This is a genomic window from Pseudarthrobacter ribosi, from assembly GCF_055412865.1.
The window spans coordinates 1-55,173 of the sequence record NZ_JBVAYZ010000015.1 but is presented as its reverse complement, the minus strand read 5'-3'; the positions used below and the strand labels follow the sequence as shown (position 1 = coordinate 55,173).

General features: G+C 67.2%; 54 protein-coding genes (1 of these 54 only partly in view). 26 read left to right on the top strand and 28 right to left on the bottom strand.

Annotation, left to right across the window (positions count from 1 at the left end; all coding sequences use genetic code 11):
- Window positions 1–1,112: the 5' portion of an FAD-binding monooxygenase gene (locus tag ACZYZ5_RS14685; RefSeq protein ID WP_463902604.1), read on the bottom strand. Its footprint begins 832 nt before the window's first position; only the first 1,112 of its 1,944 coding nucleotides appear in the window; the start codon lies at window positions 1,110–1,112; its stop codon lies beyond the left edge, outside the window.
- A 248-nt stretch (window positions 1,113–1,360) separates the two neighbouring features.
- Between ACZYZ5_RS14685 and ACZYZ5_RS14680 the strand changes: the two genes are divergently transcribed.
- The 6 genes from ACZYZ5_RS14680 (at window position 1,361) to ACZYZ5_RS14655 (ending at window position 7,948) form a co-directional block, all read left to right on the top strand.
- Window positions 1,361–2,902 carry a fumarylacetoacetate hydrolase family protein gene (locus tag ACZYZ5_RS14680; RefSeq protein WP_463902602.1) on the top strand — a complete coding sequence of 514 codons (1,542 nt, stop codon included), beginning with the start codon at window positions 1,361–1,363 and terminating at the stop codon, window positions 2,900–2,902.
- Window positions 2,895–3,563 carry a GntR family transcriptional regulator gene (locus ACZYZ5_RS14675; RefSeq protein WP_463902601.1) on the top strand — a complete coding sequence of 223 codons (669 nt, stop codon included), beginning with the start codon at window positions 2,895–2,897 and terminating at the stop codon, window positions 3,561–3,563. The genes ACZYZ5_RS14680 and ACZYZ5_RS14675 overlap by 8 nt, the downstream gene beginning before the upstream one ends.
- Before the next feature lie 90 nt (window positions 3,564–3,653).
- The gene (gene hpaE / locus ACZYZ5_RS14670) at window positions 3,654–5,186 is read left to right on the top strand and encodes a 5-carboxymethyl-2-hydroxymuconate semialdehyde dehydrogenase (protein ID WP_463902599.1); all 1,533 of its coding nucleotides are present in this window, start codon (window positions 3,654–3,656) and stop codon (window positions 5,184–5,186) included.
- Between the two features lie 79 nt (window positions 5,187–5,265).
- Window positions 5,266–6,351 (top strand): 3,4-dihydroxyphenylacetate 2,3-dioxygenase, encoded by a 1,086-nt coding sequence (gene hpaD / locus ACZYZ5_RS14665; protein WP_463902598.1) that lies wholly within the window; start codon window positions 5,266–5,268, stop codon window positions 6,349–6,351.
- Between the two features lie 2 nt (window positions 6,352–6,353).
- Complete coding sequence (hpaH, locus tag ACZYZ5_RS14660) at window positions 6,354–7,139, top strand: 2-oxo-hept-4-ene-1,7-dioate hydratase (RefSeq protein ID WP_463902596.1); 786 nt, start codon at window positions 6,354–6,356, stop codon at window positions 7,137–7,139.
- On the top strand, window positions 7,124–7,948 hold the full coding sequence (locus ACZYZ5_RS14655; protein ID WP_463902595.1) for an aldolase/citrate lyase family protein: 825 nt from the start codon (window positions 7,124–7,126) through the stop codon (window positions 7,946–7,948). Before hpaH ends, ACZYZ5_RS14655 begins: the two co-directional genes overlap by 16 nt.
- 14 nt (window positions 7,949–7,962) lie before the next feature.
- On the opposite strand, the gene ACZYZ5_RS14650 is transcribed toward ACZYZ5_RS14655, so the two are convergent.
- Together ACZYZ5_RS14650 and ACZYZ5_RS14645 are read right to left on the bottom strand one after the other, a co-directional pair.
- Window positions 7,963–8,532 (bottom strand): GNAT family N-acetyltransferase, encoded by a 570-nt coding sequence (locus tag ACZYZ5_RS14650; protein ID WP_463902594.1) that lies wholly within the window; start codon window positions 8,530–8,532, stop codon window positions 7,963–7,965.
- Window positions 8,533–8,633: 101 nt separating this feature from the next.
- Window positions 8,634–9,146 carry a cupin domain-containing protein gene (locus tag ACZYZ5_RS14645; RefSeq protein ID WP_463902592.1) on the bottom strand — a complete coding sequence of 171 codons (513 nt, stop codon included), beginning with the start codon at window positions 9,144–9,146 and terminating at the stop codon, window positions 8,634–8,636.
- Between the two features lie 121 nt (window positions 9,147–9,267).
- Here ACZYZ5_RS14645 and ACZYZ5_RS14640 point away from each other — a divergent pair, with 121 nt between their 5' ends.
- Both ACZYZ5_RS14640 and ACZYZ5_RS14635 read left to right on the top strand, forming a co-directional pair.
- On the top strand, window positions 9,268–9,864 hold the full coding sequence (locus tag ACZYZ5_RS14640; protein ID WP_463902591.1) for a TetR/AcrR family transcriptional regulator: 597 nt from the start codon (window positions 9,268–9,270) through the stop codon (window positions 9,862–9,864).
- Between the two features lie 280 nt (window positions 9,865–10,144).
- On the top strand, window positions 10,145–10,435 hold the full coding sequence (locus ACZYZ5_RS14635; protein ID WP_463902589.1) for an antibiotic biosynthesis monooxygenase family protein: 291 nt from the start codon (window positions 10,145–10,147) through the stop codon (window positions 10,433–10,435).
- Between the two features lie 203 nt (window positions 10,436–10,638).
- Here the strand turns inward: ACZYZ5_RS14635 and ACZYZ5_RS14630 are convergent, their stop codons facing one another.
- Entirely contained in the window at window positions 10,639–11,808 is a 1,170-nt protein-coding gene (locus ACZYZ5_RS14630) for an acetate kinase (protein WP_463902588.1), read from the bottom strand.
- Window positions 11,809–12,002: 194 nt separating this feature from the next.
- On the opposite strand from ACZYZ5_RS14630, the gene ACZYZ5_RS14625 reads away from it, so the two are divergent.
- Window positions 12,003–12,311, top strand: coding sequence for a hypothetical protein (locus tag ACZYZ5_RS14625; RefSeq protein WP_463902587.1), 309 nt, complete (start codon window positions 12,003–12,005; stop codon window positions 12,309–12,311).
- Here ACZYZ5_RS14625 and pta read toward each other — a convergent pair.
- Window positions 12,308–14,419, bottom strand: a complete 2,112-nt coding sequence (gene pta, locus ACZYZ5_RS14620; protein ID WP_463902585.1) for a phosphate acetyltransferase — start codon at window positions 14,417–14,419, stop codon at window positions 12,308–12,310. The genes ACZYZ5_RS14625 and pta overlap by 4 nt on opposite strands.
- 307 nt (window positions 14,420–14,726) lie before the next feature.
- On the opposite strand from pta, the gene ACZYZ5_RS14615 reads away from it, so the two are divergent.
- The 3 genes from ACZYZ5_RS14615 to ACZYZ5_RS14605 all read left to right on the top strand — a co-directional run bounded on the left by ACZYZ5_RS14615 (window position 14,727) and on the right by ACZYZ5_RS14605 (window position 17,291).
- On the top strand, window positions 14,727–15,254 hold the full coding sequence (locus ACZYZ5_RS14615) for a hotdog fold thioesterase (protein ID WP_463902583.1): 528 nt from the start codon (window positions 14,727–14,729) through the stop codon (window positions 15,252–15,254).
- A 16-nt stretch (window positions 15,255–15,270) separates the two neighbouring features.
- Window positions 15,271–16,599, top strand: coding sequence for a phenylacetate--CoA ligase PaaK (gene paaK, locus ACZYZ5_RS14610; RefSeq protein WP_463902581.1), 1,329 nt, complete (start codon window positions 15,271–15,273; stop codon window positions 16,597–16,599).
- Between the two features lie 86 nt (window positions 16,600–16,685).
- Window positions 16,686–17,291: a TetR/AcrR family transcriptional regulator gene (locus tag ACZYZ5_RS14605; protein ID WP_463902579.1), complete on the top strand. Its 606-nt coding sequence runs from the start codon at window positions 16,686–16,688 to the stop codon at window positions 17,289–17,291.
- A gap of 94 nt (window positions 17,292–17,385) precedes the next feature.
- On the opposite strand, the gene ACZYZ5_RS14600 is transcribed toward ACZYZ5_RS14605, so the two are convergent.
- Window positions 17,386–17,589, bottom strand: a complete 204-nt coding sequence (locus tag ACZYZ5_RS14600; protein ID WP_463902578.1) for a hypothetical protein — start codon at window positions 17,587–17,589, stop codon at window positions 17,386–17,388.
- Between ACZYZ5_RS14600 and ACZYZ5_RS14595 the strand changes: the two genes are divergently transcribed.
- On the top strand, window positions 17,582–18,439 hold the full coding sequence (locus ACZYZ5_RS14595) for a DUF427 domain-containing protein (protein ID WP_463902576.1): 858 nt from the start codon (window positions 17,582–17,584) through the stop codon (window positions 18,437–18,439). The two genes, ACZYZ5_RS14600 and ACZYZ5_RS14595, sit on opposite strands and share 8 nt — an antisense overlap.
- A 223-nt stretch (window positions 18,440–18,662) precedes the next feature.
- On the opposite strand, the gene ACZYZ5_RS14590 is transcribed toward ACZYZ5_RS14595, so the two are convergent.
- Both ACZYZ5_RS14590 and paaZ read right to left on the bottom strand, forming a co-directional pair.
- Window positions 18,663–19,070 carry a VOC family protein gene (locus tag ACZYZ5_RS14590; RefSeq protein ID WP_463902575.1) on the bottom strand — a complete coding sequence of 136 codons (408 nt, stop codon included), beginning with the start codon at window positions 19,068–19,070 and terminating at the stop codon, window positions 18,663–18,665.
- 141 nt (window positions 19,071–19,211) lie between these two features.
- Complete coding sequence (gene paaZ, locus ACZYZ5_RS14585; RefSeq protein WP_463902574.1) at window positions 19,212–21,323, bottom strand: phenylacetic acid degradation bifunctional protein PaaZ; 2,112 nt, start codon at window positions 21,321–21,323, stop codon at window positions 19,212–19,214.
- Between the two features lie 161 nt (window positions 21,324–21,484).
- Here paaZ and ACZYZ5_RS14580 point away from each other — a divergent pair, with 161 nt between their 5' ends.
- From ACZYZ5_RS14580 to ACZYZ5_RS14570, 3 genes are all read left to right on the top strand, one after another.
- Window positions 21,485–21,901: a PaaI family thioesterase gene (locus tag ACZYZ5_RS14580; RefSeq protein WP_463902572.1), complete on the top strand. Its 417-nt coding sequence runs from the start codon at window positions 21,485–21,487 to the stop codon at window positions 21,899–21,901.
- Window positions 21,902–22,115: 214 nt separating this feature from the next.
- Window positions 22,116–22,835, top strand: a complete 720-nt coding sequence (locus ACZYZ5_RS14575) for a DUF4397 domain-containing protein (RefSeq protein WP_463902571.1) — start codon at window positions 22,116–22,118, stop codon at window positions 22,833–22,835.
- A 213-nt stretch (window positions 22,836–23,048) separates the two neighbouring features.
- Window positions 23,049–24,257, top strand: coding sequence for a globin domain-containing protein (locus ACZYZ5_RS14570; RefSeq protein WP_463902569.1), 1,209 nt, complete (start codon window positions 23,049–23,051; stop codon window positions 24,255–24,257).
- Between the two features lie 84 nt (window positions 24,258–24,341).
- On the opposite strand, the gene ACZYZ5_RS14565 is transcribed toward ACZYZ5_RS14570, so the two are convergent.
- Together ACZYZ5_RS14565 and ACZYZ5_RS14560 are read right to left on the bottom strand one after the other, a co-directional pair.
- Entirely contained in the window at window positions 24,342–26,855 is a 2,514-nt protein-coding gene (locus ACZYZ5_RS14565; RefSeq protein ID WP_463902568.1) for a S1 family peptidase, read from the bottom strand.
- Window positions 26,856–26,867: 12 nt separating this feature from the next.
- Window positions 26,868–27,548: a tyrosine-protein phosphatase gene (locus ACZYZ5_RS14560; RefSeq protein WP_463902567.1), complete on the bottom strand. Its 681-nt coding sequence runs from the start codon at window positions 27,546–27,548 to the stop codon at window positions 26,868–26,870.
- Window positions 27,549–27,815: 267 nt separating this feature from the next.
- Here ACZYZ5_RS14560 and ACZYZ5_RS14555 point away from each other — a divergent pair, with 267 nt between their 5' ends.
- Complete coding sequence (locus ACZYZ5_RS14555; protein WP_463902565.1) at window positions 27,816–28,646, top strand: SGNH/GDSL hydrolase family protein; 831 nt, start codon at window positions 27,816–27,818, stop codon at window positions 28,644–28,646.
- A 76-nt stretch (window positions 28,647–28,722) separates the two neighbouring features.
- Here the strand turns inward: ACZYZ5_RS14555 and ACZYZ5_RS14550 are convergent, their stop codons facing one another.
- Window positions 28,723–29,343 carry a GNAT family N-acetyltransferase gene (locus ACZYZ5_RS14550; RefSeq protein WP_463902563.1) on the bottom strand — a complete coding sequence of 207 codons (621 nt, stop codon included), beginning with the start codon at window positions 29,341–29,343 and terminating at the stop codon, window positions 28,723–28,725.
- A gap of 124 nt (window positions 29,344–29,467) precedes the next feature.
- Here ACZYZ5_RS14550 and ACZYZ5_RS14545 point away from each other — a divergent pair, with 124 nt between their 5' ends.
- Complete coding sequence (locus ACZYZ5_RS14545) at window positions 29,468–29,908, top strand: SRPBCC family protein (RefSeq protein ID WP_463902561.1); 441 nt, start codon at window positions 29,468–29,470, stop codon at window positions 29,906–29,908.
- 27 nt (window positions 29,909–29,935) lie between these two features.
- Here the strand turns inward: ACZYZ5_RS14545 and ACZYZ5_RS14540 are convergent, their stop codons facing one another.
- From ACZYZ5_RS14540 to ACZYZ5_RS14520, 5 genes are all read right to left on the bottom strand, one after another.
- Entirely contained in the window at window positions 29,936–30,808 is an 873-nt protein-coding gene (locus ACZYZ5_RS14540; protein ID WP_463902560.1) for a 3-hydroxyacyl-CoA dehydrogenase family protein, read from the bottom strand.
- Between the two features lie 2 nt (window positions 30,809–30,810).
- A complete protein-coding gene (locus ACZYZ5_RS14535) occupies window positions 30,811–31,641 on the bottom strand; it encodes an enoyl-CoA hydratase/isomerase family protein (RefSeq protein ID WP_463902558.1) in 831 nt (276 codons plus the stop codon).
- Window positions 31,641–32,873 carry a thiolase family protein gene (locus tag ACZYZ5_RS14530; RefSeq protein WP_463902556.1) on the bottom strand — a complete coding sequence of 411 codons (1,233 nt, stop codon included), beginning with the start codon at window positions 32,871–32,873 and terminating at the stop codon, window positions 31,641–31,643. Before ACZYZ5_RS14530 ends, ACZYZ5_RS14535 begins: the two co-directional genes overlap by 1 nt.
- A gap of 164 nt (window positions 32,874–33,037) precedes the next feature.
- The gene (locus ACZYZ5_RS14525; RefSeq protein WP_463902555.1) at window positions 33,038–33,712 is read right to left on the bottom strand and encodes a pentapeptide repeat-containing protein; all 675 of its coding nucleotides are present in this window, start codon (window positions 33,710–33,712) and stop codon (window positions 33,038–33,040) included.
- Window positions 33,712–34,170, bottom strand: coding sequence for an SRPBCC family protein (locus ACZYZ5_RS14520; RefSeq protein WP_463902553.1), 459 nt, complete (start codon window positions 34,168–34,170; stop codon window positions 33,712–33,714). The genes ACZYZ5_RS14525 and ACZYZ5_RS14520 overlap by 1 nt, the downstream gene beginning before the upstream one ends.
- A gap of 146 nt (window positions 34,171–34,316) precedes the next feature.
- Between ACZYZ5_RS14520 and ACZYZ5_RS14515 the strand changes: the two genes are divergently transcribed.
- Complete coding sequence (locus tag ACZYZ5_RS14515; protein ID WP_224047463.1) at window positions 34,317–34,493, top strand: CsbD family protein; 177 nt, start codon at window positions 34,317–34,319, stop codon at window positions 34,491–34,493.
- A 521-nt stretch (window positions 34,494–35,014) separates the two neighbouring features.
- On the opposite strand, the gene ACZYZ5_RS14510 is transcribed toward ACZYZ5_RS14515, so the two are convergent.
- The 5 genes from ACZYZ5_RS14510 to ACZYZ5_RS14490 form a co-directional block, all read right to left on the bottom strand.
- Complete coding sequence (locus tag ACZYZ5_RS14510) at window positions 35,015–36,475, bottom strand: amino acid permease (RefSeq protein WP_463902551.1); 1,461 nt, start codon at window positions 36,473–36,475, stop codon at window positions 35,015–35,017.
- A gap of 341 nt (window positions 36,476–36,816) precedes the next feature.
- On the bottom strand, window positions 36,817–38,478 hold the full coding sequence (locus ACZYZ5_RS14505; protein ID WP_463902550.1) for an ABC-F family ATP-binding cassette domain-containing protein: 1,662 nt from the start codon (window positions 38,476–38,478) through the stop codon (window positions 36,817–36,819).
- An 85-nt stretch (window positions 38,479–38,563) separates the two neighbouring features.
- On the bottom strand, window positions 38,564–39,448 hold the full coding sequence (locus ACZYZ5_RS14500; protein WP_463902549.1) for a metal ABC transporter permease: 885 nt from the start codon (window positions 39,446–39,448) through the stop codon (window positions 38,564–38,566).
- A 3-nt stretch (window positions 39,449–39,451) separates the two neighbouring features.
- A complete protein-coding gene (locus tag ACZYZ5_RS14495; RefSeq protein ID WP_463902547.1) occupies window positions 39,452–40,312 on the bottom strand; it encodes a metal ABC transporter ATP-binding protein in 861 nt (286 codons plus the stop codon).
- The gene (locus ACZYZ5_RS14490; RefSeq protein WP_463902546.1) at window positions 40,309–41,283 is read right to left on the bottom strand and encodes a metal ABC transporter substrate-binding protein; all 975 of its coding nucleotides are present in this window, start codon (window positions 41,281–41,283) and stop codon (window positions 40,309–40,311) included. The genes ACZYZ5_RS14495 and ACZYZ5_RS14490 overlap by 4 nt, the downstream gene beginning before the upstream one ends.
- A 52-nt stretch (window positions 41,284–41,335) precedes the next feature.
- Between ACZYZ5_RS14490 and ACZYZ5_RS14485 the strand changes: the two genes are divergently transcribed.
- From ACZYZ5_RS14485 to ACZYZ5_RS14460, 6 genes are all read left to right on the top strand, one after another.
- The gene (locus tag ACZYZ5_RS14485; protein ID WP_463902545.1) at window positions 41,336–42,097 is read left to right on the top strand and encodes a CPBP family intramembrane glutamic endopeptidase; all 762 of its coding nucleotides are present in this window, start codon (window positions 41,336–41,338) and stop codon (window positions 42,095–42,097) included.
- A 70-nt stretch (window positions 42,098–42,167) separates the two neighbouring features.
- Window positions 42,168–42,608: a VOC family protein gene (locus ACZYZ5_RS14480; protein ID WP_463902544.1), complete on the top strand. Its 441-nt coding sequence runs from the start codon at window positions 42,168–42,170 to the stop codon at window positions 42,606–42,608.
- 21 nt (window positions 42,609–42,629) lie between these two features.
- Window positions 42,630–43,583, top strand: coding sequence for a 1,4-dihydroxy-2-naphthoyl-CoA synthase (locus ACZYZ5_RS14475; protein ID WP_463902543.1), 954 nt, complete (start codon window positions 42,630–42,632; stop codon window positions 43,581–43,583).
- Between the two features lie 9 nt (window positions 43,584–43,592).
- Window positions 43,593–44,747, top strand: a complete 1,155-nt coding sequence (locus tag ACZYZ5_RS14470; protein WP_463902542.1) for an AMP-binding protein — start codon at window positions 43,593–43,595, stop codon at window positions 44,745–44,747.
- Between the two features lie 48 nt (window positions 44,748–44,795).
- Window positions 44,796–45,677, top strand: coding sequence for a 1,4-dihydroxy-2-naphthoate polyprenyltransferase (locus ACZYZ5_RS14465; RefSeq protein WP_463902541.1), 882 nt, complete (start codon window positions 44,796–44,798; stop codon window positions 45,675–45,677).
- A gap of 97 nt (window positions 45,678–45,774) precedes the next feature.
- Entirely contained in the window at window positions 45,775–46,398 is a 624-nt protein-coding gene (locus tag ACZYZ5_RS14460) for a dihydrofolate reductase family protein (RefSeq protein ID WP_463902539.1), read from the top strand.
- Here the strand turns inward: ACZYZ5_RS14460 and ACZYZ5_RS14455 are convergent.
- Complete coding sequence (locus tag ACZYZ5_RS14455; protein ID WP_307461308.1) at window positions 46,395–46,703, bottom strand: DUF4229 domain-containing protein; 309 nt, start codon at window positions 46,701–46,703, stop codon at window positions 46,395–46,397. The genes ACZYZ5_RS14460 and ACZYZ5_RS14455 overlap by 4 nt on opposite strands.
- A 177-nt stretch (window positions 46,704–46,880) precedes the next feature.
- On the opposite strand from ACZYZ5_RS14455, the gene ACZYZ5_RS14450 reads away from it, so the two are divergent.
- Window positions 46,881–47,306 (top strand): PLD nuclease N-terminal domain-containing protein, encoded by a 426-nt coding sequence (locus ACZYZ5_RS14450; protein ID WP_463902538.1) that lies wholly within the window; start codon window positions 46,881–46,883, stop codon window positions 47,304–47,306.
- Between the two features lie 38 nt (window positions 47,307–47,344).
- On the opposite strand, the gene ACZYZ5_RS14445 is transcribed toward ACZYZ5_RS14450, so the two are convergent.
- From ACZYZ5_RS14445 to ACZYZ5_RS14420, 6 genes are all read right to left on the bottom strand, one after another.
- Window positions 47,345–48,682, bottom strand: coding sequence for a right-handed parallel beta-helix repeat-containing protein (locus tag ACZYZ5_RS14445; protein ID WP_463902536.1), 1,338 nt, complete (start codon window positions 48,680–48,682; stop codon window positions 47,345–47,347).
- A gap of 108 nt (window positions 48,683–48,790) precedes the next feature.
- Entirely contained in the window at window positions 48,791–50,374 is a 1,584-nt protein-coding gene (locus ACZYZ5_RS14440) for a glycoside hydrolase family 32 protein (RefSeq protein WP_463902534.1), read from the bottom strand.
- A 39-nt stretch (window positions 50,375–50,413) separates the two neighbouring features.
- The gene (locus ACZYZ5_RS14435; protein WP_463902532.1) at window positions 50,414–51,457 is read right to left on the bottom strand and encodes a LacI family DNA-binding transcriptional regulator; all 1,044 of its coding nucleotides are present in this window, start codon (window positions 51,455–51,457) and stop codon (window positions 50,414–50,416) included.
- 209 nt (window positions 51,458–51,666) lie between these two features.
- Window positions 51,667–52,656 (bottom strand): carbohydrate ABC transporter permease, encoded by a 990-nt coding sequence (locus ACZYZ5_RS14430; RefSeq protein WP_463902531.1) that lies wholly within the window; start codon window positions 52,654–52,656, stop codon window positions 51,667–51,669.
- Window positions 52,656–53,543, bottom strand: coding sequence for a carbohydrate ABC transporter permease (locus ACZYZ5_RS14425; RefSeq protein ID WP_463902530.1), 888 nt, complete (start codon window positions 53,541–53,543; stop codon window positions 52,656–52,658). The genes ACZYZ5_RS14430 and ACZYZ5_RS14425 overlap by 1 nt, the downstream gene beginning before the upstream one ends.
- A gap of 81 nt (window positions 53,544–53,624) precedes the next feature.
- Window positions 53,625–54,905: an extracellular solute-binding protein gene (locus ACZYZ5_RS14420; protein WP_463902529.1), complete on the bottom strand. Its 1,281-nt coding sequence runs from the start codon at window positions 54,903–54,905 to the stop codon at window positions 53,625–53,627.
- Between the last annotated feature and the right edge of the window lie 268 nt (window positions 54,906–55,173).

The window sequence follows — 55,173 nt, the reverse complement described above, 5'->3', positions numbered from 1 at the left end:
CCAAGGTTGAAGCCGTCCTGCATGGAGACGTTCATGCCCTGGCCGGCCTTGGCGCTGTGCGTGTGGCACGCGTCGCCGGTGATGAACACGCGCGGCGTGCGGGTGCCCTGCTGCTCCGGCAGCACGTCGTCGAACCGGTCGGTGAGGCGGTGGCCGACCTCGTACACGCTGTGCCAGGCGACATTGCGGACGTCGAGCTTGTAGGGGTGGAGGATCTCGTTCGCCTGGGCGATGATCTGCTCGATGGTGGTGCTGCGCACGGCGCCCTTGTCCTCCTTGTCGACCTCGCCGAGATCGACGTACATCCGGAAGAGGTGGCCGCCCTCGCGGGGGATCAGCAGGATGCTGCCGCCGGTGCCGGACTGGATCGCGCACTTGGTGCGGATGTCCGGGAAGTCGGTGACGGCGAGGACGTCCATGACGCCCCAGGCGTGGTTGGCCTGGTCGCCCGCGAGGGTGCAGCCGATCGAGTCCCGGACCTTGCTCCGGGCGCCGTCCGCGCCGACGACGTACTTCGCCCGCACGGTGCGCTCCCGGCCCGCGTCGGGGCCGGCGGTGTGGACGAGGGTGACGGTGACGGGGTGCTCCGCGCCGTCGTCGACCGCCAGGCTCCGGAACTCCAGTCCGTAGTCGGGGGCCATACGGGTAGGCGCGTTCGCCATGAACTCGGCGAAGTAATCCAGGACGCGGGCCTGGTTGACGATCAGGTGCGGGAATTCGCTGATGCCGGTGGTGTCGTCCTTGGCGCGGGCGGCGCGGACGATTTTGGACGGGTCGGCGGGGTCCGGCTTCCAGAAGGCCATCTCGGTGATGCGGTACGCCTCGGCGATGATCCGCTCGGCGAAGCCAAAAGCCTGGAAGGTCTCGACGCTCCTGGCCTGGATCCCGTCGGCCTGGCCGATGGGCAGGCGCCCGCCGCGGCGCTCCACGATCCGGGTGGTGACGCCCGGGAACTGGGACAGCTGCGCGGCGGTGACAATGCCCGCGGGCCCGGTGCCCACGATGAGCACGTCGACCTCGTCGGGAAGGTCTGTGGGCCGGTTGATGCCGACGCCGGCGGCAGGGTGGACTCGCGGGTCACCGGATACGTAACCGTGGTGGTGGAACTGCACGGGCTTTCCTCACTTCGTTGTGGGCACTGCGGGGGTGGCATTTCGCCGGATGGCTTTAGTCGCCGCCGCCGCGTGTTCGATAATAGAACTTGACGTTCAATAATAGAATTTCGGTCTCATCCAAAACTGTACGCAGATATGACGTGGGTTACAAGCGCTCTTCAAATCCGCCGGAACGGGGGTTGACGATCCGCGATTCCTGGGCAATAGTCTTCGTATACGATTTCGTACTCGATGAGGAGTCATTCTTGGAACAGGTCACCGACCACACCCTGGCAGCGGCCCGCAAGGTCATCGCGGTGCATATCAACTACCCCAGCCGGGCGGCCCAGCGCGGCCGCACCCCCGAGCAGCCCTCGTACTTCCTGAAGCCCTCGTCGTCCCTGGCCCTCAGCGGCTCGACGGTGGAGCGCCCGGCCGGCTGCGAGCTCCTCGGCTACGAAGGCGAAATCGCGCTGATCATCGGCAAGCCCGCCCGCCGAGTGGGCATCGAGGACGCCTGGAACCACGTCGAGTGGGTCACGGCGTCCAACGACCTCGGCGTCTACGACCTGCGCTGGGCGGACAAGGGCTCCAACCTCCGGTCCAAGGGCGGCGACGGCTTCACCCCCGTGGGCCCGGGACTGATCGCCGCGGACGCCGTGGACCCCGCCGGGCTGCGGATCCGCACCTGGCACAACGGCGAGCTGGTCCAGGACGACACCACCGGGGACCTGCTCTTCCCTTTCGCCCGCCTGGTCGCCGACCTGTCCCAGCTGCTCACCCTCGAGGAGGGCGACATCATCCTCACCGGCACCCCCGCCGGGGCGTCGGTGGCCAAGCCGGGCGACGTCGTCGAGGTTGAGGTTAGTGCCGGCGTCGGCGCCGAGACGACGACGGCGGGTGGCGCCGCTGCCGGCGGCCTCACAACGGGCCGGCTGGTTACCCTGGTGGCGGAAGGCACGATGCCGTTCGGTGACTTCGGTGCGCAGCCCAGGACCGATGACCTGCAGCGCGAGGAGGCCTACGGCTCCCGCGCGGCGGCCGGGCTCGCCGCCGTCGAGCATGTCCCGTCGGCGGAGGCGCCGGCCGCCGACGTCGTACCTGTCCTGACCCCGGAGCTGAAGGCGAAGCTGGAAAGCGTCTGCACCGCCACCCTGTCCTCCCAGCTGCGCAAGCGCGGCCTGAACAACGTCAGCATCGACGGCCTCACCTCCACCCGTCCGGAGAGGCGGATCGTGGGCCTGGCCCGGACCCTGCGCTATGTGCCCAACCGCGAGGACCTCTTCAAGACCCACGGCGGCGGCTTCAACGCCCAGAAGAAGGCCATCGACTCCGTCAACGCGGGCGAGATCCTGGTCATGGAGGCCCGCGGCGAAAAGGGCACCGGCACCATCGGCGACATCCTGGCCCTCCGCGCCCAGGTCCGCGGCGCCGCCGCCATCATCACCGACGGCGGCGTCCGGGACTTCTCCGCCGTCGCCGCGATGGACATGCCCACCTACTACGCCAACCCGCACCCCGCCGTCCTGGGCCGCCGACACATCCCGTGGGACACGGACATCACGATCGCCTGCGGCGGCGCCACGGTGCAGCCCGGGGACATCATCGTGGCCGACGCGGACGGCATCCTGGTGATCCCGCCGGCGCTGGCCGCGGAACTCGCGGACGATTCCATTGCCCAGGAGCGCGAGGAGGCGTTCATCACCGAGATGGTGCAGCAGGGTCACAGCGTGGACGGGCTCTACCCCCTGAACGCCGAGTGGCGGGCCCGCTACGTGAACTGGGAGGCCGGCAAAGCCAATGAATAACACCGCCAGCAAATCCGAGCAGGCCTACGCGGCCGTCAAGGCCCGGATCGTGGACGGGAGCTACTCCCCCGGCTACCGGCTGGTGCTGGCCAAGATCGCCGAGGACCTGGGCGTCAGTGTGGTGCCGGTCCGCGAAGCCATCCGCCGGCTCGAGGCCGAGGGCCTGGTGAAGTTCGAGCGGAACGTCGGAGCCACCGTCGCCGGGATCGACCCGACCGAGTACCTCTACACGATGCAGACCCTCAGCATCGTCGAGGGCGCCGCCACGGCCCTGTCCGCTCCCCTGATCGGGCCGGCCGACGTGGCCCGGGCCCGGGCGGTCAACGCCGAGCTGCGCGAATGCCTGGAGCACTTCGACCCGGTCCGGTTCACCCGGCTGAACCAGGATTTCCACAGCATCCTGTTCGAGCACTGCCCCAACCCGCACATCCTGGACCTGGTCCACCGGGGCTGGAACCGGCTGGCGTCGCTGCGGTCCTCCACGTTCCGCTTTGTCCCCCGCCGCGCCCACGAATCGGTGGACGAACACGAGGCCCTGCTCCGGCTCATCGAGTCCGCCGCCGACGCCGACGTGATCGAAAAAGCCGCCCGCCTGCACCGCTCCGCCACCCTGGACGCCTACCTCGCCCAAAGCAACGCGGGGTCCGTCAGCGCCCATTAAGGGCCCCGCACGGGCCGCACGTGACCCCGCGCTGCAGCAATCAGCGCCGCAACATCAGTTCAGCGCAACATCAGTTCAGTAAGGAAAACAATGACGTTCACTGCCCCTGAAACCACCACCCACTACATCCCGCAGGACCTCACCACCTACATCCAGCACTACATCAACGGAGAGTTCGTCGACTCCGTCAGCGGCAAGACCTTCGACGTCCTGGACCCGGTATCCAACACCAACTACGCCACCGCCGCGGCCGGCCAGAAAGAGGACATCGACCTCGCCGTCGCCGCCGCCCGCGAAGCGTTCACCAACGGCCCGTGGCCGAAGATGAAGCCGCGCGAACGCGCCCGCATCCTGAACAAGATCGCCGACGCCGTCGAGGCCCAGGAGGCCCGGCTCGCCGAACTCGAAACCTTCGACACCGGCCTGCCGATCACCCAGGCCAAGGGCCAGGCGCTGCGCGCGGCGGAGAACTTCCGCTTCTTCGCGGACCTGATCGTGGCGCAGTTCGACGACGCCATGAAGGTCCCCGGCGCGCAGATCAACTACGTGAACCGCAAGCCGATCGGCGTCGCGGGCCTGATCACCCCGTGGAACACCCCGTTCATGCTGGAGTCCTGGAAGCTCGCCCCGGCGCTGGCCACCGGCAACACCGTGGTGCTCAAGCCGGCGGAGTTCACGCCGCTCTCGGCCTCGCTGTGGGCGCAGATCTTCAAGGACGCCGGCCTGCCGGACGGGGTGTTCAACCTGGTCAACGGCCTCGGCGAGGAAGCCGGCGACGCGCTGGTGAAGCACCCGGACGTGCCGCTGATCTCCTTCACCGGCGAGACCACCACCGGGCAGACCATCTTCCGCAACGCCGCAGCGAACCTCAAGGGCCTGTCCATGGAGCTCGGCGGCAAGTCCCCCTGCGTCGTCTTTGCCGACGCCGACCTGGACGCCGCGATCGACTCGGCCCTGTTCGGGGTCTTCTCGCTCAACGGCGAGCGCTGCACCGCCGGATCCCGCATCCTGGTGGAGCGCCCCGTCTACGATGAGTTCTGCGAAAAGTACGCCGCCCGCGCGAAGAACATCGTGGTCGGCGACCCGCACGATCCCAAGACCGAGGTCGGCGCGCTGGTCCACCCGGAGCACTACGCCAAGGTGGCCTCCTACGTGGAGATCGGCAAGACCGAGGGCCGGCTGCTGGCCGGCGGCGGCCGCCCGGACCACCTCCCGGAAGGCAACTACATCGCGCCCACCGTGTTCGCCGACGTCGCCCCGGACGCGCGGATCTTCCAGGAGGAGATCTTCGGCCCCGTCGTCGCGATCACCCCGTTCGACAGCGACGAGGAAGCCCTCGCCCTGGCGAACAACACGAAATACGGCCTGGCCGCCTACATCTGGACCCAGAACCTCACCCGGGCACACAACTTCTCGCAGAACGTCGAGGCCGGCATGGTCTGGCTCAACAGCCACAACGTCCGCGATCTGCGCACCCCGTTCGGCGGGGTGAAATCCTCCGGACTGGGCCACGAGGGCGGCTACCGCTCGATCGATTTCTACACCGACCAGCAGGCCGTGCACATCACCCTCGGCACGGTCCACACCCCCAAATTCGGGGCCACGCCCGAATTCGGCGCCTAGGCGACGCAGCCGCCCCAGCCGGCCCGCCGTCGTCGTCGTCCATCAACCACTGCCCCCTCCTCAACGAAGAGAGAACACCATGAGCAACATCATCCCCAAGCCCTCCGTCCCCGCCCCCGACATTGTCCGCTGCGCCTACATGGAGATCGTGGTCACCGACCTGGCCAAGTCCCGCGAGTTCTACGTGGACCTGCTCGGCCTGCACGTGACCGAGGAAGACGAGAACAACATCTACCTGCGCTCCCTGGAGGAGTTCATCCACCACAACCTGGTGCTGCGCAAGGGACCCATCGCCGCGGTGGCCGCGTTCGCGTACCGGGTGAAGTCCCCCGCCGAGGTCGACGCCGCCGAGGCGTACTACCGCGAGTTGGGCTGCCGGGTGGAGCGCCGCAAGGACGGCTTCACCAAGGGCATCGGCGACTCCGTCCGCGTCGAGGACCCGCTGGGCTTCCCCTACGAGTTCTTCTACGACGTGGAGCACGTCGAACGCCTCACCCAGCGCTACGACCTCTACTCCGCCGGCGAGCTGGTCCGGCTGGACCACTTCAACCAGGTCACCCCGGATGTGCCGCGCGGCCGTGCGTACCTGGAGGATCTCGGGTTCCGGGTCTCGGAGGACATCCAGGATTCCGACGGCGTCACCTACGCCGTCTGGATGCACCGCAAGCAGACCGTGCACGACACCGCCCTGACCGGCGGGAACGGACCGCGCATGCATCACGTCGCGTTCGCCACGCACGAGAAGCACAACATCATCCAGATCTGCGACAAGATGGGCGCCCTGCGCATCTCGGACCGGATCGAGCGCGGCCCCGGACGCCACGGCGTGTCCAACGCCTTCTACCTCTACATCCTCGATCCCGACGGCCACCGCATCGAGATCTACACCCAGGACTACTACACGGGCGATCCGGACAACCCGGTCATCACCTGGGACGTGCACGACAACCAGCGCCGCGACTGGTGGGGCAACCCCGTGGTTCCGTCCTGGTACACCGAGGCCTCCCTAGTCCTGGACCTCGACGGGAACCCGCAGCCCGTCGTCGTCCGCGAGGAAAAGAGCGAGATGGCCGTGACCGTGGGCGCCGACGGCTTCTCCTACACCCGCAAGGACGGGTCCCCCGACGGCGACCGCACCGGGTTCAAGCTCGGGGCGCAGCTGTAGCCATGCTGGATGCCAAGACGATTGAGGCCATCGCCGATGAGCTGCTGGAGGCCGGCCGGACCCGGACTCCGGTCCCGCTGCTGACCGCCCGCTATCCGGGAATGACGGTCGAGGACTCCTACGCCGTCCAGCAGCTGTGGCGGCGCCGCAACGAGGACGCGGGGCGGAAGCTGGTGGGCCGCAAGATCGGCCTCACCTCCAAGGCGATGCAGGCCGCCACCGGCATCACCGAGCCGGACTACGGCGCCATCTTCGATGACATGGTGCTGGAAACCGGCTGCTCGGTGGCGTGGGACCAGTACACCCACCCCCGGGTGGAGGTGGAGCTGGCGTTCGTGCTGAAAAGTGCGCTCAAGGGCCCCGGCTGCACCATCTTCGACGTCCTGAACGCCACGGACTACGTCATTCCGGCCCTGGAGATCCTCGATTCCCGGATCCAAATGGAGGGCCGGACCATCGTGGACACCATCTCGGACAACGCCGCGATGGGGGCCATGGTGATCGGCGGGAACCCGGTCCGCCCGGATGCCGTGGACCTGCGCTGGGTCTCGGCCATCCTCTACAAGAACCAGACCGTGGAGGAAACCGGCGTCGCCGCCGGGGTCCTGGACCACCCCGCCAACGGCGTCCACTGGCTGGCCAACAAGATCGCCGCCCACGGGGACGGCATGAAGGCCGGAGACATCATCCTCGCCGGCTCCTTCACCCGGCCCCTCTGGGTCTACAAGGGCGATACCGTCCACGCCGACTACGGACCCCTGGGAGTTGTCACATGCCGCTTCGAATAGAACCCACGTTCCGGGACGCCCTGCGCAACCAAACCGGCGCTGCCGGCCGCCCGCTGGCCGGGATGTGGGTCTGCTCCGGCAGCCCCCTGGTGGCCGAACTCTGCGCCGGCTCCGGCCTGGACTGGCTGCTGGTGGACGCCGAACACAGCCCCAACGGACTCGAATCCATCCTCGCCCAACTGCAGGCCGTCAACGGCTACCCGATCCAGGTTCTGGTGAGGCCTCCCGTGAACGACACCGTGGTGATCAAGCAGTACCTGGACCTGGGCGTGCAGAACCTGCTGATCCCGATGGTGAACTCGGTGGCCGAGGCGGAGGCTGCCGTTTCCGCCACCCGGTACCCGCCGCACGGGGTGCGCGGTGTCGGGTCGGCCCTGGCGCGTACCGCCCGCTGGAACCGCGTCCCGGACTACCTGGCCCGCGCCTCCGAGACCATCAGCCTCACGGTCCAGATCGAGTCCACGGCAGCCGTTGAGGCGGTGGAGTCGATCCTCGCGGTCGACGGCGTGGACGGCATCTTCCTCGGGCCCTCCGACCTCGCGGCCTCCATGGGGCTGCTGGGCCAGCAGGAACATCCCCAGGTGCGCGCCGCCGTCGAACACTGCCTCGCCGCCGCCAAAAAGGCCGGGAAACCCGCCGGGGTGAACGCCTTCAACCCGGACACCGCGCACCACTACCTGGCTTCCGGGGCCTCGTTTGTGCTGGTGGGCGCCGATGTGTCGCTGCTGGCCCGCGGCTCCGAGGCACTCGCCGCCGCGTTCATCCGGCCCGACGTTGGGGACGGCGGGGACGCGCCTGCCAGCTACTGACGCGCCGGCGGGTCCTACGCGGGGTGCCGGGACTTCCATTCGTGGTCGAGGATGGCGTAGACGACTTCGGTGGCCCACTGTCCTTTGTAGTGCCACTTGTCCACCTGGGCGGATTCCCGCCGCATGCCGAGGCGTTCGCACAGCGCCGCGGAGGCCGTGTTCAGGGCATCGAGCTTGGCGTCGATCCGGTGGAAGCGCAGCACCTCGAAGCCCAACTTGAGCAGGGCCTCGGCGGCCTCGGTCCCGATGCCCTTCCCACGGGCTCCCGGGGCGAGGCTCCAGCCGATCTCGGCCTGGCCGCAGCCCGGCATCCACTTCAGGACCACCTCGCCGAGCAGGCCGGGTGAATCCGCGGCCTCGATGGCCAGGCAGATCCAGTCGCCCTCCTTCTCGAAAACGAAGTTGGCGTACTTGCCCACGGACGCCATGGACCTGGTGTAGCTCTTCGCCTCCCCGGGCAGGAACCGGGCGGTCTCGGGCAGCGAATGGTAGGCGTGGTACGCGTCCAGGTCCCCGGCCACGAAGCGACGCAGCACAAGCCGTTCGGTCCGGATCGGCAGCGGGAGGGGCTTGGGTTCCGTCATAACCCCACGCTACCCATCGATTGCTCCACAGGTGCCCTATTGACCCGCCAAAAGGGCAGTTACGGAGCAACGGATGAGAGGACGCCCATGCCCCTCTCCCGTCAGCGCATTGGCGGTGTCAGGCCATACCGGGTGATGATGTCCGGCAGCCAGGGTGCTTCGCCTAATTGAAGCCCATACTCGGCGGCCAGTTTGCCGATAACCTCGGGATCCGGAGGTCCTGCTTCAAGGTGATCCGCGAGTCCCCAGAAGAAGTGCTCAAAGCCCGCGGGGCTGATGATCTCAATCATCCGCGCGGGAACTTTTCCGGCGTTCCACATCGCGTGGAGTTCTCCCCGCGGTTTCGTGATGTAGCCTCCGGCACCGAGCACTGCCTCACGGTCGCCGGACCGGAACCCTATCTCGCCTTCCAGGACGATCGAGTACTCATCCTCACGCGTATGCGTGTGCGGGGGGACCAAGGCTCCGACGGGGAACGGGTGCTCCACGATCGAGATCTGGTCGTTGGTGTGCTCCCCGAAAAGCTTGAAAACAACTCCGATCGATCCAAGACTGGCCTCCCTCCCCTGCCCCGGTTGCACAACCGTCAGCCGCGGAGGCTGCTCCATGTCCATGACAAACCACCCTTCCAAATTTCGATATACACTAGTGTTTACCTAAATTGTTCAGTCCCGAAGGATCAGTGTCAAGACCGTGAGTGAACAGCAGCGCTCATCCAAAAAACGTCCTTATGAAATGGGCAAGAGAACCGAGCAGATGAGCGGCACGCGCCAGCGCATCGTCGACGCGGCCGTAGCCCTGCACGGAACTGTGGGTCCGGCCCGCACCACGATCGCCGGCATAGCCGAAAAGGCCGGGGTCACCAGACTGACGGTGTACCGGCACTTTGATGACGACGAGGCACTGTTCGCTGCGTGCTCCGCGCATTGGCTCTCACAACAGCAGCTGCCTGACCCCACGGAATGGTCTAGGGAAAATGATCACCTCGAACGCCTGAGGGTTGGACTCTCCGACCTCTATCGGTATTTCCGCGACGGCGAGGCCATGCTGACGCGTATCTACGCGGACCTGGCAGAGCTCCCAGATGCGCACCGCAAAGTCCTCACGTCCCGGAACGACCACTTCCGGAACGTGCTGCTCGAGCCGTTTTCCGAGGCCGCTGGTAACGACAGGTTGCGCGCCACCGTCAGCCATGCAGTTTCCTTCTGGACGTGGCGGTCACTGTGCCACGACAACGGGCTTTCCAACCAGGACGCCGTACAGATCATGTCCACCCTGATCGCAACGACAGCGGGCGTCCACGATGCGGTCTCCAGCACCCCAAGCCCGTGACGCTGGGCGGAGCGATCTATGACGGGGCGCCAATCGCCTTCCGTCATGCCCCCACGCTACCCATCGGTTGCTCCGCAAGTGCCGTTATGAGCCCCCAAAAGGGCCGTTATGGAGCAACCGATGAGCGGGGTGCCCATCGGTTGCTCCACAAGTGCCCTTCGTGACTGTTGGCTCTGTTCGGCCGTTGCGTCCCAGCTGATATGGCGGGTTTGTCGGCCTGCTCGGAATCCCGCGGTGCAGGAGTCGGCGTACCTGTGTCCCTGTATGGGAGACTCGTCCGGTGATTACCGAACATGCGCTCTTGCCTGTCCTTCCCGGCCAGGAACACGACTTCGAGCTGGCGTTCAGGGAGGCGCGGCCCATCATTGCTTCGATGGCCGGCTTCCGGCATTTGTCCCTGTCGCGTTCGATCGAGACTCCGAACACCTATCTGCTACTCGTGCAGTGGGAACGGCTCGAAGACCATACGGTTGGTTTCCGGGAGTCCGAGCACTACGCGGAGTGGCGCGCCCTTCTGCACCACTTTTACGATCCTTTTCCCGTCGTGGAGCACTACGAGAGCGTCCTGTAGGAGGACGACCCGCGAAGCAGCAGGTTTTCGCCGCGAAGTGATCTATCGCGTCGGACGTGCTGGTGAATGGCGCGGCGCATTTCCATCGACTGCTCCTCAAGTGCCGTTATAGACCCCCAAAAGGGCAGTTACGGAGCAACCGATGAGCGGAGTGCCACCATCGGCTGCTCCACAAGTGCCGTTATGAGCCCCCAAAAGGGCCGTTACGGAGCAATGGACGGGTGGGCGACGACGGCGGCGGTGGCCTCGGCGATCGCGCGCTCCTCGTCGGTGGGGACCACGAGGACTGGGATGGCCGAGGACGGTGAGGAGATCACGCGGGGCTCCTTGGAGCGCTCGCGGTTCAGGCCGTCGTCGAGCTGTACGCCCAGGGCGCCCAGCCGCTCCGCCACGAGCGCGCGGAACTGGTGCGAGTTCTCCCCGATCCCGGCGGTGAAGACGAGGGCCTTCGCTCCGCCGACGGCCACGTGGTAGCCGCCGATGTACTTCGCGAGCCGGTAGGAGGCGACGGCGAGCGCCATGGCCGCCCGGGCGTCACCGGCTTCAGCGGCCTCCACGACGGAGCGCATGTCATTGTTGCCGGCCAGGCCCTTGAGCCCGGCCTGGCGGTTGAGCATGGCGTCGAGGTCCTCCGGGGACCATCCGGCCCGGCCGAGGAACACGAGGATGGACGGGTCCAGATCGCCGGAGCGGGTGCCCATCACCAATCCCTCCAGCGGGGTGAAGCCCATCGAGGTGTCCACGGACTCTCCGCCCCGTATCGCCGTGACGGAGGCGCCGTTGCCGAGGTGGGCGATGACGGCGTCGAACTCCTCCAGCGGGAGATCCAGCAGCGCCGCCGCCCGGTGCGCGACGTACTCGTGCGAGGTGCCGTGGAAGCCGTAGCGGCGGATCCCGTGGTTGGCGTAGAGCTCCTCGGGCACGGCGTAGCGCCAGGCGTGCTCGGGCAGGGTGCGGTGGAAGGCGGTATCGAACACGGCGACCTGCGGCATGTCCGGCCACTTCTTCGAGATCGCGCGGATGCCGAGCACGTTCGCCGGGTTGTGCAGCGGCGCCAGCGGGTTGAGCCGCTCGATGGCACGGGTGATCTCGTTGTTGATCAGGACCGGCTCGGAGAAGCGCTCCCCGCCGTGCACCACGCGGTGCCCGACGGCGTCGAGCTCCCGGTCGCCCAGGGCCGCATGGATCTCGGCGTCCACCTGTTCCAGCGCCTCGGCGTGGTCGCGCGGGCCCTCGATCTCGCCGTCGCCCTCGCCGCCGGTGCCCATGCCGATCTTCTCGACGAGCCCTTCGGCGAGCACGCTGCCGGCCTCGACGTCGCGGACCTGGTACTTGAGCGAGGACGAGCCTGAGTTGATAACGAGTACGAGCATGGGGCCTCCTACGCCTTGGCTTCTGGACTGGCCCCGGAGGGCGCGCTGGGACGGGCAACACGGAGGAGCCTGGCGGGGCGCCCCGTGGGTCCCACTATAAATTGCCGGACCGGCGGGCGCGCCCATTCGTTGCGTAAGCCGCCGCAGGCGCCTAGAGTCGGCGGAGCAACTGGACCACTCACGAAGGGACTTCCATGACTAACGACGCGACGCAGCCAGAGAGCACGCCGGAGACCACGGGGCCCGAGGGCACCGAGCCAGAGGGCACCAAGCCCGAGGGCACCGAGCCGGACAGCGGTTCCGGTAAGAAGGATCCGACCGGCGTCGAGGGCGCGAACCCGGCCCTGGACGACACCGGGGACCTCAAGGCCGCCGAGACCGGAGAAGCCCCCGAGGCCCCGGAGAATCTGGAGGACCTGGACCTCACGCCGTCCGGCCTGGCCAATGAGCCCGCCCATCAGCAAGATCCCGACAGCACGGCGGAGCCGGAAAATACTGACTAGGCACGGGCGGCCGCGGGTGCCGGCTCGGCGGCGGGCTCCGCGGACTGCGCCTGGATGGCGGTGATGGCCACCGTGTTGACGATGTCCTCCACGGTGCAGCCGCGCGATAGGTCGTTGACCGGCTTGCGCAGGCCCTGCAGCACGGGCCCGACGGCGACCGCCCCGGAGGACTGCTGGACCGCCTTGTAGGTGTTGTTGCCGGTGTTGAGGTCCGGGAAGATGAAGACGGTCGCCTGCCCGGCCACGGACGAGCCGGGCATCTTCGACTCGGCGATGGCGGCGTCGACGGCGGCGTCGTACTGGATGGGCCCCTCCACGGCGAGGTCCGGGCGGCGTCCGCGCACCAGCTCGGTGGCCTGGCGGACCGCGTTCACGGCCTCCCCGGCGCCCGACCCGCCGGTGGAGTAGGACAGCATGGCCACCCGCGGCTCCACGCCGAACTGGGCCGCGGTTTCCGCCGAGGCCACCGCGATGTCCGCGAGCTGCTCCACGTTGGGCTCCGGGTTCACGGCGCAGTCGCCGTAGACCAGCACCCGGTCCGGCATCAGCATCAGGAACACGGATGAGACGATCTTGACGCCGTCGCGCGTTTTGACGAACTCCAGCGCCGGCCGGATGGTGTGCGCGGTGGTGTGGGCGGCGCCGGAGACCATCCCGTCCACCACGCCCAGCTGGACCATCATGGTGCCGAAGTAGCTCCCGTCCAGCATGACTTCGAGGGCCTTGGCCAGGTCCACGCCCTTGTGCGCACGCAGCTCCGCGTACTTCTGCGCGAACTCCTGGCGCAGCTCCGAGGAGGCGGGATCGATGATGTTGATGCCGGAGAGGTCGATGCCCTGGGTGGAGGCGAGCTCACGGACGTCGGATTCGCGGCCCAGCACGGTCAGCTCGCAGACGTCGCGGCGGTGCAGGATTTCCGCGGCACGCAGGACGCGGACGTCCGTGCCCTCCGGCAGCACGATGTGGCGGCGCTCGGTGCGGGCCCGTCCGATCAGCTCGTGCAGGAAGCGCAGCGGCGTCATCCGCTCCAGCCGCGGCAGGTGCAGCCGCTCCAGCAGCTCCGCCTCGTCCACCCGGCGGGCCCACAGGCCCAGGGCGGAGGCGACCTTGCGGCGGTGCCCGGACCAGATCTCGCTGCGCACCTCGGAGACCCGCTTGGCGGTCACGTAGGTGTCGTCCGGGGCGGCGAAGATCGGGAACGGCGCCTGCGCCAGCAGTGAGTAAATGGTGGGGTCCGGGGCGAGGCCGCCGGTGAGGATCAGGGCGGAGGGCACCGGGAACTCCGGCGAGAACGAGGACGCCAGGCAGGCGACGAGCACGTCGGCGCGGTCACCGGGGACGATCACCAGCGCGCCGTCGTCGAGCACGTGCAGGAAGTTGGCCACGCTCATGGCCGCCACCTTCACCGAGCGCACGTCGCGTTCCAGGTCCGCGAGGCCGGCCACCTGGCCGACCCCCATGGCGGCGGCGATCTCTCCGGTGGTGGGCCGGGCGATCTCCTCCAGCTCGGGCAGGACGTACACGGGACGGCCGGAGGCGCCCGGGCGGACGGCGGCGGCGATGGCCTCCAGATCCTCCGGGTCGGCACGGTTGACCATGATGGCCAGCAGCGTGCACCGCTCGGCGACGAGTTCCTTGCGGGCCACCTCGACGGCGTCGACGGTCTCCGCGACGGTGCGGCCCTTCGCTCCGACGACGGCGACGACCGGGGCGGCGAGGTTGTTCGCCAGCCGGGCGTTGAGGTCGAACTCGACGGCGGCGTCCTGGCCGGTGAGGTCGGTGCCCTCGACGATCACGACGTCGCAGTGCCGGGACATCTCGGCGAAGATCTCCACGCAGCGGGAGTCGATCTCCTCACGCTTGCCCTCGGCGAACAGGCTGCGGACCTCGGCGAAGGTCAGCCCGCCGCGGCAGCGTTCGTCGTCGAGGTTGAACCGGGCCTTCATCAGCGCCACCATGGGGTCCGAGGCGGCGTCGTGGCCGTTGACCACGGGTTTGAAGAAGCCGATCCGGTCCGCGTGCCGGTGCAGGGTGTCCGCCAGCCCGAGGGCTATGAGCGACTTCCCGGAGCCCGGGGTGGTCGCGCTGACGTAGATTCCTTTGGCCATGGTTCGCCCTTCGCTGTGAAGTGGTGCTGCTTCCCTCCCAGCCTACTTTCTCTGGCCGGGAGCCGGGCGCCGGGCGGCGCTTCGATGGGTTCCGTTTGGTTTCCGCTCGGTTCCGCTCGGTTCCGCGACCGGCTTTCGGCCGGATTCCGGCCCGTTTCCGACCCGTTTCCGGCCCGGTTTCCGGCCCGGTTTTGACCGCACAGCCCTGTCCGCCGACAGCTTCATACGCCCGCCAGCTCTTGACAGAAGGCCCCCAAATGGGATTACCTAATGAACATTCGGTAAATAAAGCTGGAGGCAATGACGCATGGCTGAACTGACGATTTCCGGTGACACCCACCCCATCCTTAAAGACGACCCCGCCTCGGAATGGATGGGCATCGAAGTAGTGGCACTGGACGACGGACATGCCACAATCCGCATGACGCTCCGGCAGGAAATGCTGAACGGCTTCGGCATGGCCCACGGCGGAATGATCTTCGCCTTCGGCGACACCGCCTTTGCGCTGGCCTGCAACCCGGCCAACCCGGCTCCTGCGGACGAGGGCACCATCACGGTGGCGTCCGGCGTCGATATCAACTTCCTCAAGCCGGCGTTCCGCGGCCAGGTGCTGACCGCCGTCGCCAACCGCCGCGCCAGCACCGGACGCAGCGGCCTCTACGACATCCAGATCTACGCCGCCGATCCCGTCGCGGGCACCGCACCGGACACAGCGCCCTCCCCCGCCGGCTCGGCGCCCGCCGTCACGGTCCCGGGCGAACTCCCCACCGACAAACTCCCGGGCGAACTCGTCGCCGAGTTCCGCGGCCGCAGCCGCACCATCTCCAAGAAATAGAAGCAGGGAACCCTAGATGACCCAAGAAACCGTCGCACCCACCAGTGATGCCGTCCTGGACCGCGAAGAAACCATCTCCCGCGACGAGCTCGAGGCCTTGCAGCTCAGCCGCCTGCAGCACACCGTGGCCTACGCCTACGACCGCGTTCCCCTGTACAAGCGCAAGTTCGACGAAGCCGGCATCCACCCCACGGACCTGCGCGAGCTCTCCGACCTGGGCAAGTTCCCGTTCACCACCAAGGAAGACCTCCGCCTGGAGTACCCCTTCGGCATGTTCGCCGTCCCGCAGCACGAGGTGGCCCGCATCCACGCGAGCTCCGGCACCACCGGCCGCGCCACCGTCGTCGGCTACACCAAGAAAGACCTCGCCGACTGGGCCAAGCTCGTGGCACGCTCGCTGCGCGCCTCCGGCGTCCGCCCCGGCATGAAGGTCCACAACGCCTACGGCTACGGCCTGTTCACCGGCGGCATGGGCGCCCACGCCGGCGCCGAAGCCCTCGGCTGCACGGTCATCCCGATCTCGGGCGGCCAGACCGAACGCCAGATCACCCTCATCCAGGACTTCAAGCCCGACGCGATCCTGGCCACGCCGACCTACCTGCTGACCATCGCCGACGCGATGATGAAGCAGGGCATCGACCCGGCCTCCACCTCGCTCAAGTACGCCGTGCTGGGTGCCGAGCCGTGGACCGAGGAAATGCGCCATGAGCTCGAAGTGACCATGAACCTCAAGGCGTGCGACATCTACGGGCTCTCCGAGGTCATGGGCCCGGGCGTTGCCGGCGAGGCCGTGGAAACCCAGGACGGCAGCCACATCTGGGAGGACCACTTCCGCCCCGAAATCATCGACGCCTTCGACCCCTCCGTGGTCCTGGACGACGGCGAACACGGCGAGCTGGTCTTCACCTCGCTCACCAAGGAAGCGCTGCCGATCATCCGGTACCGCACCAAGGACCTCACCCGGCTGCTGCCCGGCACCGCCCGCCCCGCGCACCGCCGCATGGGCCGCATCACCGGCCGCAGCGACGACATGATCATCCTGCGCGGCGTGAACCTGTTCCCCTCGCAGATCGAGGAGATCGCGCTGCGCATCCCCGAGCTGAGCCCGCACTTCCAGCTCGAGCTCACCCGCCCCGAGGGCCATCGGATGGACCAGATGACCGTCAAGATTGAACGCCGCGAGTCCGTCACGGTCGAGAGCGGCGCGGCCGCGGCCAAGGCCCTGCAGCAGCAGATCAAGATCCACGTCGGCTCCTCCTGCGCCGTCGACGTCGTCGAGCCCGGCTCCCTGGAGCGGTCCAACGGCAAGCTCCGCCGGATCTACGACATGCGTCCCAAGGCCTGACCACCTCATGTCCAGCCAGCCGGCCGGCCCTGCGCGGGCCGCCCCGGCGGGCGGACTGATCTCCTGATCGTGAGAAACTAGCGAGTATGCCCACAACAGCAACCAACACCAAACGCGGCCGCCCCGGTTATGACCAGCAGTCGGTACTGGTGATCGCTGTGGACGTCTTCAACCGCCACGGCTACGACGCCACGTCCATGGGCATCCTCGCTGAAAACCTGGGCATCTCGAAGTCCGCCATTTACCACCACGTGCCGTCCAAGGGCGACCTCCTGAAGCTCGCGCTGGACCACGCCCTGGGCGGTCTCGAGGCCATCCTGGACCAGCCGCAGGCCCAGACCGGCACCGCCGAGGCCCGGCTGGAGTTCGTCCTCCGCGAGACCATCTCGGTGCTCGTGGAGCGGCTTCCGTTCGTCACCCTGCTGCTGCGCCTGCGGGGCAACACCGAGATCGAACGCGACGCGATGGAACGCCGGCGCACCTTCGACCACAAGGTCGCGGCCCTGATCTCCGCCGCCCGCGACGAGGGGTCGCTCCGCCAGGACATCGACCCCCGCACCGTCACCCGGCTGCTCTTCGGCACCATCAACTCCATCGTCGAGTGGTACAAACCCGGAGGCTCCCTCTCCCCCGAGAAACTGGCCGACGACGTCATCACCATGGCCTTCCACGGCCTCCACGTCGCGCAGTAAGCCGGGAGCCCGGAAGCCCGCCCCGAGGTTCACGGTCCGGGGTTCACGGTCCGGGTAACCTCCCGCTTCGCATTAACAGCGTCTGGCCAAAGCATCAGCGGTCCGGGGGCTCTTTGGGGCCCTCGGCACGGGTTTCGCCTTCATACACCGGAGTGTCCGTGTCAAAGTGCCCCCGGACGGCCGACGGCTCGGCGACGCCTCCGCCCGCGGGCACGGGCACGGCCACCACCCGCGTGAGGTCCGGGCCCGCTCCCATTGACGGCGGGTAGCTCCGGGGCCACGCTGGGGGAATGGCCACGAGACTATCAACGGTGCTCTTGGGCGCCTTCCCCCAGTTGCGGTACGAACCCACCGCCAAAAGGGTCCGCGCGAGCCTCGACGGGACCGCCGTCGTCGATACGTTGCAGGCGTACCTGATCTGGGAACCGCGGCGGATCACCCCCGTCTACGCCGTGCCGGAGCAGGAACTGTCGGCGGAGCTCAGGTCACCGGACCTTCCGGCGGCGTCGGGCGAGGAACACCCCGTCGCAATCCGGAAAGACTCGGCCCCGACGTCGCTCGACCCCTCAACGTCGTTTGGCAAGCACACCACCGCCGGCGCGGAACTCGACGTCGTGACGGCAGCGGCGACGGCTCCCCGGGCAGCCTTCCGCCCCGAGGACCCCGACCTGGCCGGCTACGTCATCCTGAATTTCAAGGCCTTCGACTGGCTCGAGGATGACGAGGAGATCATCGGCCACCCCCGTGATCCGTTCCACCGTGTGGACATCCGCGCGTCGTCCGTGGACGTGCAGGTGGCGCTCGACGGCGTGACGCTGGCCAGCACGAACGGCGCGCAACTGCTCTACGAGACGCTGCTCCCGGTCCGGTACTACATCGCGCCGGCAGATGTGCGGCTGGACCTGCTGGAGGAGAGTCCCAAGCGGACGGTGTGCCCGTACAAGGGCCAGGCCAGCTATTGGAGCTACCCGGCTTCGGCCGAGGGTGGGAACCTCGCGTGGAGCTATGACCGGCGGTACCGTGATGCCGCCCAGATCCACGGGCTCATCAGCTTCTACAACGAGCGCGTGGACCTGACGGTCGACGGCGTGCTCCAGCCCCGCCCGGTGACGCCGTGGTCCCGCCCCAGCGCTCCAGGGGCCCTTTGAGGGGAGGTTGCACTCTCGGCGGTCCGGGGGCACTTTGAGGGCCGCAGCGCGGATTTCGCCCTGGAATCCCGGCGTGTCCATGTCGATGTGCCCCCGGACGGCAGACGGTCCGGCGGCGGCAACCCGGGAGCGCCCAGCACGCCCGGGAACTCCCCCGCAGCACGCAAAAGCGCCCCGGCGCGGGCCGGGGCGCTGCCAGGGTTCGACTCCTGGGGTGCGCCGGTTAGAGCTGGTAATCCACCGGTGAGGTGGTGTTCTCGTGGACGCAGAGGATGTTGTGCTCGGTATCCATGAACCATGCGCACTTCTCGGAATCAGTCGTACAAATGTGGTTCTCGGTCTTCAGATCCGGCCGGTCGTAGTCCTGGAACCGGACGCCCTTGGACTCCATCTCCTGGACGGTCCGCTCGATCTCGGAGACTTCAAAACTCAGGGTCGTGTGCTCGGAATGCTTTCCGTCCCTGACCGGCATCAACTGCAGCATGGGGCCGCCTTCGCTGCCGAATAGTTCACTTCCGTCGTCTGCCTTGCCGCGGACCGGGAGGCCCAGCGTTTCCGCATAGAAACGGTGGGCGCGCTCGACATCATCGACTGGCAGGACTGTTGTGGCTCTGTTTAGAACTAGGGTCATTTCGCCACCTCCTACGAAGAAAATTTTACGCCGGAGCGGGACCGAAAGAGCCTGCAAATGTACGCGCCGAGGTGAGATTTCGCGCCCATGTCCACGTGGACATGGGCGCGAAATCTCACCTCGGCGGCAGTAGAAGGGCGCCTACTTCTCCACGAGGGTGAGGACGTCGTAGGTGGCCACGATCTCGTCGTTCTGGTTGGTCAGGACGGCGTCCCAGGCCACCTCGCCGTACTCGTCAGTCTCGCGCGGGGTGATCTTCTTGGCGGTCAGGGTGACCCGGATGGAATCGCCCGCGGCCACCGGAGTGATGAAGCGCAGGCTTTCCAGTCCGTAGTTCGCCAGCACGGGGCCCGGTGCGGGCTCCACGAACAGCCCGGCGCCCCAGGCCAGCAGCAGGTAGCCGTGCGCGACGATGCCCGGGAAGAACGGGTTGGCCTCGGCTGCCTCCTGGTTGGTGTGGGCGTAGAAGGTGTCGCCGGTGGAGTTGGCGAACTTCGAGATCTCGTCCAGGGTCACTTCGCGCAGCCCGGAGCGGATCGCGTCCCCGATGTGCAGGGTGCTCAGGTGCTTCCGGAACGGGTGCTGGCCTTCGGTCTCGAGCGTGAAGTTGCGGTCGGCGCCGGTGTGCCAGACGCCGGTGACCGCGGTCAGCATGTTCGGCGAACCCTGGATGGCGGTGCGCTGCATGTGGTGCAGCACGGAGCGGATGCCGCCAAGCTCCTCGCCGCCGCCGGCGCGGCCCGGGCCGCCGTGGACCAGGTGCGGGACGGGTGAGCCGTGGCCGGTGGAGCTGCGGGCGTCCTCGCGGTTGAGCATGTGCACGCGGCCGTGGTGGGCGGCGATGCCGGTGACCAGTTCGCGGGCGACGTCAGGGTCATTGGTGCAGACCGAGGCGACGAGCGAGCCGCCACCGCGGGCGGCGAGGCGGACGGCGTCGGCCAGGTCCGTGTAGCCGATCACCGAGGAGACCGGGCCGAAGGCTTCCAGCGAGTGGACCTCATCGGCTTCCGGATCGGCCCAGCTCAGCAGCACGGGGGACATAAACGCGCCGTCTTCGACGACGCCGACCGTGCCGTCCGAGCTGGTGACCTTCGGCGAATCGAGCGTGCCGTAGGCGAGTTCGCCACCGGCGTCGAGCATGGACTGGACGGCCGCGCGCACATCGGCGAGCTGCTCCAGGGACGCCAGGGCGCCCATGTTGACGCCCTCGGCGCGCGGGTCACCGAGGACCACACGCTGCTGGATCCGCTCCCCGACGGCGGTGATGACGTCCTGCACCAGCTCCTGCGGCACGATGGCCCGGCGGATCGAGGTGCACTTCTGGCCGGCCTTGGCGGTCATCTCGGTGACGAGGGACTTGATGAAGGCGTCGAATTCCGGGGTGCCCTTGACGGCGTCCGGCCCCAGGATCGAGGCGTTCAGGGAGTCGGTTTCCGAGGTGAAGCGGACCCCGCCCTTGACCACGTTGACGTGGGACTTGAGCGTATTGGCGGTGGAGGCGGAGCCGGTGAAGGCCACGATGTCGCGGTAGTCGAGGTGGTCCAGCATGGTGCGGACCGAGCCGGAAATCAGCTGCAGCGAACCCTTGGGCAGGATGCCGGATTCGATCATCGCCCTGACCACGGCGGCGGTGACGTAGCCGGTGGGGGTGGCCGGCTTGACGATCGTGGGCACGCCGGCGATGAACGCGGGGGCCAGCTTCTCGAGCATGCCCCAGACCGGGAAGTTGAAGGCGTTGATCTGCACGGCAACGCCGGGGATGCGGGTGTAGATGTGCTCGCCGGCGAAGGAACCGTCCTTGGACAGCACCTCCATGGGCCCGTCCACGATCACCTGGGCGTTGGGCAGTTCGCGCCGGCCCTTGGAGCCGAAGGTGAAGAGCACGCCGATGCCGCCGTCGATGTCGACCATCGAGTCGATCTTGGTGGCGCCGGTCTGGGCGGAGAGCGCGTAGAACTCCTCGCGGCGGCCGTTCAGGTACTGCGCGAGTTCCTTGAGCTTGAGCGCGCGCTGGTGGAAGGTCAGCTTGCCGAGTTCCGCCTGGCCGGTGGTGCGTCCGTAGTCCACGACGGCGGCGAGGTCGAGTCCCTCAGTGCTCACCTTGGCGAGGAGTTCACCCGTGCTCGCGTCCAGGACGGAGGCAGCGCCGGCCGCGGAGCCGGCGTCGGGGGTCCACCAGGAATCCCTGATGAAGCTGGGAACGATCTCGACAGTGTCTACTGTGGGTTCCGGAGCAGTTGCAGTGGTGGTCATCGTTGACGGGTCCTTCCAACAGGGGCAAGATCAACACGGCCAGCATTACTGACCGTCCGTTCGGTAATATGTCTACAGTACATGAATGAGGCCTGCCGCACACTAGCTGCGGCGGCACTGACCCGCCGGGACCCATGGATTCCGGCCACAGAGGAGACGTTATGACGCCCGAGCCCCGCAGTACCGAGCTGTGGAAGATCACCCTCGGCGAACTCGACGAAAAAATGGGCGTGAAGATCGTTGAGGAATCCGTCGAACGGGTCGTCGCCACCATGCCGGTGGAGGGAAACCGGCAGTCCTTCGGGCTGCTGCACGGCGGCGCGTCGCTGGCGGTCGGGGAGGCGGTGGGCTCCTGGGCCGCGGTCATCCACGCCAGCACGCTGGGCAAGACCGCCGTCGGCGTGGACGTCTCCGCCACCCACCACAAGTCCGCCCGCGAGGGGCTCATCACGATCATCGCGACCCCGATCCATCTCGGCGGCACCCTCACCACCCACGAGGTGCTGATCAACAACGCCGCCGGCGAACGGCTCTGCACGCTGCGGATCACGAACCTGCTGCTGAACCGCAAGGGCTGAGCGGGCGAAGGTTGCGGGCTCGGCCGGACGCGCCGCCCCGCCCCACCGCCGAGGTCGTCCAGAGCTGCGAGTTCGGCCGGACGCACGCACGCCCGGTGAGTGAACTCGGCGCCGAAAAAGTGCCGCCGGCTGCATCCAAACGGGGGCCCCGTCCGGTAGTAACGGTGTAAGCAAATCACCGCCCGGATCCGGGCAACTCAATGAGGAGTTCGAAATGCGCAAATCCGTTTATGCCGCCGGGGCCCTGTCCATGGTGGCGGCACTCGCCTTCGCCGCCCCCGCCCAGGCCGGCGGGAAGCACGACGGCGGCGGGCACCACAGCGACGATGCCCTCCTATCCGTCCTGCACGGCGTCCCTGGCCTGACCGTGGACGTATGGGTGGACGGCAAGCTCACCCTGGACGACTTCGAGCCCGGCTCCCTCGCGGGCCCGCTGGAGCTCGACGCCGGCAGCTACAAGATCGCCATCACGGCGGCCGACGCCACCAGTGCCGACAACCCGGTAATCGGCCCGGTCAAGGTCCAGCTCGAGGAGGGCCGGAACTACACCGCCGTCGCGCACCTGGATGCCGACGGGGACCCCACCGCCACACTGTTCAGGAACAACACCTCGGCCAGCCCCCGGGGCGAGGGTAAACTGACCGTCCGGCACGTGGCCGCGGCTCCCGCCGTCGACGTCCTGGCCGGCGACACCGCGGTCATCGAGGACCTGGAAAACCCCGACCAGGAGGTGCTGACGCTGGAGGCCGGAACGGTATCCGCCTCGGTCGCGGCCGCCGGCACCACCGAGCCGCTGATCGGCCCGGCGGATGTACCGGTCGAGAAGGGCAAGAACACGATCGTGTACGCCTGGGGCAGCCTGGAGGCCGACACACTCGGCGTGGCGGTCCAGGTGGTCGACTCGGCAAAAGGGCGTGGCCACGACCGCCGCTGAAGTGTTAGTGACCGCTGAGCCGTCGGAACGGCCCTGAATAGCTGACCGGCAGCGCATCCCGCAGGGGATGCGCTGCTCGTCTGCCTACACCCACCCCGCCGCTTGCGGTAGGGCCGATGGACCCGGAGGGCCCCGGACCCCGACTGTTAGCTTGGAAGGGCTGATTCACCCGACACCACTGGGTATAACCGGTCGCACCGGAAGGGATCCACCATGCTCTCAGAGACCTCACTTCCCGTCATCAAGGCAACGCTGCCCGTCGTCGGCGAGCACATCGAGGAGATCGCCAAGCGCTTCTACAAACACATGTTCGAGGCGCGGCCGGACCTCCTGGACGGGCTCTTCAACCGGGGAAACCAGGCGGACGGCCGCCAGCAGCAGGCCCTCGCCGGGTCCATCGCGGCCTTCGCCGGGCTGCTCGTGGACAACGTGGACCAGGTCCCGGACCATCTGCTCTCCCGGGTGGCGCACAAGCACGTCTCGCTGGGGCTCAGCCCGGACCAGTACCAGGTCGTCCACGACCACCTGATGTGGGCCATCGTGGATGTGCTGGGCGATGCCGTCACCCCCGACGTCGCCGCCGCCTGGGACGAGGTCTACTGGCTGATGGCGAACATGCTGATCAACAAGGAACGCGGCTTGTACAACGCGGTGCACCTCACCCCGGAGACGATCTGGCGGACCTGGCGCGTGGCCGAGCGGATCGAGGAGACGGACGACGTGGTGCGTTTCGTGGTGGAGCGGGTCGATGAGCGCGAGGTCAAGCCGTCCCTGCCGGGGCAGTACGTCACGATCAAGATGCGCATGCACGACGGTGTCCACCAGCCCAGGCAGTACAGCCTGACGAAGGCCGACGACGGCCAGCACCGCCAGTTCGCGGTGAAGCGGGTCCACGGGCTCGGGACCCCCGACGGCGAGATGTCCAACCTGCTGCACAACGAGGTCCAGGCGGGCGACGAGGTGGTCCTCTCGGCGCCGTTCGGCGATGTGGTGATGGAGTACACGGACCGGCCCCTGGTCCTGGCCAGTGCGGGGATCGGGATCACCCCGATGGCCGGGATGCTCTCGCACCTGGTCAAGTCCGGCTCCCAGCGGCAGGTGATGCTGCTGCATGCGGATGACAGTGAGGAGTCCTTCCCGCTCCGGGGGCAGGTCCGGGAGGATCTGGCCGCGCTGCCGGACGGGACGCTGAAGATGTGGTTCCTGAACCCCACCGTGGGCGGAACGGTGTCCGGATCCGAGTTCTCCGGCTTCATGGACGTCGCAGCGGTGGACCTCCCTGACGACGCCGAGTACTACCTCTGCGGTCCCCTGCCGTTCCTGAAGTCCGTCCGGAGCGCCCTGGTGGCCGGCGGTGTTCCGGCGAAAGACATCCAGTACGAGGTGTTCGGCCCGGACCTCTGGCTGGCGGACTTCCAGTAGCGGCGGTGGTCGACGGCGGCCGCTAACGGACCGCACGACGCCGGGCGGACGTTGGATGGCTCCGCCGGCGCCGCGCGGCAGTAGTTAGCTGGCGGCCCGGCGCCGTGTGGCGGCCAGCAGGGCGCCGCCGAGCAGGATCGCGCCGCCGGCAAGTCCCGCCGTCGGGAGCAGCGACCCGGCGCCGGTGTCCGGCAGCTGGCCGGAGGAGGCCGGAACGACCGGGACAACGGGCTCAGCGGGGGCCGCCGGCGGGACAACGGGCTCAGTCGGGACAACGGGCCCCGCGGTCGCCGCCGGCGGGACAACGGGCCCTGCCGGGGCAACGGGCTCAGCTGGCACAACGGGCTCGACGGGGGCCACGACCGGAGTCTCAACGGTGAAGTTCCGGGTGACGGAGGGGCTGTCCACCTCGCCGGGGGAGGTTTGGACGGCGCGGATGGTGAACCGGCCGGGTTCGGCTTTCTCGACGGGAATGGTCCATTGGCCGTCCGCCGCGACGACTGCGGAGCCGCTGATGTCGCCGGTGAGTTTCACCCTGAGCCCGGGGGTTCCGGTGCCGTCGATGCGGGTGACGGTCTTAAGCGCCGCACCCTCGGCCGGGGTGGTGATCCGCGGAGCGTCCAGGTCTGTGACTTTGACGGTCAGGGAAACTTCGCCGGAGCGGCTGAACCCGTTCACCGTCTCGGCCGTGAACCTCAGCGGTCCGCTGGCCTCGGGCGCGGGGAACGACCAGTTGCCGGCGGAGTCGACCGGCACTTCCACCGTTTGATTGTCAGATTGCCCATCAAAGGTGATGCGGACCTGCGAGTTGGCGGCAACGGCCGACGCCGGGGCCGCGGGGACCCGGCCCGTGATGGGTTGGCCCGCCGGAACGGTCACGTCTTCCGGGGCCGCGAGATCGGGCTTGTTCAGGAACAGCTGGAGCTCTACCGGGGTCGGGAACGTGGTGAGGGCGTCCTCGAGAGTCGTGGCGATGGCGAAGTTCTCCCCGGACGTCTCGCCGGCCGAATGGGTGCCCACGGCGAAGTTGCCACTGATCCAGGGCCCGCCGGAGTCTCCGCCGCTGGACTGGACGTTTCTGGACAGGAAACCGCGGAAGGCCCTCAGGTCCGCGGCTGCGGTGGTCAGGCCGCCCACCACGTAGATGCCGGTTTCTTCCACCTGACCGCACGACCAACCTGCGGTCCGCCCGGAGCGGCACACCTCCTGGCCCTCGAACGGGGCAACCATGCCGATGATCTTGACGGCGGTGGCCCCGGGGTTGGCTGCGTCGGCCCAGGTGGTCGCGGCCGCCTGCAGCTTGATACCGCCGTCGAGTTCCTCGATGACGGCGATGTCGGTGCCCACGTTGCCGGGGGCTTCTTCGGTGCCGGTGATCCAGGAGTTCAGCGGTCCACCGAACTGGCTGAAGCCGAAGCTGCCGAGCGGGGCGAGCATGCCGGCCAAGGGCGCCGACCCGCCCGCTGTGGCGGAGGTCGGCGGCTCAAGCTCTGCGATCTGCGCTGAGCTGTCCTCGGCGCAGTGCCCCGCCGTCAGCACGACCGGAAGTCCCGCCGAACTGAATGCGCCAAATCCCGTCGAACAGACGGTTTGCCGGTCAATGGCGATGCCCTCCCCGCCGAAAACGTCCGCTTCAGTGGTGACCGGGGAGCCCTCCTCCAGCTGCACATTGGCGTAGCGGGCCACGAAGTCAGCCGGGGAAGTCTTCCCGGGCGCCGTGACAGCGGCCGCGGGCTCGGGAGCGGTGGCAGTTTGCTGGTCGGGTGCCTGTGCCGGCGCGGTTTGCTGGTCCGGGACCTGGGTCAGGCCGGCTTCGGCCGTGTTCGTTCCGCCGGTGCGGATAATGAAGTTCCCACCGGAGTAGGCGACTGCTTGCAGCCCGGCCGGCCCGACCTCGCGGACATAGGCCTGGAACAGGTGCTCGGTGCTGGACGCCAGCAGCTCCGCGGCCGAGGGAGCCGCAGAGGACGCGGCCGAGGGCGCAGCGGAGGAGGCGTCCGAGGGCTCAGCGGAGGGGATTGCGGAGGGCTCATCCGCCGGAGCAGTGGACGGCCCAACGGTCGGAGTGCTGGGTGCCTCACCAGCCGGCGCCACGAGAACGAACACCGCAACCTTTGCCGGCGAGTTCAGTCCATCCACCCGGGCCTGCAGCTCGGCGCCGCTGCCTTCGACGAGGATCTGGCCGTCCCGCAGGCTCATCCCCACGTAGCCGGGGAGCTGCTGCAGGGACGCAAGGGCGTCGGCGGCGGTCCGGCCCAGCTGGCCCGCGGCGTTGAACTCCTCGAGGGTCATGCCCAGGTCGCGCCGGAGGGCTTCGGCGAGTCCGGCGTCGCTGATGTCCGGGGCCGTTGCCGGCGCCGTCGCAAGAACCGCCGGTGCCGTCGGGAGGACCCCCGCACCGGCCGTCGTCGTCTTAGCCGCGCCACCCGTCGTCGTCGGCTCAATCGGCATCGCCGGACTGGGTGCCGACGGCGAAGCTGTCGGAACGGGTTCCGGTACCCCGGCTTCGGCCAGCGCGGGTAGGGCGTGGAACGAGCCTGCGAGCGCGAGGGCAGCAGCCGCCACCGCCCGCACAGTCAGCTGAAACTTCGGAGTCATCACCCGGTTACTCTAGCGTCCCAATTTGGCCAGAATGGCAGACACCTCCGGGTCCGTGACCCCATTGTGGCGCAGGAACTCGCCGGTCTTCACGTGGCGCACAAACCGCAGCAGGCTTGTCCGCCGCGTTTCGAGCAGCGGCGCGAGAACCTCCTCGGGCAGATACCGCTCATGCGGATGCGGGACCGCCGACACGCGGTGGTGTTCGTTGATGCCCCGCGCGGCCCGCTCGTAGCCCCGGGCAATGGCGTCCTCACCGGCCCCGGCGAGGTCCTGGAGCATGGCCGCGATCATCCCGCTGCGGTCCCGGCCGGCCGAGCAGTGGATCACGACGCCGCCGCGCGCCTGCGCCACGGCCTTGAAGACCGCAGCCAGCTTGTCCGGGAAGATCCGGGCATTGTCCGCGTACGACGCCGGGTCGTTCAGGTAGGGGACGCAGAGCCTGCGGAATTCGCTGTTGCCGGGGTCCTCGGTGGGAGCGTGCACGACGTCGAACGCCGCCAGGGTCTCGGCACTGACCCGGGGATCCGTCTCGCGGTGTCGGATCTCGTCCGGGTTGCGGAGGTCAATCACCGTCCGGATGCCGCCGTCGTACGCCTGCTGCCACCCGGTGTCGGTGAGCCACTCGCGGCGTCCCATCCGGAACACACTGCCGGCGACGTGCCAGGCATTGACTGCCCCGTCCCAGTTCATAGCTCCGGGCAATGCACTCCCCCGGGCTGGGCCACCGGGCACGGCAGGAAGTGTCATCCTGACAGCTAAGCACACGCGCCAGCGCCAATCCACGGGCTGAATTTACGAATATTCGCCCCGCCGGGCATGGTGCCGGATTCAGGCTCGCGAGTAAGGTGGCGGTGAACCCGGTAGCCGCCGGGCTCTCTTTTCAGCTCACCAGCCGCCGGGACCGACCTCCTCATCACGGCACGGGCGCTGAACCAGCGTGCTACTGAGGGAAACACCATGGGAACTCTGAAGCTTCGACGCCGGCGAAAAGCTTTGGCTGCCGGTCTCGCCACCCTGGCCATGGCGGCCAGTCTGGCTACGGTCCCGGCGCAGGCCGCGGACAAGACCAAGTACATCGCGCTCGGAGACTCCTACGCCGCCGGACAGGGCGCGGGACCGTACCAAGACAGCCTTTGTTACCGCAGCGAGAACACTTACGCCGAACTCGCGGCCGACACCAAGGCCATCAAACTGGTCAAGAACGCGGCGTGCAGCGGCAACACGACCCAGGACGTCGTGAACTCGCAGCTGCGGCGGCTGAACAAGAGCACGGACCTGGTCACCATCACCGCCGGCGGCAACAACCTCGGGTTCGGGGATATCGTCACGAGCTGCGTCGCCGCCACGAAGGACCCCGCTTATGCTACGGCGTGCGGCGAAGCCACTGCCGTCGCGATGGCCCAGCTCAATGGACCGCTGGCCGCAGACGTGGCCGCAATGATCCAGAGCGTACAGGCGGCCGCGCCCAACGCCAGGATTGTGGTGACCGGCTACCCGTACCTCTACGATCCGGTCATCGCCAATCCGGCCGATCCGACGTCCCTGTTCATCTACCAGGCCACGCTGCTGGCTGACGGGCTGAACGCCTCCATTGCCGACGCCGCCGGTGACACCGGAGCGGAGTACGTCGACGTCACGACCGCTTTCGCCGGCCACGGCATCACCTCGGACGTTCCGTGGATTAACGGCGCGATCCAGGACAGCCCCGATAGCTTCCACCCGAACGCCGAGGGCTACGAGGCGTACTACACAGCACTCAGCGACGCCGACGTCTATTCGGCTCGCTAGCGGGGCTTAGCGCGCCAGCGCCGCTTCGCGCGGCCTGGCGCCGTCCCGCGCACCCTGGTCCAGGCTGGCGGGCCTATTACCGATTGGCCAGCCTGGACTCCAGGGCGTTCCGGACCATCGGCCACTCGTGTTCCAGGATGGAAAACACCACGGTATCCCGCAGCGCGCCCTCGCTGCTGCGGGTGTGGCTGCGGAGCACTCCGTCCTGTTTGGCGCCCAGCCGCGCGATCGCCTCACGGGACTGGTGGTTGAGCCAGTGGGTCCGGAACTCGACGGCGGGGCAGCCCAGCGTTTCGAAGGCGTGCCGCAACAGCAGCAACTTGGAGTCCGGGTTGCTGCCGCTGCCGTGCGTTGATGCCGCGTTCCAGGTGGAGCCGATCTCCACCCGGGGCGTGGCGGCGTCGATGTTCATGTAGGTGGTCATGCCGATCACCCGGCCCGGTCCGCCGGTGGCGGGGTCAATCAGGCGCGTGGTGAAGGGCAGCATGGAGCCGTTGTCCTGCAGGGCCATTCGCCGCTCAATCTCGGCGGCCATCTGCTCCGGGGCGGGCACGCTGGTGTACCAGAGGCGCCACAGTTCGCCGTCGCGGGCCGCCTCGACGAGGCCGTCGTGGTGGTCCGGGCGCAGCGGCTCGAGGACGACGAATTTGCCGGTCAGGGTGATGGGGGCGATCGCGGGCCGGTCCAAGGAAGTCACGGCACCATCCTAGAGGCAGATCGCGGGCAGCCGGCGAACGGCCCGCGGGGCAGACGGCGAACGGCGGTGCGGTCTCCCGGCCGCGGTCCGGTGCCCTGGCGGGCGTTCTCGTTAGGCTGGGGGCATGATCACAGTTACCGGCACCGTCCACACCGCCCTTGAGCCCGCCCGGGCCTTCGAATACCTGTCCGCGTTCGAGCACACCCCGGAGTGGGACCCCGGGACCCCCGTGGTGGACAAGCTCTCCGAAGGACCGGTCGCCGTCGGGCACCGGTACCACGCGGAGGCCGAGTTCCGCGGCAAGCGCCAGGCGCTGACCTACGAGGTGACAGAGCTGACGGCACGCCGCATCACGCTGCGCGGCGAGAACAAATCGGTCATCTCGGTGGACACCATTGACGTGTCGCCGGCAGGGACGGGCTCCGAGGTGAAGTACACGGCGGAATTCCGGCTGAAGGGCCTGCTCAAGGTCGCCGAACCCTTTGTCCGGCCGGCGTTCCGCTCCCTTGCCGGCCCCGCCATGGACGGCATGAAGAAGACACTCGACTCCCAGGCGGCCTCCTAGCAAAAAGCGTTTGACCGCTCCCGCAGGTTACGAGGTCCAGTCGAAGAAGCCCTTGCCGGACTTGCGCCCGAGTTCCCCGCGGGCGACCTTGTCGCGCAGGATCTGCGGCGGCGCGAACCGCTCGCCCAGGGTGGAGGCGAGGTATTCGGCGATGCCGAGGCGGACGTCCAGGCCCACGATGTCCGTGGTCCGCAAGGGTCCGGTGGGGTGCTTGTAGCCCAGGACCATGGCGTTGTCGATGTCCTCGGCGGACGCCACGCCCTCCTCCACCATACGCATCGCCTCGAGGGCAATCGCGACGCCCAGCCGTGAGGACGCGAAGCCGGGGGCGTCATTGACGACGACGGCGGTCTTGCCCAGCGCTTCGACCCAGCCGCGGGCCGCCTGGGCCAGCGGCTCCGAGGTGTGCTCGCCGAGGACGACCTCGATCAGGGTGGACGCCGGCACCGGGTTGAAGAAGTGCAGGCCCAGGAAGTTCTGCGGGCGCTGCAGCTCGCGGGCCAGCGCGTTGACCGAGATGGAGGAGGTGTTCGAGGCGAGGTAGGCGGCGTCGTCGAGCCGTTCCTCGATCCCCCGCAGCGAGGCGACCTTCAGGTCCCAGTCCTCCGGGACGGCCTCGATGACCAGCTGGCGGTCCTTGAAGTCCTCGTAGTCGACCGTGACCGAGAGCCGGGAGACCATCTCGTCGAGGTTGCCGTCGGTGGCGCCGCGCTCGATGCTCTTGGCCGCCGCGGATTCCACCCGTTCGCGGGCCGCCTCGGCAGCTTCCTCGTCGCGCTCGACGACGAGGACGTTGGCGCCGTTGATCAGGAAGGCGTGCGCGATGCCGGCGCCCATCCGGCCGCCGCCCAGGACGCCGACTGCGGCGGGAAGGTTCGCGGGAAGTACGGAGTTGCTCATCTTCAGTTCTTCTTCCGGTCTGAATCCTGCTCGGACTTCTTGGCTGACTTCTTGTCGGACATCCTGGCTGATTTCTTATCCAGGAACGCCTGCATGCGGTCGAACTTGGCCTGGGATTCGAAGAGGATCCCCTGGGCCAGCTGGTCGATCAGGGGGTGCGCCTCGGCGGGGGCGTGGAACACCGACTTGGTGATCCGGACCGCGAGGGGATCCTGCCCGGCGATCCTGTCGGCCAGGGCGTGGGCCGCCGCCATGAGCTCCGGGGCCTCGTGGATCTCGGTGATGAGGTTGACGGCGAGGGCCCGCTCGGCGCGCAGCACGGTGCCGGCCAGCAGGATTTCCTTGGCCACCGGCTCCCCCACGAGCTCCTTCAGCCGCCAGCTCGCACCGGCGGCGGCGAGGATGCCCAGGCCGGTTTCGGGGTTGCCGATCCGCACCGACGGTGTGCCGATCCGGAAGTCCGCGGCGTACGCCAGTTCGGCGCCGCCGCCCAGGCAGAACCCGTCGAGGGCCGCGATGACGGGCATCGGCAGCTTCGCGATGCGCACAAAAATGGTGGAGTTGATCCCTTGCAGGGCGTCGTCGCGGCGGCGTTCGCGCAGCTGGCCGATGTCCGCCCCGGAGGCGAAGACCCCCTCCGTGCCGGCGATGATGAGCACCTTCGGGGTCTGTTCCAGCGCGGCGCAGACGGCGTGCAGCTCGTCGACCATCTGCTGGTCGATGGCGTTGCGGACCTCGGGCCGGTTGAGGAGCACCACCAGCCGGTCATCGCGCTCGTCGACCAGCAGCGTGCGGAAATCCTGTGGGTTCAGACCCGTCGCGCCGGCCGCCACTACACCCGCTCCAGCAGCATCGCGGTGCCCTGGCCGACGCCGATGCACATGGTGGCGAGGCCGATCCGGGCGTCCTCGCGCTCCATCCGGCCCAGCAGGGTGATCGCGAGCCGGGAGCCGGACGACCCCAGCGGGTGCCCCAGGGAGATCGCGCCGCCGTCGCGGTTTACCATCTCGGGGTCCAGGCCGAGCCGCCGCATGGTCGCGAGCGACTGGGTGGCGAAGGCCTCGTTGAGTTCGACGGCGCCGAGGTCGCCGACGCTGAGGCCGGTCCGGGCGAGCACCTTCTGGGTGGCGGGGACGGGGCCGATGCCCATGATTTCGGGTTCGCAGCCGGCCGAGGCGCCGTCGATGATCCGGGCGCGCGGGGTGAGTCCGAGCCGCTCAATCGCGGCTTCGGAGGCGACGATGATGGCGGAGGCGCCGTCGTTGAGGGTGGAGGAATTGCCGGCCGTGACCACCGACCCGCCGGCGACGACGGGGCGGAGGGCCGCGAGGACGTCCATGGTGGTCCCGGCGCGCGGGCCCTCGTCGGTGTCGACGACGGTTTCGCCCTTGCGGGTTTTGACCGTGACCGGGACGATCTCGTCGGCGAAGCGGCCGGCGGCGATGGCCGCGAGGGAGCGTTCGTGCGAGCGGACGGCGAAGGCGTCGGCGTCCTCGCGGGTGATGCCGTCCACGCGGGCGACTTCCTCGGCCGTTTCCGGCATGGAGAAGGTCATTTTCCCGCCGCGGGAGAGTTCGCCCTTCCGGAACAACGGGTTCACGAAGCGCCAGCCGATGGACGTGTCGAAGATTTCGCCCGGTTTGGCGAAGGCGGTCCGGGGCTTCTCCTGGACCCAGGGGGCGCGGCTCATGGATTCCACGCCGCCGGCGATCACGATGTCCGCGGCTCCGGACTTGATCATGTGGCTGGCCATGATGATGGCGCTCAGGCCGGAGGCGCAGAGCCGATTCACGGTGATGCCGGAGATGTGCAGCGGCAGGCCGGCCAGGATGGTGGCCATCCGGGCGACGTTGCGGTTTTCCTCGCCCGCGCCGTTGGCGTTGCCCAGGATGACCTCATCGATGCTGTCGGGGTCCAGCCCGGCCCGGGCCACAGACTCGCGGACCACGAGGGCGGCCAAGTCATCGGGGCGGACCGCGGAGAGTGCCCCGCCGTAACGGCCCACCGCAGTGCGGGCACCGCCTACGAGAAATGCCTGTGGTCCTGCTGCTGCTGCTGATGCCATGGGTACACCCTTCACGCGATAAACGTCTCTGTCATCGAATCTGTCATCGAAAGAACTCCCGGCGGTCGCGTCCGCGGTGGACCCGCCGGCGCGCCAATTTACTGACCGTTCGTTCTATAAAGATTACACGGCGCGGCAAGGGGGTCAATCGAAGCCCCGCCGGATTACGCGACGACGACGCCGAGGTGGCTGGCCATGAGCGGGGCGAGCAGGCCGAGCTGGTAGTCGTCGATCACGAGGCCGGCGAGGCTTTCCAGTCCGCTGATGGTGCGGATGTCGGTGCCGCGGATGTCAAAGTCCTTGAGCCTGGCGCCGGCGACGTCGAGGGTGCCGATGGTGCAGTTCTTCAGCGCCACCCGGGTCGCGGCGCAGGAACCGAGGTCCAGTTCGGCGATGATGCAGTCGCTGATCTGCACGTCCGTGAGCTTGGAGCCGCGGAGGTTCACGTAGTCCAGCTTCCCGCCGTCGATCCGCACGGACTGCCAGCCGCTCTCGTAGAGTTCCGCGGAACCCCAGCGGGGGTTGCCGATTTCGACGTCGCGCAGCGTGGTCCGGGCGGCCATGAACACGGGGGCGTACACCTCGGCCAGGATGCAGTCACGGAACGTGGCGCCGCGCAGCTGGGTCTCGTTGAAGGACACGCCCTGGAAGTCGCACTCGGCGAAGTCGGTGCCGGCGAGTTCCAGCCCGTCGGCGGAGACCCTGCTGTACCGGACGCCGTCGTACCTCTCCCCGGACTGGAAATCCGGGGACGGGTCGTCCCGAAGCTCCGCCAGCCGGACCGGGCTGAGCCGCGGCGCGGTGACCTTCGGCGCCTTGGCCGCGGTGCTCCGGGCCACTAGAGCGACTCGGCCTTCGCCGCGATTTCCGCCAGGTCCTTGGCGAGGGCCTTGCGGGTGATGCGCATGCCCAATTTTCCGAAGACAGCCATCGCCAGCTTGTGCATCCGGGAGGGATTCTGGAGCTCGGCGCCGAACGTCATGGTCAGGTCCGTGCCGCCGTCGCGATCGGCCAGCGTCATGCGGGAGGTGTAGTCCGCCCCGCCCTGCAGGGCCTTCACCGTGGTGCTCCGGGGCGGATCGGCCTGGGACACCCACATCTCCACGGTCTCCGACCTGCCCATCATGGTGCGGGTCTCCTTCCAGCGCGTGCCCTCGCCGTAGGGGCCCTCACTGAGCATCTGGATCGATTCGATGCCGGAGAGGGTTGCGGCCGAACCGGGAATGTCGGAAATGACCCCCCAGACCTTGTCCGCCGGGGCGTTGACATGCTGGGTCAGGCTGATTGTGTGGTCCATGGCATCGAGCCTAGCCCGGCTCCGGCGCAGAGTTCACCCCTCTCGGCGCGGGACGCCCACTTGAAACCCCCTTGATTTAGTAAGCATGCTTTGTGTTATTGTGATTGAACGTTGAATTTCAACCGGAAACGAAAGGTGTTTGCACCATGGGTATCGGAGACAAGATTCAGAACGAAGCAGAGCACCTCGGCGGCAAGGCCAAGGAAGCTACTGGCAACGCCACGAACAACGACCAGTTGCGCGCCGAGGGCCAGAAGGACCAGGTCGTCGCAGACGCCAAGAAGGTCGGCGAGAACACCAAGGACGCCTTCAAGAAGGATTAGTCCGCACAAAAAGCGGCGGCGGCCATTCCTTTTGGGGGATGTCCGCCGCCGCTTTTGCGTGTCCGGGGGTTTTCGTGTGCCCATGGACGTTTGGTGCCGCAGGGGCCAGCGGGATTCGAGGCCGCCTGATGCAGAAGCCCGCGGCCGCCCGTTCGCCACGAATGGCCGCCAAACCACGCCGAATAGCGGCCATACGCGTCAGATGGATGCGTCGCTGGCGCGACCACCGCCCTGTGGGAAGCCTAAGTCCACCCATTTGCCACGAAGGGCCGCTAACCACCAAGTACCGCGGGCCGGACTCACCCGTTCGCCACGAATGGCCGCTAAACCAGGCCGAATAGCGGCCATACGCGTCAGATGCGTGCCGGCTTTCGCGTCACGCGGTTGCGAGGCGCTTTCGTACCCGGCGCGTTCGCAAAGGCCCCGTGGACCCGCACGCGAACGTACCTGAAGCCAACAACGGCGGGCCCCCGCACTGGAGGCCCGCCGTCGTCGTCCGCTTCAGATGTTGCCTGCAGCGGCTAGTTGAAGAGTGCGTTCTTCGGTTCGTTGTTCTTGACCTTGTGCCAGCCGAGCCACAGCAGGAGCGCGAAGAACGGGATGGTCGCCAGAGTCCAGAGGCCGAGGTGGAAGACTTCGCCGGTCTTGCTGGTCATGGTGTCGAAGCCGATCAGCACCGTGATGAGCAGCAGGGCGATCAGGCCTGCCCAGCTGGCCCAGATTCCGCCGGGTGCGGGCAGGGCTGAGACCTTGCCCTTGGTCTTGCGCAGCGCGATCTGGCTGGCGAAGATGGCGCCCCAGGTGAAAATCACACCGATCGACGCGGAGTTCAGCGCCAGGTCGAAGGCGTGTGAGCCGCCGAGCCAGATGTTGAGCAGGATGCCGACGAGGTAGACGCCGCCGATGGCCAGGATGGCCGCGTACGGCACGTGGCTCTTGGACATCCTGGTCAGCCACTCGGGAGCGTGTCCATTGTTGGCCATGGTGCGGAAGACCCGGCCGATCGAGTACAGGCCCGAGTTGCAGGAGGACAGCGCGGCGGTGATGACGATCATGTTCATGACGTCGCCCATCCAGCCGAGGCCCATCTGGCCGAACACGGTCACGAACGGGGAGGTGCCGGCGACGTACTGGTCCGAAGGCAGCAGCATGGCCAGGAGGGTCACGGAGCCGACATAGAACACGACGATGCGGAAGACGACCGCGCGGATGGCCTTGGGTACTTCCTTGGCCGGGTCCTGCATTTCGCCGGCGGTGATGCCGACGAGCTCAATGCCGTTGTAGGCGAAGATGACGGCGTTCAGGACCAGGATCATGACCAGCGCACCCTTGGGGAACATGCCCCCTTCGGCGGCGAAGAGGTTGTTGACCGAAGCGTTGCCGTCACCGACCTGGGCGTTGGTGACCACCATGAAGGTGCCCACGGCCAGGAAGATGAGGATGGCGCCGACCTTGAGGCAGGAGGCCCAGAACTCGAATTCGCCGAACGCCTTGACGCTCAGGAGGTTCACGCCCACAAGCAGCAGCAGCGCCGCGATCGCGGACAGCTCGACCGGCACGTTGGGGAAGAAGAACTGGAAGTACAGCCCGATCGCGATGAGCTCGGCGATGCCGGTCATGGCCCAGTTGATGAAGTACATCCAGCCGGACACATACGCGCCCTTTTTGCCGAACATTTCGCCGGCGTAGCTGACGAAGGAGCCGGAGGTCTGGCGGTACATGATGAGTTCGCCCAGGGCGCGCATCAGCAGGTAGGCGATGACGCCGGCAATGGCGTAGGAGAAGATGAGCGCCGGGCCGGTGGAGGCCAAGCGCCCGCCGGCACCCATGAAGAGGCCGACGCCGATGGCGCCGCCCATTGCGATCATGGTGACCTGGCGGCCGCTCAGGGATTTTGCGTAGCCCTCGGCGCTGAGGGTCGAGTCGACGACGGCGGGTTGCGCCGTGGTGCTCTTAAGATCTGTGGGCGTAGGTGATGGCACAGCTGTTCCTTGTAGGTCGGGGTATGGCCGGGAAGTGACCGTGGATTCAGGTACACAAAATTCGGGCCAGAGCCCCTTATGGAGGCCCAGACATGTACCGAACCTCACAAGTGTCGAAGCTCGCGCGGCTCATCCATCGTACTAGCAGTTGCGGCCCATTCGTGACGAGGGATACACCCTGCGGGTACTATCGCTAATTTATGGTGCATTTTGGGCCGGAACGCCGAACGATGTTCGATTTCAGTCCGGCAGGTCCATGTGCATCCGTCAGTTAGGCCGTTGTCAGTTTGGCTGCGGGCAATTGTGGCGCCGTCAGAGGCCGTTGTCAGGCCAGGGCCTTGTCAGGCCAGGGCACCGTCCCTCATGGCATAGCGGAGCCAGTTCCCGGCCGCGGCGCCGCGCCCGGCGCGGTTCCCGGTGTTGTTGTCACGGGCGCACGTGTCGAACCATTCCCCCAGCGCGCGGTCGTGGCTGACCATGACCAGCGTCCCGGCGAAGTCCGAGAGGGCCGATTCCAGCTGTTCCACCAGGACGGGTGCCAAATGGTTGGTGGGTTCATCGACGAGCATCGTTCCGTATCCGCCCAGCAGGAGCCGGGCCAGCGCCAGCCGCCGCTGTTGCCCTGCGGACAGGCCTCCCACCGGGACGTGGAATTCGGTGGTCCGGAAGAGCCCCAGGCGCAGCAGCGCCTCCGCGTGCTCGTCGATGTTGCCGCCCAGGCCGGCGGCGAAAGCCGGCAGCAGACGCAGCCCCGGGCGCTGCGGGAGCTCCAGCTCCTGCTGCAGGTAGCCGATCTCCCCGTGCCTCGCCACGGTGCCCTGCGCCGGTTCCAGCGTGCCCGCGAGGACGGAGAGCAGCGTGGATTTGCCGGCCCCGTTGGGACCGGTGATGAGGATCTTCTGGCCCGCCTCCACCCTGATGTCCGTCGGCTCCAGGCGGCCGGGCACGGTCACTCCCCGGGCTTCCAGGGCCGGTCCCGCCGCGACGTCAGCCCGCAGGTCCGTCGCCAGCTTCAGCGGCACCGGCGGACGGTCGATGGGGTTCTCCTCCAGCCTGCGCAGGCGCTCCTGGGCGTTGCGGACCTTGCTGGAGGCTGCCTTCTGCCAAGTGCCGGCCTTGAAGTCGAAGCCCATTTTGTCGTTGTCGCGCTGGCGGGCGTAGCCCATTTTCCCCGCGACGGTGTCCGCCTGGAGCCGTTCGGCCGCCATCGCGTCCAGCCACCCGGTGTACTGCTGCGCCCAGCGCTGGCGTTCGGCGGCCTTCTCCCGCAGGTAGCCTTCGTAGCCGTTGCCGTAGCGGTTGACCGTCCGGCGTTCGGCGTCCACTTCGATCACGGTGGAGGCGACTTTGCGCAGCAGGACGCGGTCGTGGGAGACCACCACCACGGTTCCGCGGTGCGCCGCCAGCCGCGCTTCCAGCCAGGCGGTCCCGCTGGTGTCAAGGTGGTTGGTGGGTTCGTCCAGGAGGAGGATGTCCGCGGGATCGGCCATCACGCAGGCCAGTGCCACGCGTTCCTGTTCCCCGCCGGAGAGCGAGCCCAGTGTCCTCATCCGGTCCAGCCCGCCCAGACCCAGCCGGTCCAGCGCCGCCTCCACCCGGGATTCCGCGGCGTAGCCTTCCCTGAGCTGATACTGCGTCTGCAGGCTGCCATAGCGCTCCAGTTCGTCCGCTTCCGCGTCGGCGAGCCCGTCCTCCAGACGGTCAAGCTCGGCCTCCAGTTCGCGGAGGGATCCCAGTGCGGCGTCGATCGCGTTGCTCACGGTGAACGCGTCCGGCAGGCCCAGGGTCTGGGCAAGGTAGCCAACGCGTCCCCGGCGGACGGCGGCGCCCTCGTCCGGGGTCTCGAGCCCGGCCAGGATCCGCAGCAGCGTGGATTTGCCCGCGCCGTTTTCGCCGACGATCGCGACATGTTCCCCGGCGGTGATGGCCAGTTCGACGTCGGCAAACAGCTGGCGGTCCCCGTAGCCGTGGGATACGCCCGTAAGGCGGAGATGTTCGCTCAAGGAGTCCTCGCAGGTAGGTGGCGAGCCGGCCCGGCGGCGGCTTGCGTCGTCAAGTATGACACCGCCGGCTCCCCCGTGGCGCGCCTCAGGCGGGCAACGCGGCGAGCGAAGCCGCCTTCCGGCGCCGGGCCATCGCCAGCCGCGTGCCGATCAGGCCCTGCCGTGGACTGAACAGGTAGACGGCGGCGAACGCGGCCCCCTGCGTCAGGACCACCATGGCACCGGAGGCGGTGTCGAGGTAGTAGCTGAAGTAGATGCCGGCGATGGAGCACACCGCGGAAATGACCGGCGCGATCACGAGCATGCGGGAGAACCGGTCCGTCAGCAGGTAGGCCGTGGCCCCGGGAATGATGAGCATGGCCACCACCAGCACCACGCCCACGGTCTGCAGCGCCACCACGGACGTCAGCGCCAGCAGGCCCAGCAGCAGGGCCCCGAGGCGCTTCGGGGACAGCCCGATCGCATGGGCGTGCGTGGGATCGAAGGCGTAGAGCGTCAGGTCGCGGCGCTTGAGGACCAGGATGGCGAAGGTGACAACACCCAGCACGAGGACCTGGATGAGGTCCGGGATGCTGACCCCGAGCAGGTTGCCGAAGATGATGTGGTTGAGGTCCGTCTGGCTGGGCGTGACGGAGATGAGCACCAGTCCCAGGGCGAACAGGGAGGTGAACACGATGCCGATCGCCGCGTCCTCCTTCACCCGGCTGGTGTTGCGGACCACCCCGATCAGGGTCACCGCGATCAGCGCGAACACCAGCGCCCCCAGCGCGAAGGGGGCCCCGACGATGTAGGCGAGCACCACCCCGGGCAGCACGGCGTGGGAGACCGCGTCGCCCATCAGTGACCAGCCGATCAGCACCAGCCAGCAGCTCAGCACCGCGCAGACAATGGCCGCGAGCGCCGTGGTGACGATGGCGCGGACCATGAAGTCATAGCTCAGCGGTTCCAGCAGGAGGTCGAAGAGATCCATGGCTCAGTTCCTTCCCGGCTGGTTGGCAACGCCGGGGGCGGACAGGCCGGGGTCCGGAATCACCGGAAGGTCGTGCAGCCCGGCAGTGTCGGGAAGGTCGGGAAGGTCGGGAAGGTCCGGACCGCCGGGCAGGTCGCGGTTGAGGACGTCGAGGCCGAAGGCCATGGCCAGGTGCTCCGGCTGCAGCACCACCTCGGGCGGGCCGTGCATCAGGACCTTGCGCATCAGGAGCACCGCCTCGTCGCAGAGCTGGGGCAGGCCGTGCAGGTCATGGGTCGAGACGAGGATAGTGCAGCCGTCCGCGGCGAGTTCCTTCAGCAGCCGCGTCATCGTGGCCTCGGAGCGCTTGTCCACCCCGGCGAAAGGCTCGTCCAGGAGCATCATGGTGGCGCCCTGGGCGATTCCGCGGGCCACGAAGACGCGCTTCTTCTGGCCGCCGGAGAGCTGGCCGATCTGCCGGTTGGCGAACTCGGACAGTTCCACGCGGTCCAGGGCGAGGTCGACGGCGTCGCGGTCCGCCCTGGACGCCCGGCGGGTGAAGCCCTGGTGCCCGTAGCGGCCCATCATCACGACGTCGCGGACGGACAGCGGGAACTGCCAGTCCACGTCCTCGCTCTGCGGGACGTAACCGATGCCGCCCTTCTTGCGCGCCTTGGCCGGTGATTCGCCGTTGATCAGGACGCGGCCGGCGTCGGGCTTGACCATGCCCATGATCGCCTTGAACAGCGTGGACTTGCCGGAGCCGTTCATGCCCACGAGCCCGCAGATCCGGGCCGCCTCCACGGTGAGCGAGGCGGCATCGAGCGCCTTGACCTCCCCGTAATGGACGGTGACGTTTTCCACCAGAATGGCCGGATTGCTCATGATGCCGCTCCCGTCAGACCTTCAGTGATGAGCTTGGAATCGTGCCGGATCAGGTCCAGGTACGTGGGCACGGGGCCGTCCGCTTCGGAGAGCGAGTCCACGTACAGCACCCCGCCGAAGGTGGAGCCCGTTGCCCCCACCACCTGGCGCATCGGGGCGTCCGAGACCGTGGACTCGCAGAAGACGGCCGGGACTTTGTTGGCCTTGACGAATTCGATGGCGTTGGTGATCTGCTGCGGGGTGGCCTGCTGTTCGGCGTTGACGGCCCAGATGTAGACCTCGCGGAGGCCGGCGTCGCGCGCCAGGTACGAGAAGGCGCCCTCACACGTCACCAGCGCCCGCTGCGCCTCGGGGACGGCGGCGATCTTCTGGACCATTTCATCCTGCACGGACTGCAGTTTTGCCTTGTACGCCGCGCCGTTCGCCTCGAAGGCCGCCGCGTTCTCCGGATCCAGCTTCGAGAACGCCTTGACCATGTTGTCAACGTAGATCTGGACGTTGACCGGCGACATCCAGGCGTGCGGGTTCGGTTTGCCCTGATAGGAGTCTTCGCCGATGGACAGCACCTCCACGCCTTCGCTCACCACGGCGTGCGGTACGTCCAGGCCCTCAACGAACTGGGCGAACCAGGCTTCCAGGTTCAGGCCGTTGTCCAGGATCAGGTCGGCCTTGGACGCCTTGCGGATGTCCCCGGGCGTGGGCTCGTAGCCATGGATTTCGGCTCCGGCCTTGGTGATGGATTCAACCTGCAGCTTGTCCCCCGCCACGTTCTGCGCGACGTCGGCCAGCACGGTGAAGGTGGTCAGCACGACAGGCTTGTCCTCCGCGGAACCCGGCCCCTGCCCCGGGATGGCAGCCCCGCAGGCGGCCAGGGACAGTGCGAGCAGAACGGCGGCGACGGCGGCTCCGGCAGTTCGACGGCGACGCGTTCGGCCGACAACTTTGGCGGACCGAAACAAATAATTAGGCATACCGAATATTATACGGGACCCGGCCGTCCGGCCGCGGCGCTAGGCTGGTGACATGGGCACAGTTCTCCGCATACCACCGGCACCGCGGCCGGAACTCTACCGCTTCTCGCGGCTCGATTTCATCACCGCGGGCCTGTACGTGGCGGTGGCCGCGTTCTTCGCCGTGGCCGGCGGACTGCTGGTCCCGCTGCTGCTCGAGCTGTCCCCGAACCCGGCGGTGGCGTCCTACACCGTCAACCTGGTGTTCTACGGCGTCATCGGCATCCTGGCCCTGGCCGCCGTCCGGCGCATCGCCGCCCGGGACCTCAGGGTACTCGCCACCAGACCCTGGTTCACCGTGCTGATGGTCCCCCTCGCCGTCGTCGCCATGATGATCCTCACCGCGATCCTGGTCTCCATCACCGGACCGCCGCAGACCTCCGCCAACCAGGCCGGCCTGCAGGCGCTCATGCAGCAGGTCCCCGCCTGGCTGATGGTGCCGCTGCTGGTGATCGTGGGCCCCTTCGTGGAGGAGTACATCTTCCGCCACCTGCTGATCGGCAAACTCAGCCAGCGGGTCAACATCTGGCTGTGCTGCTCCCTGTCCGTGGTGCTGTTCGCGGCCCTGCACATCGTGGGCCAGGAGGACCTGAGCCTGCCGGTGCTGATGCCCTACCTCGCGATGGGCGCCGTGCTGGTGTTCGTCTACGTCTGGACCGGCAGGAACGTTATGTTCGCCTACTTTGTCCACGCCTCCAAAAACCTGCTGGCGGTCATCTTCATCTACGCCATCCCGCCCGAACTGATGGAGCAGCTCCAGCAGATGCAGGGCTGACGCACAACGGACGGGCGGAAACTTCCGCGGGCACCTTCCGCCGGCCGCGCCGACGTCGTAGTTTCTTTCCATGACACTGAACATCCAGATCGCCGTCGACTGCCGGGACCCACATGCGCTTGCCGACTGGTGGGCCGAAACCCTCCAATGGGCCGTGGAGCCGCAGGACGAGTCCTTCATCCGCTCCATGATCGCGCAGGGCTTCGCCACGGAGGCGGAAACCATCACGCACCACGGCAGGCTCGTGTGGGGCGCCGGCGCCGCCATCCGCCCGCCCGAGGAACTCGACGCGAAACCGCCCGCCCGCCGCATCCTCTTCCAGATTGTCCCGGAGGAAAAGACCATCAAGAACCGGATCCACTGGGACGTCAACCTGGCCGGCGCGGACAAGGACGCGGCGCGCGCCGCCCTCGAAGCCCGCGGCGCCACGTTCCTCTGGACGGCCAGCCAGGGGCCGCATTCCTGGCACACCATGGCGGACCCGGAAGGCAACGAGTTCTGCATCAGCTGAGGCGATTACTAGACTCGGACTGTGAGCAACGAAATCCCCGCCAAGGTGTCCGACGTCTTTGACCCCACCCGCTGGCGCACAGTGTCCGGCTTCGACGACTTCCAGGACATGACCTACCACCGGCAGGTGGAGCGTTCCGAGGACGGCAGCGAGGTCAAAGACCTCCCGACCGTCCGCATCGCCTTCAACCGGCCCGAGGTGCGCAACGCCTTCCGCCCCGGCACCGTGGACGAGCTGTACCGCGCCATGGACCACGCCCGGATGAGCCCGGACGTGGCCACCGTGCTGCTGACCGGCAACGGCCCCTCCGCCAAGGACGGCGGCCACTCGTTCTGCTCCGGCGGGGACCAGCGGATCCGCGGCCGCGACGGGTACCGGTATGCCGAGGGTGAAACGAAGGAAACCATCGACCCCGCCCGCGCCGGCCGGCTCCACATCCTGGAGGTCCAGCGGCTCATGCGCACCATGCCCAAGGTGGTCATCGCCGTCGTGAACGGCTGGGCCGCCGGCGGCGGGCACTCCCTGCACGTCGTCTCCGACCTGACCATCGCCTCCCGCCAGCACGGCAAGTTCAAGCAGACCGACGCCACGGTCGGCAGCTTCGACGCCGGCTACGGCTCCGCGCTGCTGGCCCGCCAGATCGGCCAGAAGTCCGCCCGCGAGATCTTCTTCCTGGCCCGCGAATATTCCGCGGAGGACATGGTCCGGATGGGGGCCGTGAACGAGGCCGTGGACCATGCACGGCTCGAGGACGTGGCGCTGGAATACGCCGCCGACATCGCCCGGCAGTCCCCGCAGGCCCTCCGGATGCTCAAATTCGCCTTCAACCTCGCCGACGACGGCCTGGCCGGCCAGCAGGTCTTCGCCGGCGAGGCCACCCGGCTGGCGTACATGACGGACGAGGCCGTGGAGGGCAAGGAAGCCTTCCTGGAGAAGCGCGATCCGGACTGGTCCAGCTTCCCGTACTACTTCTAAGGCGGCCCGATGACTTCCCAGCCCCCGAACATCGAACCGGCGCTCAAGGCACTGGCGGATGCCCTCCACGGCGAGGGTCCCGCCGTCGAACTATCCGCCGGCGCCGACGGGAACGTTGTGGTCGGCGCCGTGGAAACGCCGGGCTACGAGGACGCCGCCGTCGTGGTGCGGACCTCCGGCTCCACCGGCACGCCCAAGGCGACGGTCCTGACCGTGGACGCCCTGGCGGCGTCCTCGGTGGCGACCGCGTTCGCGCTCAAGGGCGAGGGCCAATGGCTGCTCGCGCTGCCGGTGCAGTATGTGGCCGGGGTGCAGGTCCTGGTGCGCTCGCTGTTCGCCGGCACCCGGCCGTGGGCCATGGACCTCTCCGGCGGCTTCACCCCGGAGGCGTTCACCGCCGCGGCCCTGGAGCTCACGGACAAGATCCGCTTCACCTCGCTGGTGCCCACCCAGCTGCGGCGGCTGCTCGACGCGCCGTCGCCCGAAACCCTGGCCGTGCTGCGGCGCTTCAACGGCATCCTGCTCGGCGGCGGCCCCGCCTCGCCCGCGCTACTCGCCGCCGCGCGCGACGCCGGTGCCCGCGTGATCACCACCTACGGCTCGGCCGAGACCTGCGGCGGCTGCGTGTACGACGGCTTCCCGCTCGAGGACGTGCTGGCCCGGGTGGAGGGGGACGGCCGGATCCTGCTCGGCGGGGCCACCCTGGCCGCCGGCTACCTCGGTGAGCCCGGGCTCACCGCCGGCGCCTTCTTCGAGGAGGACGGCGTCCGCTGGTACCGCACCAGCGACCTCGGTTCCATCGACGCCACCGGGAAGCTGACCGTGCTGGGCCGGGCCGACGACGTCGTGATCACCGGCGGCGTGAAGGTCTCCGCCGCGCACGTGCAGGCGGAACTGGAGAAGCTCGACGGCGTGCGGGCCGCCTTTGTCGCCGGGGTCCCGTCGGCCGAGTGGGGCCAGGCCCTCGCCGCCTACGTGGCGCTGGCCGACAGCTCCCCGGAAGTCCTCCGGGACTTCACCGCGGGCGCAGCCTGGGCGCCGGCGCTGGGCACGCTGGCCCCGAAAACCCTGCTGGCCGCCGGTGACCTGCTGATGCTGCCGAACGGGAAACCGGACCGCCTGGCGATGACGGTTCGGCTCACCGAGCTGCATCAGGGAAAATAGACAGTCCGGGCACTCCCGGTTTCGCCAAACCAACACGAGGTACTGACCGTGGCAACAGCCGCTCAATGGATTCAAGGCGCCCGACTGCGCACCCTGCCGGCCGCAATCGCGCCTGTCCTGATCGGCACCGCGGCCGCGTATGAGCTGGACGCCTTCCTGCCGCTCCATGCCGTGCTGGCCGCGCTGGTGGCCCTGCTGCTGCAGATCGGCGTGAACTACGCCAACGACTACTCGGACGGCATCCGCGGGACCGACGAGGACCGGGTGGGCCCGCTCCGGCTGGTCGGCTCCGGCGCGGCGAAGCCAGAGCACGTCAAGTACGCCGCGTTTGCCGCGTTCGGGCTGGCAATGGTGTTCGGCTTGGCACTGGTCATCCTCTCGCAGACCTGGTGGCTGATCCTGGTGGGCCTGGGCTGCGTCCTCGCGGCCTGGGGCTACACGGGCGGGAAGAACCCCTACGGCTACATGGGCCTGGGGGATTTGTTCGTCTTCGTGTTCTTCGGCCTGGTCGCCACCCTCGGCACAACCTACACGCAGGCCGGCCAGATCAGCCTCCCGGCCGTCATCGGCGCCATCGGCACCGGCCTCATCGCCTGCGCGCTGCTCATGGCCAACAACGTCCGCGACATCCCCACCGACCGGAAGGCCGGGAAGAAGACGCTGGCCGTGCGGCTCGGCGACAAGCATGCCCGGGAAAGCTACGTGCTGATGCTCGCCGTCGCGATCCTGCTGCCGATTGTGCTGGCTCCGACGCGGCCGTGGATGCTGATCGTGCTGCTGCTGATCCCGGCCAGCCTGATGCCGTCCTGGCTGATGATCTCCGGGCGGCGGCGCAAGAGCCTGATTCCGGTGCTCAAGCAGACGGGGCTGATCAACCTCGGCTACGCGGTTTTGTTCTCACTGGGGCTGGTCCTGAGCCACGGGTTCTAGGGGCCCGATACCCATTGCTCCGCAGGGCGATCGTGTGACAGCCTCGAAGTGATCCCGTCGCCGGGGCGACGACGGGCGGCACAGGAAAGAGCACGGCATGGGACTCATCCATATCGACCTGTTCACCACGCTCGACGGCGTCGCGCAGGCGCCCGGCGGACCGAACGAGGACGTCGACGGCGGTTTCGCGTTTGGCGGCTGGCAGGCGCCTCTCCTGGACGAGATCGTGGGCGAGCAAATCGACTCCGGGATGTCGGGGATGGACGCGCTGCTGCTGGGGCGCCGGACCTACGACATCTTCGCAGGGTACTGGCCGCAAGCACACGGGGACATCGCGCGGCTGTTCAACCGGCTCCCTAAGTACGTGGCCTCGCGCCGGACGCTGGACCTCGAGTGGGCCAACTCCACCCTGCTCGGCCCTGATGTCGTGGCCGCCGTGCGGGACCTGCGCGACCGGCACGCGAACATCCACGTCATCGGCAGTCTCGACTTCGTGCAGACCCTGTTTGCCGAGCGGCTCTTCGATCGGCTCACGCTCTGGGTGTATCCGATCCTCCTCGGCGGTGGAAAGAAGGTGTTCGCCGACGGGGTGGTCCCGACGAACCTCAGGCTCATCGAGCCGGTCGTCGCCTCACCGAAGGGTGCGGTGCTGCAGCGCTACGCGCTCGCCGAGGGCACACCGGGCGTCGGCGACATGTCGGCCGCCGAACAGGGGGGCTAAGCGTCCTTCGGACGGTTGTCCTTGTTGACGGTGATGTCGGGGTGCGCGTCGACCAGGCGGTCCTCGGCGTCGGCGTCGTCCACTTCCCCGGCGCTGCGCAGCGGCTTGGCCTTGCCGGAGAACCGCTGGTGGAGCGAGGCGGCGGCGGCGTTGCGCTGCTTCTGGAAGAACAGGAAGCTGATCGCGAAGGCCATCATCCCCGCGCAAAGGACGGCAAGCAGCCATCCGAGCTCGAGGTAAACGAACAGTGCGAATAACGGCACGAAGAGCGCCAGCCGGATCAGGGAGTATTTCAGGAAAGCCACTCTCCAAGTTTAGCCGCCGGCGGCAGCCCGGCCCACCGGGGGCCTTCTCCGGCCCCTCCGCCGAGCCACCGGCGGGTTCGGCGGGCGTCCGGCGGCGCGTCGGGGCTGCGTCAGAGTTCCCGCCCGGACCAGCGATCAGTAGAAGCCGGACACTCCCCCGGAGGCTAGACTGATTACATGCTCCGTGTAGTGGTAGTTGTCGCCGTTCTCGTCGTGTTTGTCTACGGACTCGTCGACGTGATCCGCACTGATCCTCGCCAGACCAAAGGCATCTCGAAGCCGGCCTGGATTGTGGTGCAGATCGTCCTTCCGGTGATCGGCGCCATCCTGTGGTTCCTGATTGGCCGGCCGCGCGGGACCAGCCCGGCGCGCACCAATTACAGCCACCCCATCGCACCCGACGACGACCCGGACTTCCTGCGCAACCTGGAACTCCGCCGCCGCAAGCAGGCCGAAGCCGACCGGCTCAAGAAGCTCAAGGAAGAGCTGGACGCCAAGGAGCGAAAGGCCGCCGAGGACGAGGGCACCCCTGGCACCCACGACTCCGAGTCCGGAGACCCCCGCGGCAGCGGCGACGCGCAGGGCACCGACGAGGTCAAGTAGCACCGGTCCGCTCGGCGTCAGGTAAGTGCATGTGCCGCCTAGAAACCGACCGTGGGTGTGGCCCTAAAGGCGTTAACAGTCCTATCTGCGATAACTTCGGCGTCACTTCCGGAATCAAGGATCGTATTCCGAGCTGATTCGGAATCGACCATGACAGCCGTAACGGCGAGGTTGTCCGACGCCTCGGTGGTCAACAGAGCGTCGACCTGAGCCGAGAAGCAGGAGTCACTCGACTTGGAGTGAACGTCCATCGCCACCACGTGGTTGGTGGAGACGAAGTTGCCAACCCCCGCCATCAGCCGGATGATGACGGGCGTCGCACCTGTCGGCCGGATGCTCTGTGAGTCGATGATCTGGGAGAAGTGGTTGCCGACGACAGAGTTGTTGCTGCCGCTGACACAGAGAAGCCCGTTCAGGTCGTTCAGGCCGTTGTCGACTCCCAGGAAGGGCGTCCAGGGCTCATGGTCACGCAAGAAGTGATTCGTGGCCACGAGGTTTTCCGAACTATTCGCTGCGAGAATCAGCATCCCGGGGTAGAACGAATGCAAACGGTTGTTGGTGACGCTTGAACGCGTGACGCCGTTGAGATAGACGCTGCTCGCACCACGGGGGAAGACGTTGTTCGCCGTTATCAAGAGCCCGCCATGATTCTCGGCGTAAATCGAGTGACCCTTGAATCCTGCTCCGACCAAGTTGTCAGTGATCTTTGATGCCTGCCCCCACCCGCGCAGCTCGATGCAGCTTCCGCATTCAGCGATGAAGTTGTCGTGCACGGAAAGCGCGTCCGCGTTGTAGATAGTGAGAGCGTTCTCAAGGTAGACGAACCCCATGCCGGTTACGCGGAATGAGTCGTTGGCGTTCGCGACATAGATACCGGTCTTGCCATTGACGTAGGTGTTCTCCGGATGCATCCCCGAGCCATCCGAGGTGAAGTGCAACCCGTCGATGCAGAAGTTGGAGAACTCGACCGAGCTGATCCGCGGGCTCCCGCTCCGCTCAACGTAGAAGGCGGCTCCCTTGGATTCCTCCCCGTCTTCGAGGGGAATGTCGACGAGAATGCGACTCCCTCCGGGCCACAGCTCATGCAAGTCGGGCCATTCGTCTTCGGGAACGTTGAACCGGATGCTCGACGACGTAAAGCCGTGTCCCGAGCCATGGATCCTGAGGAAGCTGACGTCGATCACCACCTGCGTACGAAGGTGGTAGTCCCCGGGCGGAATGTAGATCACCGCGCCTGGCTTTCCTCCATTGTTCGCATCGCTGACGGTCTGCCGGTCCTTGATGTCAGCGATGATGCTGTTGATTACTTCACCGACGTCCTCGAACGGATTGCCGACGGGCCACGTAGTCACGTCGTAGTTGTTGTTGCTTGACATAGGATCTTCCCTTTTGTGTTGTGGTTTCTCAGCCCTTGACGGCGCCGAGAGTCAGGCCAGCCACGATGTGGCGCTGCTCATCCTTCCGCCGTTACCTCCAACCTGCGGTTAAGTGAGTGTTGAGACCGCGAGCTTCAATATTGTGGCTGAGCCTCCCTCAGCCGATAGCCAGTTCGCCGGGTTTTCGATTTCGGGGAAGATGAGATCTGTCAGGACGACTTTGCCGCCCTGGGCGAATACTTCGACCGAGCAGTGGTCCACGACGATGAGTAATTTGAGCACACCGTTTTCAAGGTCAACGGGTGCTGACTCGACCGAGGCGAATTTCCCGTGGAAGCCGGTGTTTCCTGATTGTCTGCGGTCAAGGGTGAGTTGGGCGCTGGATGTGTTGTAGCTAAGAATGGTGCCCTTGCTCCCGTCACTGCTTCCGAAGAGTCGGAAATCAAATCGTTCGGCGCTTCCCGGCAGTATCTCCGCCTCGATGATTTGGGCGCTGCCGGGTACCGTATCCGGCAATCGGAGGGCTGAATTTCGCAGTTCAAAGGTGTCTGTGTTCATTTGGTCCTTGGCAGTAGGCAGCTTTTCTCCTGCGCAGAGGTCGGTCAGGACCGGTTGCTGGATCAGACGGGCGGAGCCGTTGACTGCTGTGAGGCGCACTTCGCGGGCGAGGGTCATCGAGGACCGCCAGGGGGCGGTGGGCAGCTCGTTGGCGTAGTCCCAGTTGTTCATCCAGCCGATGATGATGCGCCGGTCATCCGGGGCGTTGCTAAAGGATACGGAGGCGTAGCAGTCGCGTCCCCAGTCCAGCCACAGGCATTGCTGCAAGGCTGCAGAGCGCACATTGGGGTCGGGAAGGGAGGCCAGGCCTGCTGGCGCCGCGAGTGAACCGGCGTCCGGGAGGAACCGGGCGCCGTCGAAGTGCCCGATGAAGTACTGGCCCCCGGAACCTCCTGCCACTGCGCCGGGGTTAACGTTTACGATCAGTACCCATTTGATGTTGTCCGGGTCCCCGTCCACCGCCAGCGGAAAGAGATCGGGGCACTCCCATTCGCCGGCGTCGGCGTTGGCCGGGCCGAAGTCGCTCAGAAAGTCCCAGGATTTGAGGTCTTCCGAACGATAAAAGACCGCCTTTTGGTGCTGCGCTTCGACGGCGACCATGACCCAGCAGGCGCCTTGGTCCCCTTGATGGCGGAAGACTTTGGGATCGCGGAAGTTCGCGGAGTTTCTGGCGAGGACAGGGTTTCCTTCGTATTTTTGCCACGTCATTCCCGCGTCTGTGCTGTAGGCCAGAGACTGGGCCTGCGTGCCGCTGTGTTCGGACGCGGCTTTGTAGGCGCTGGTGTAAATGGCTACGAGGGCAGGTGCGTCCGCCGTGCCGAAACCGGACGTGTTGCCGTGGTCGACTACGACACTCCCCGAGAAGATGTCCTCCGTCTCGTCGCCGGCAATGGCAAGAGCGTGTTCCGTCCAGTGCAGCAAATCACGGGAGGTGGCGTGGCCCCAGGACATGTTGCCCCAGACGTTGCCGTACGGGTTGTTCTGGAAGAAGAGGTGGTACAAGCCGTCGTAGAAAACCAGGCCATTTGGATCGTTCAGCCAGGTATCCCTTGCCGTGAAGTGGATGGCCGGCCGGAACCTGGAGGTTCCGGCCGGGGCTGTTTTCGGTCGTGCGGCATCAAGGCAACTGGACATGTCTGGCGTTCCTCTTGGGAAGTGGAAGGGGCTGGCTGCCTATTGCCGGGGAGCCGTGATGGAATCGCGGCGCACGAGGGGGCAGCTCAGAATGGTCGGGTGAAGTGCCATGAGGGTAAGGTCGGTCTTCCCCTCGACGGCGTCAATCAGGTGCTCGGTGGCCCAAGCACCCATCTCGTAGTGCGGCAGGGCCACGGTGGTGAGGCCCGGGTGAAGGTTGGCGGCGATCAGTTCCTGGTCATCGAAGCCGACGACTGAAAGGTCAGCGGGGATGGTGAGTCCCAACTCCGCAGCGGCGCGGTAGGCTCCCATCGCCATCCGGTCGTTGTAGCAGAACAAGCCGGTGGGCGGGTGCTCGCGCGCCAGGATCCGCCGGGCCGCTTCATAGCCGCCTTGCACCTCGGAGACCTCGGACTCGACAAGTGCCGCGTCGCCGTCGAGCCCTGCTTCAGTCAGCGTGGCCCGGAAGGCCTGGAGCCGCTGACGGGTTGCGGGGACATCATCGGTGTTGTTGAGGAAGCCCACCCGGGTGTGGCCCGCTTCGAGGAGCGCGCCCACGGCGGCGCGTGCACCACCTTCTTCGTCCGGGATCACGGCTGTGATGTTTCCGCCGGCGGCCACCGAGTCGACCAGGACGGAGGGCACGCTGCCGAGGTTGGCCGGCAGCTCAACGTTGCGGTGGTACATGGTCGCGTAGAGGATTCCGTCCACCCGTCGTTCCAGGAGGGCCTCGACGTCGGCCTGCCGGGATTCGAGGCTGGCTGAGCCGGAGGTGTTGATGATCATGAGGTTGTACCCTCGGGCCTTGGCGGCCTCCTCAGCGCCGAGGATGATCCGGCCGGCGTGGGGCGTGGTGGCGATATCCTCACTGACCAGACCCAGCATGCCGGTCCTCTGGGTGCGCAGAGCCTGGGCAAGGCGGTTGGGGCCATAGCCTAGTTGCTCCGCAATGGTCCTGACCTTGTCCCTGGTCTCGGGGCTGATTCGGGCGTAGGAAACCTCATTGAGGACGTGCGAGACAGTTGTCACGGAGACGCCGGCGGCGACGGCCACGTCCTTGATACCGATGTTCCTGTTGCTCATCTGTCTCCCACGTCCTTATGGTTGGTGATGCTCTTGAGGGCCCGGGTTCACTGCGCGTTCTTGCCGGTCTGCTACCAGTAGGCTACCGAGGAATAGTCGTTGCCCTTGTGCCAAGCCGTTGAGCAGGCTATTTGGCTGCCAAAATTCCATGTTCTCTTGCGTACCTTTCGATTCCCGTCCGGGTTGTTGTTCGTTTCGTTGTTGGTGGTCTAGCCCTTGACGGCGCCGAGCGTCATGCCTGCGACGATGTGGCGCTGCAAGAGGAGGGTGAGAAGAATGACCGGGATCGAGAACACGGCCGCCAGAGCGGTCATGGATCCCCAGTCCAGGCCGAACTGGGTCTGGAAGTTGGCGATAACCACGGGCGTGGTCTGCGAGCGGACTGCTGTCATCAGGAGGGCGAAGAGGAACTCGTTCCAGGAGGCGAGGAACGCGAAGATCGCCGTGACTGCGATGCCTCCGGAGACCACGGGGATAACCACCCGCCAGAGTGCTCCGAGCCGGCTGCACCCGTCGACGGTGGCCGCTTCCTCCAGATCGCGGGGGACGGCTTCGAAGAAGCTGGCCATCAACCAGATGGAGAGCGGCAGCGAGATGGTGGTGTGCGCGATGGCCAGGGCGATGGGGGTGTCGGCCAGGCCGACGGAGGACATCATGGACGCCAGCGGGATCCCGATGGCAACCGGAGGGACCATGCGGGTGACCAGGGCCGCCATGATGAAGACCTGTCCGCTCGGTGTCTTGTAACGCGTGATCCCGTAGGCCGCCGGTACCGCCAGAACCAGCGAGAGCAGGGTACTGACGATGGCTGTCTGGACGCTGTTGATCATGGAGGCCAGCACGCCGCTGCGACCCAGCGCGGAGGCGTAGTTCTCCAGTGTCCATTCCCTGGGCAGGATGGTCGGCGGGACAGCGATCGTGTCGATCGGGGTCTTGAATGAGGTCAGGACCAGATACACGAACGGGAACCCGTAGATCACCAGGGCTGCGGCAAGGACGATCCAGAGAAGTGTCCGGGTGCTGCGTTTTCCGGCCTCGAGTCCTTCCCGGTTTCGGCTCTTGCGTCGGGGAGGCCGTTGGACGGGAATCTCGCCGGTGATCGCCCCAGCGGATGCGGACGCGACGGGGCCGGAATGGCCGGGGCGGTACTCGGTCGTTTGCTGCTTCAGGTCTGACTTGCTGGTTTCCAGGGGGCTCATCAGCTGTCCTTTCCGGGGCGCCAGATGGTGGTGACGGCTACGAAGGCCACGGCCAGCATGGCGATCAGATAGATGGTGCCCATAGCGCTCGCCAGCCCGGGATCCCCAAATCGGATCATGGTCCGGTAGATCAGCAGGCTCATGGTCTCGGACGCGGAATCCGGGCCGCCGTTGGTTTGAATGAGAATGACGTCGAAGGCGCGGGCCGCGTCGATCCCGCGGACGACGAGTGCGACGGCGATGACGGGGCGCAGCAGCGGAAGAATGATCCGGAACAGCAGCGCCGGTGCCCTGGCCCCGTCGAGGCGGGCGGCCTCGATGAGATCCCCGGGAATGTTTTGCAGACCGGCGAACAGCACCAGGCACATGAACGATGTAGTAAGCCAGATGTCCGGGATGGCCACAGAGAAAAGGACAATGGACGGATCGGACAGCCAGCCGATCTGATTAGGATCCGCCACGATACCCGCCCGGTATAGCAGCGTCCCGACAAGGCCGAAGTTATCGATCATCAGGAACTTCCACAGCAGGCCGGCAACAATGGGCGCGATCATGAGGGGATAAAGGAAGACGGTGCGCCAGATCTGGGACCGTTTGCCCAGGGCCGTGAAGAGCAGGGCCATGCCCAGCCCGAGCGAAAATTCGAGTGTCACCACAATCAGGGTGTAGGCGAGAGTCCGCCAGCCGGCGCCCATGAACGCCTCGGACGAGAAGGCCTCGGCATAGTTGGCCAATCCGATGAACTCCCGTGAGCCTCCGGCCATGGGGGAAATCTTGTAGAAACTGTCGGCGACAAGCCGGAGAAGCGGGTAAGCGACGAACACGGCAAGGAACAGCGCCGCCGGGGTCATCAGGTATAGAGCGAAGCGGCGATCGGAGAGACGCACGGGGTTGCCTTCTGTTGGGTCGAACTTTCTTCGGTGGATTCGCGGCCGGTGCAGCTCCAGGCTGCACCGGCCGCGAAGGGTCTACTTGATCAGGGCCTGGACCTTTGTCTTGGCTTCGGCGAGCAGGGCGGTGGTGTCTCCGCCGGCCACTGCCTTCTGAAGCGTCGGGACCAGAACCGTGTCGACAATCTGCTGCCACTTCTCGGTCGACGGGCGCGTGGCGGTGGCGTCGGCGTTGAGGGTGGCGATTAGCGGCTCGAAGCTTTCGTAGCCGGGCTTGTCCTGGTACTTCTCGAATGCGGAGATCCGCGCGGCCAGGCCCAGTGAGGATTCCAGGCCGAGGTCGTTGTGATCGTAGGCGCACTTGATGAATTTCTTGGCGTTCTCAGCGTTCTTGCTGGCCTTGGGAACCGAGAGGTACCAGGGGCCGGGGACACCGGCGACTCCGGCGGATCCGCCGATCATGGGGGCGGTTCCGACCTTGCCGAAGACCGGGGAGTCCTTGGGGATCTGGCGGTAGGCATGGGCCCAGAACCGGGTCATGGCCGTCTTGCCCTGATTGAACAGGTTCTGCGCGGCAGCCCAGTCCACTTGCGCTGCGCCGGTCGGAGCCGAGTTGACCAGGCTGACGTAAAAGTCGAGGGCTTCCTTGTGCGCTGCGTTGTCGATGATGACGTTGTTGTTGGCGTCAAGGACCATGGGAGATCCTGCCTGGAGGACGTGCGCCATCCACTCGGTCTCCACCGCGCCCTTGACGTCGGTGCCGAACATGCCGTCCTTCGTGAAGAACTCGGAGACTTCCTGGTACTGCTTCCAGGTTGTGGGTGCGGCCAGCGCGTAGCCGTACTTCGCCTCGAAGTCAGCCTTGTTTTTGGCGTCCTCGAACAAGTCCTTACGGAAGAGGATGATTTCCGCGTTGGTCCACGCCGGCATGCCGATGAAGTGGCCGTCCACCTGAGCTTCCTTCACCAGGGCGGGGAAGATGTCCTTCTTGGCCTCGTCGGTGAAGAGTTCATCGATCGGCTGGACAGCGTCTTTGAAGTTCGGCAGCCAGACCGAGTCCAGGGCGGCCACATCGAAGGACACGCTGCCCGAGGAGAACTCGCTCGAGAGCCGGTTGAAAAGCCCTTCGTAGGGGAGCTCAACAAAGGTGGCGTCGACGCCGGTCTCGGTCTTGCAGGTCTCGGCGACCTTGGTGAGTTCCGCTTTGCCGCCCGCCTCGACGAGGACTGTGACCGCGCTGCCGGCACCACCGGAGGCTGCCGGCGCGGCGCCGGCACCGCACCCGGTCGCCACGAGCGCCACCGTGGTGCATAGGCCGCCCAAGGCGGCAAAACTAAAGAATCTGTTTCGAGTGGACATCGCTGTCGACTCACTTTCTCTCGAACGGAATGGCGAGAAGGATCAAAGTGAAGAATCGTTTTGCCAAAACGACTTGGCATCACAGTATGGTCATCGGCAGGACGTGTCAAGCATCACTTTCCGGCCACTCCCGATCCTTGACGCGGATCAGCCGACCGCCCTAGATGTACTGTGCCGGGACGTTGTTGACACGTAGGGCTTGAAAACGAGGAGGACCTCCGGGCTAAGTGGAGCTGTCTAGTTCACACACTTTGCACACGGAGGTCCT

Excerpts from the sequence above, each read along its gene's own strand:
- ACZYZ5_RS14675 (WP_463902601.1), top strand. The coding sequence starts at position 2,895 with ATGAATAACACCGCCAGCAAATCCGAGCAGGCCTACGCGGCCGTCAAG.
- hpaE (WP_463902599.1), top strand. The coding sequence starts at position 3,654 with ATGACGTTCACTGCCCCTGAAACCACCACCCACTACATCCCGCAGGAC.
- hpaD (WP_463902598.1), top strand. The coding sequence starts at position 5,266 with ATGAGCAACATCATCCCCAAGCCCTCCGTCCCCGCCCCCGACATTGTC.
- hpaH (WP_463902596.1), top strand. The coding sequence starts at position 6,354 with ATGCTGGATGCCAAGACGATTGAGGCCATCGCCGATGAGCTGCTGGAG.
- ACZYZ5_RS14655 (WP_463902595.1), top strand. The coding sequence starts at position 7,124 with ATGCCGCTTCGAATAGAACCCACGTTCCGGGACGCCCTGCGCAACCAA.
- ACZYZ5_RS14650 (WP_463902594.1), bottom strand. The coding sequence starts at position 8,532 with ATGACGGAACCCAAGCCCCTCCCGCTGCCGATCCGGACCGAACGGCTT.
- ACZYZ5_RS14645 (WP_463902592.1), bottom strand. The coding sequence starts at position 9,146 with ATGGACATGGAGCAGCCTCCGCGGCTGACGGTTGTGCAACCGGGGCAG.
- ACZYZ5_RS14640 (WP_463902591.1), top strand. The coding sequence starts at position 9,268 with ATGGGCAAGAGAACCGAGCAGATGAGCGGCACGCGCCAGCGCATCGTC.
- ACZYZ5_RS14630 (WP_463902588.1), bottom strand. The coding sequence starts at position 11,808 with ATGCTCGTACTCGTTATCAACTCAGGCTCGTCCTCGCTCAAGTACCAG.
- ACZYZ5_RS14625 (WP_463902587.1), top strand. The coding sequence starts at position 12,003 with ATGACTAACGACGCGACGCAGCCAGAGAGCACGCCGGAGACCACGGGG.
- pta (WP_463902585.1), bottom strand. The coding sequence starts at position 14,419 with ATGGCCAAAGGAATCTACGTCAGCGCGACCACCCCGGGCTCCGGGAAG.
- ACZYZ5_RS14615 (WP_463902583.1), top strand. The coding sequence starts at position 14,727 with ATGGCTGAACTGACGATTTCCGGTGACACCCACCCCATCCTTAAAGAC.
- paaK (WP_463902581.1), top strand. The coding sequence starts at position 15,271 with ATGACCCAAGAAACCGTCGCACCCACCAGTGATGCCGTCCTGGACCGC.
- ACZYZ5_RS14605 (WP_463902579.1), top strand. The coding sequence starts at position 16,686 with ATGCCCACAACAGCAACCAACACCAAACGCGGCCGCCCCGGTTATGAC.
- ACZYZ5_RS14595 (WP_463902576.1), top strand. The coding sequence starts at position 17,582 with ATGGCCACGAGACTATCAACGGTGCTCTTGGGCGCCTTCCCCCAGTTG.
- ACZYZ5_RS14590 (WP_463902575.1), bottom strand. The coding sequence starts at position 19,070 with ATGACCCTAGTTCTAAACAGAGCCACAACAGTCCTGCCAGTCGATGAT.
- paaZ (WP_463902574.1), bottom strand. The coding sequence starts at position 21,323 with ATGACCACCACTGCAACTGCTCCGGAACCCACAGTAGACACTGTCGAG.
- ACZYZ5_RS14580 (WP_463902572.1), top strand. The coding sequence starts at position 21,485 with ATGACGCCCGAGCCCCGCAGTACCGAGCTGTGGAAGATCACCCTCGGC.
- ACZYZ5_RS14575 (WP_463902571.1), top strand. The coding sequence starts at position 22,116 with ATGCGCAAATCCGTTTATGCCGCCGGGGCCCTGTCCATGGTGGCGGCA.
- ACZYZ5_RS14570 (WP_463902569.1), top strand. The coding sequence starts at position 23,049 with ATGCTCTCAGAGACCTCACTTCCCGTCATCAAGGCAACGCTGCCCGTC.
- ACZYZ5_RS14565 (WP_463902568.1), bottom strand. The coding sequence starts at position 26,855 with ATGACTCCGAAGTTTCAGCTGACTGTGCGGGCGGTGGCGGCTGCTGCC.
- ACZYZ5_RS14560 (WP_463902567.1), bottom strand. The coding sequence starts at position 27,548 with ATGAACTGGGACGGGGCAGTCAATGCCTGGCACGTCGCCGGCAGTGTG.
- ACZYZ5_RS14555 (WP_463902565.1), top strand. The coding sequence starts at position 27,816 with ATGGGAACTCTGAAGCTTCGACGCCGGCGAAAAGCTTTGGCTGCCGGT.
- ACZYZ5_RS14545 (WP_463902561.1), top strand. The coding sequence starts at position 29,468 with ATGATCACAGTTACCGGCACCGTCCACACCGCCCTTGAGCCCGCCCGG.
- ACZYZ5_RS14540 (WP_463902560.1), bottom strand. The coding sequence starts at position 30,808 with ATGAGCAACTCCGTACTTCCCGCGAACCTTCCCGCCGCAGTCGGCGTC.
- ACZYZ5_RS14530 (WP_463902556.1), bottom strand. The coding sequence starts at position 32,873 with ATGGCATCAGCAGCAGCAGCAGGACCACAGGCATTTCTCGTAGGCGGT.
- ACZYZ5_RS14520 (WP_463902553.1), bottom strand. The coding sequence starts at position 34,170 with ATGGACCACACAATCAGCCTGACCCAGCATGTCAACGCCCCGGCGGAC.
- ACZYZ5_RS14515 (WP_224047463.1), top strand. The coding sequence starts at position 34,317 with ATGGGTATCGGAGACAAGATTCAGAACGAAGCAGAGCACCTCGGCGGC.
- ACZYZ5_RS14500 (WP_463902549.1), bottom strand. The coding sequence starts at position 39,448 with ATGGATCTCTTCGACCTCCTGCTGGAACCGCTGAGCTATGACTTCATG.
- ACZYZ5_RS14495 (WP_463902547.1), bottom strand. The coding sequence starts at position 40,312 with ATGAGCAATCCGGCCATTCTGGTGGAAAACGTCACCGTCCATTACGGG.
- ACZYZ5_RS14490 (WP_463902546.1), bottom strand. The coding sequence starts at position 41,283 with ATGCCTAATTATTTGTTTCGGTCCGCCAAAGTTGTCGGCCGAACGCGT.
- ACZYZ5_RS14485 (WP_463902545.1), top strand. The coding sequence starts at position 41,336 with ATGGGCACAGTTCTCCGCATACCACCGGCACCGCGGCCGGAACTCTAC.
- ACZYZ5_RS14480 (WP_463902544.1), top strand. The coding sequence starts at position 42,168 with ATGACACTGAACATCCAGATCGCCGTCGACTGCCGGGACCCACATGCG.
- ACZYZ5_RS14470 (WP_463902542.1), top strand. The coding sequence starts at position 43,593 with ATGACTTCCCAGCCCCCGAACATCGAACCGGCGCTCAAGGCACTGGCG.
- ACZYZ5_RS14460 (WP_463902539.1), top strand. The coding sequence starts at position 45,775 with ATGGGACTCATCCATATCGACCTGTTCACCACGCTCGACGGCGTCGCG.
- ACZYZ5_RS14450 (WP_463902538.1), top strand. The coding sequence starts at position 46,881 with ATGCTCCGTGTAGTGGTAGTTGTCGCCGTTCTCGTCGTGTTTGTCTAC.
- ACZYZ5_RS14445 (WP_463902536.1), bottom strand. The coding sequence starts at position 48,682 with ATGTCAAGCAACAACAACTACGACGTGACTACGTGGCCCGTCGGCAAT.
- ACZYZ5_RS14440 (WP_463902534.1), bottom strand. The coding sequence starts at position 50,374 with ATGTCCAGTTGCCTTGATGCCGCACGACCGAAAACAGCCCCGGCCGGA.
- ACZYZ5_RS14435 (WP_463902532.1), bottom strand. The coding sequence starts at position 51,457 with ATGAGCAACAGGAACATCGGTATCAAGGACGTGGCCGTCGCCGCCGGC.
- ACZYZ5_RS14430 (WP_463902531.1), bottom strand. The coding sequence starts at position 52,656 with ATGAGCCCCCTGGAAACCAGCAAGTCAGACCTGAAGCAGCAAACGACC.
- ACZYZ5_RS14420 (WP_463902529.1), bottom strand. The coding sequence starts at position 54,905 with ATGTCCACTCGAAACAGATTCTTTAGTTTTGCCGCCTTGGGCGGCCTA.